Genomic DNA, 56,004 nt, shown 5'->3' with positions numbered 1-56,004 from the left:
CACTTGCATTTGCCGTTTGCGTCATGGCCGATGTGTGGGGCTGGATACCCTTCCTGACGCTCGTGCTCATTGGCGGGCTTGCCTCGATCCCGCAGGACACGATCGAGGCCGCACAGGTCGACGGTGCTTCCGGGTGGCGGGTCTTCAGGGACATAACGCTGCCGCAACTCGGACCCGTCCTCGCCGTGGTGATCATCCTGAAATCGATCTTCTCGCTCAAGACGTTCGACCAGATCTTCATGCTGACAAATGGCGGCCCCGGCACAGCCACCCAAACGCTCAGCCACTACATCTATTTCAACGGAATGAAATACGGACAGATCGGGTATGCCGCCTCCGTCGCCTGGCTGATGGTCATTCCCATGATCTTCCTGACGTATCTCTACGCCAAATACGTGTTCCGGAAAGACTGAGATGACAGGTAAACAACGCAGGCAGTTCTGGAACGCGGTTCAACTGGCCCTCATCCTGACGGCGACCTTCGTCATGCTGGTTCCGATCGTCTGGATCTTTCTGGCGGCCTTCAAGACGCATGTGGATGTCTACCAGTTGAAGCTCTTCTTCACACCGACGCTGGAGAATTTCAGCACGGTGTTCGACGATCCATACCGGCTTGGAGAAAAGCTCATCAACTCCACGATTGTCGCACTGGTCACAGTGATCTTCGCGATCCCGATCGCGACCTGCGCGGCCTATTCCTTCAGCCGGTTCCGCCTGCGCGGTGAAACCGCAATGCTGGTCATGATCCTGGCCACGCAGTTCGTGCCGGCAGTCGTGATTATCCTGCCGTTTTTCGTAATGTTCCGCGATGTCGGGCTGCTGGACACGAGGCTGGGACTGATCCTCGTAAACCTTGCGATCGTCATGCCCTTTGCGATCTGGATGATCAAGGGCTTCATCGACGGCATCCCGATGGACACGGAAGAAGCGGCCATGGTGGACGGGTCCTCGCGGCTTCAGGTGATCTGGAACATTGTCCTGCCAATGGCGGCGCCAGGACTTCTGACCGCGGCGATCTTCTGTTTCATCATCGCCTGGAACGAATTCCTCTTCGCACTGATCCTGACGAACAAGAACGCCGTGACGCTGCCCATCGGGCTGGCTTTGTTCAAGGGCGAGGAAGGGGATCTCTGGAACCTGCTTTCCGCCGCCGGGATCATCATCATGGCGCCGATGTTCGTGCTGGCGCTGATCATCCGAAAATACTTCGTGCAGGGCATGACCATGGGAGCCGTACGCTAGATGGCAGAAGTCATTCTCAAGAACCTGACCAAGCGCTGGGGCGACTTTGTCGGTGTCGACAACCAGTCCCTGGACATTCACGACAAGGAATTTCTGGTGCTGCTCGGGCCGTCGGGCTGCGGCAAGACAACAACCATGCGGATGATCGCAGGTCTGGAAGAACCGACATCGGGTGAAATCTGGATCGGGGAGCGGCAGGTCAACGACGATCTGCCGAAGGACCGCGATGTCGCCATGGTGTTTCAGAACTATGGCCTTTACCCGCACATGACGATCTTCGACAACATCGCCTATCCGCTGAAGGTGCGCGGAACGCCAAAGGCGGAGATCCGTCCGCGTGTCGAACGGGCGGCCGCCCAGGTCGAGCTGACCCAGTTTCTGGATCGCAAGCCCAAGGCGCTGTCGGGCGGTCAGCGTCAGCGTGTGGCCCTTGCGAGAGCCATCGTCCGCACGCCCAAGGTCTTTCTGATGGACGAGCCGCTTTCGAACCTCGATGCCAAGCTGCGGGTGACGATGCGCGCGGAGCTCAAACACCTCAGCCGGGAGCTCAAGGTCACGACCGTCTATGTCACCCATGACCAGATCGAGGCCATGACGCTTGCAGACCGGGTCGCGGTGATGAAGCACGGGATCATTCAGCAACTCGGAACACCGGATGAAATCTACAACGACCCCGCCAACCTCTTTGTGGCGGGTTTCATCGGCTCTCCGGCAATGAACCTCGTGCGCGGCAGGATCGAAGGCGGGCAGTTTCTGACCGAAGATGGCGTCAAGCTCTCCCCGATCGCGTCCGAAGACCGTTCCGAGGTCGTCCTGGGTGTGCGCGCCGACGACATCAATGTCCATGAGGCTGGCGAGGGAGACATCGATGCGCCGATCTATGCCTTTGAAAACACCGGTGAAGCGTCCTTTCTAACCGTCGAATGGGGCGACCAGCGGGTGATCGCACGCGGCGACCGTCACCTTCGCAAAGACCAGGACGACGTTGTCGGCCTGAGCCTCAATCCGGAGCACCTCTACCTGTTCGACCCGAATACGGAAAAGCGTATTCGGCTTTGACAGGTGTTTTTCGTCGAAAGGCCGGTATTCACAACGTTATGCCGTCATGCCGGGGATCCGGCGAAATCCGGTTTCAAGCGCCTCGATGAAGGCAGCGAGGCGATGCGGTTGCCGGCGGGCCGGCAGGTAGGCAAGGTTTACATCGAGCGTCGCGGCTCGCCAGTGCGGCAGCAGGTCAACCAGAGCGCCATTCTCAAGTTCCTCCGCGATAAACCAGAGTGGCAGGACGGCGGCCCCGACACCGGACTGGACCGCGCGTTTGAGCGACATGATATTGTTTGTCGCGAGACTTGAGGTGACCGAGAGTTCGAAGCGTTCACCTTCAGAATACGTAAGCCCGATCTTCGCTCCTTCGAACGGGGTCAGCGTGACGAAGGGAAGCCTGGACGCTGCCTCTGGTGTGCTTGCTTCCAACCGGTCCGCGATCGACGGCGTTCCGACAATCAGTCTTTCGACATGTCCGAGCCGCCGGACGATCAGGCTTTCATCGGGAACCGGACCCACCTTGATCCAGCAATCGCACCCGACCTCGGCAAACCGGATCACTTCGTCTTCCAGACGCCAGTTCAACACGACATTCGGATGCGAAACCTGAAATGCAATGGCGATATCGGCCAGGTGAAGTTGACCCAAGGCAACAGGTGCCACGACCCTCAGCGGACCTTTCAGTATGTCGGCATCGCCCGCATGCCTTTCCTCCATCGTGTCCCAGCGGGAGATCAGCGAACGTGCATCTGACAGGACGTCCAGACCGGCTTCAGTGAGCGCGAGGGAGTGCGTGGTCCGGCGGATCAATTGAATACCAAGTCGGTCCTCCAGCTCCTTGAGCTGACGGCTTGCCGAGCCTTGCGACATTCCAAGATCGCGCGCTGCACCGCTTATGGTTCCCCGCTCAGCGATGCGGACGAAGGTTTCCAGAAGACCAAGACGATCGAGAGGCTTACTCATGCACAATACAAATAACAAATAGCTTTATAAACTGTCTACCGGATATCATCCGCTACGGCCATCTTGATCCCGACAGCAACAGTCGAACCAGGAGATTGAGAATGACCAACACCACCTACCCCATCGGCGAAGATCTGATTGTGAACCGCCTCGGTTACGGCGCGATGCGTCTGACCGGGCAACCGGGAAATTTCGGTCCGTTTCCGCACTGGGATGAAGGCGTAGCACTTTTGAGGCGTGCCGCTGATCTCGGCGTCACCTTCTTCGACAGCGCCTGGGCCTATGGACCGGAATTCGCCGACAAGATCGTTGGCGAGGCGCTCGAAGGCCGCCAGGTCGTACTGGCCACAAAGGGCGGCGTGGACAAACCTGAGCCTGGCCGCATCGTGGTGGACGGCAGCCGTGGTGCGCTCATGCGGCAGATTGATCGTGCGCTCATCAACCTGCGCCGCGACCGGATTGATCTCTTTCAGCTGCACCGGGTGGATCCGCAAACGCCGATTGAAGTGTCGGTTGCCGCACTTGCCGAAGCGCAAGCTGATGGCCGCATCGGTCATATCGGCCTCTCCAATGTATCGCGCGCGCAATTGGAAAATGCTCTCGCGGTCGCACCAATTGCGAGCGTTCAAAACCGGTTCAACATGCAGGAAACCGAAGCCGAGGATCTGGTCGACTTTACCGCAGAAAAGGGGATTGCTTTCATCCCTTACGGTCCGCTTGGCGCCAATCCGATGCAGCAAGGGGCCAAACTCGCTCCGCGCGAGGCAATTGCCTGGCTGCTAGCCCGCTCACCCAACATCGTCGTCATCCCCGGCACCACCTCCATCAAGCATCTAGAGGAGAACTGGAGCGCCTGGGACCTCGTTTGAAGCATTTGATGAAAGGACAAAAACCATGAGCACGATCCTTGGATCCGCGACAGTCGAACATGTCATGATCGGCACCGGAAACTACGATGCTACACTTGCCTGGTGGACCGAAAAGCTTGGCTTCGAAGTCGAGATTGAATGGTCGGTTCCGGAATTCCCGGGCCTCCAGCTCGCCTATCTGACAAAAAACGGATTTCGCCTTGAAATCGTCGGCAATCCGGCACGCTTCCAGGAGAGACCGGCGCCAACAGCAATCGACCAACATCTTGCGGACAGTGGTTTCAGCCACCTCGCCTTCAGGGTTGAAGACGTGGATGCCGTTATGGCCGAGCTCTCCGATAAGGGCGTTCAGACCTTTCTGCCGCCAACAAGTTTTGCCGACGTTGGCCGCCGGGTTGCCTTCGTGCAAGACAATCAGGGAAACGTCATCGAGTTTGCCGCCGACCTTCCTGGTGAGGCAGCCTGACATGCCCGCTCCCAACAAAAACAAGATGGCGGTCCTCACCTGGCTTGTCGTCTACCCGCTGATCACGACCCTCCTTGCGGTCCTGGAACCGCTCCTTTCCGGAATGCCCATGCCACTCAGGTCATTTGTTCTGACGATCATCATGGTTCCGGCAATGGTCTACCTGATAATGCCGACGGTGACGTCGAAGCTGAGTGCGTGGCTCAATTCGAAGTAATCCAGCAACAAAACGATATGTAAGTGATTTCTCAAAAATCCCGGCCAGGACCACGGTTCCGAGCCGGGATTTTGATTAAGGACGCCTTCTCGAAGTTTCAATTCACTCCGCTATACTTGTCCCCCATGGGGCAGATTACGGCATTGTTTGTACAAAAAGTCATCGACGTGGCCACGTCAGCGGACCTGCCGGGCGGCGATCGTCGTCGTGACCTCTTCCGTTCGGTTGGCATCGACAGCGATGCGCCTGTCGACCCAAAACAAATGGTGTCGGACAAGGACTACTACGCGCTCTGCGAACGTGTGACCCGGGAAGATCCGCACGGCGCGTCGGTGCCGATCCGCGTCGGCTCCTCCATGCGCTGCGACGACTACGGCGCTTTCGGTCTTGCCTGGAAATCGGCCATTGACCTGCGTGGCTCTTATCAGCGTTCCGAACGCTATGCCCGGGTGCTGACGAGCGTTTCGACCTACGCGTTTCTCGAAGAAAACGGCGCTTTTTACATGGCCCTCAACCGGGCAGGCGAGCGCCATCTCGGGATGCGCCTGTCCAACGAACAGTCTATCGTCGCCGTCACACAGATCAGCCGCGAAGTGTCACAACAGCCGTTTTCGCCGGACGCGGTCTATTTCAAACATTCCGGCCCGGACGATCTTTCCGCGCATGAAAGCTATTTCGGCTGTCCGGTGCATTTCAACGCCGACCGTGACGCCATCCGGGTGTCAAAGGACCATCTCGTTGCGCCCAACAAACTGGGCGACCCGAGCATTTCAACCTTCTTCGATTCCCATATGGAAAAGGAAATCGCGGAACTGCCGGAGGTTCAGGAACTTGACGGGCGCGTACGTAATCTTGTGTCACGTGCCTTGAGCGAGGGCGTTCCAAATGTCGCAGACGTCGCTGCCCGCCTGGGTTTGAGTGCACGCACGTTACAGCGGCGGCTCGCGGCCCAGGGCCACGCTTTCCAGGACCTTGTCGACGAAGCGCGTCAGGACCTGGCCATCCGGCTCCTCAGACGCACAGACTATGCGCTTGCCGAGGTCGCGTTCCTGACCGGCTTTGCCGAGCAGAGCGCGTTCACGCGCGCCTTCAAGCGCTGGCGCGGTGAAACGCCGGCCTCCTACCGCCGCACCGTTCAGCACGCCTGACGCCGGTCAAAGCCGGATTGGCACGGCGGGTCAAAACAGTGGCACGCGCGGTCAATACCGGAGACGGCATCTTCCCTATTCCTTGGTCATCGTTTCAACCAAGGAAGAGATCCCATGCAGACCAGACCCACTCTCATCATAGGTGCCACCGGCAAGACCGGTTCCCGCGTTGCCAATATCCTCGACCAAAAAGGCGTGCCCGTCCGGCGCGGTTCACGTGGCGCTGCCATCCCATTTGACTGGGACAAACCGGAGACCTGGAACCCGGCGCTCGAAGGCGTCATCCGCGCCTATGTCACCTATTTTCCCGATATCGCCATTCCAGGTGCCGTTGAGAAAGTCGAAGCGCTTGCAGCTTCGGCAAAATCGGCTGGTGTCGAGCGGCTGGTTATGCTGACCGGGCGCGGCGAGCATCACGCCCGGCTCGGCGAGGAGGTCATCCGCAGCTCCGGCATCGACTACACGATCGTCCGCGCTGCCTGGTTCGCGCAGAATTTTTCCGAAGGCTATCTGCGCGATCCTGTCCTGGAAGGCGTTTTGCCCATGCCAGGCGGCGACGTGTTGGAGCCGATCATCGACATCGATGACATCGCGGATGTTGCCGTGGCGGCGTTAACGGAAGAAGGCCATTCGGGCGAGCTCTATGAAGTGACGGGGCCACGCCTGATGACCTTTGCGCAGATGGCAGAGGAACTTGGAAGCGCCGTCGGGCGGCCGATCCAGCACATCCCGATCAGTTTCGAAGACTTCAGGGCCGGCGTCGCCGAAGCAGCCGGACCGGACATCGCCGACGTTTTTGAAGCCATTGCGCGCGAAACGCTGGACGGCCGCAATGCGCACCTGACCGACGGCGTCGAGCGTGCACTCGGCCGCAAGCCCCGCGACTTTGCCGAATTTGCAGCGAAGGCGGCCCAGGCCGGTGCGTGGTCCCATGCGGCCTGACCCTCAGATCACCAGGAAATCGACATGAAGACACTCATCTCAACACTGACGCTCGGCATTGCCGGCGCACTGGCGATTGGCATCGGCGGGGCAATTACGCTCACACCGGACACGTTCTTTGCGTCCTACGGGGTCGTGCTGCCGGACAGTATCGACCTTTACAGCGAGATACGGGCGCCGGGTGCCAACCTGGCCGTCCTTGGAGCTCTGATTTTTGTCGGAGCTTTCAAGGCGGAGTGGAGACATTTCTCAGCTTCACTTGGAGCTGCGCTCTTCCTTGCCTATGCGGCCGGGCGGCTGGTGAGCATTGTGCTGGATGGAACGCCTTCCAGTGCAATTCTCCTTGCCCTTGTGATCGAACTGTTGGTCGGTGGTTCCTGTGCCCTCGCGCTCAGGCGTGCAAGAAGCCGGTCAATCCGAAAAGATCACCCCCAATTGGCATAACCCCTGAACGAACCAGGCTCGAAGCGGATCGCGCACCCGCGCGCCGCTTCGGCTCATCAACGACATTGTCCCATCCGATGGCGCGGCTTTAGGAGGCATCCGGCAGCGTGTCCAGCCAGTCCAGGCCGTGACCAACCCATTCACCTGGAATCGAATGGCCGCCCTCATGCAGACAGAGTTCGAGAACACGTCCGCTCCGGCTCTTGTCCCAGCGCTCGCAGGCTAGGCGCGCGTCGTTGCTCTCAACCGGGCGGCTTTCCGCGGACACGCCATTGAGGTGTGAGAGAATGTCGAACCCTTCCGTGATCGGCATGGAATTGTAGATGCCGATCTCGTCATAGGCGACGACACCATCTTTGAGCCCATGGATATGCCTCAAGTTCACAGGACCGGTCGGACACGCTTCCGGATTGGAACGCCAGAAGCCTCCGGCAATGGGTGCATATCCCCTGAACTCATTGCCGAGGTAACAAGCAACGTTCCAGACTGTCGAGGCTCCGCGCGAGAAACCGGACGCCAGTGTCCTTTCCTCATCAACCAGCCAGCGGCGGCGAACGTCTTCCAGAACAGCATTGATGAAAGCCGCTTCATCGCGGCCGGGTTCGGCGCGCCCCTCGCCGATCTGGCGCCAGTATCCTCTCTCGGCAAACGGAGCGACAAAGAGCGCATTTCGGCTGGTCACTCCGTTGATCATCGCCTTGTTCCGGAAGGTCGCCTCCGGCGAACTGTTCCAGCCGTGGAAATAAACGACAAGCCCCAGAGGAGTCTTGCCGTCCCAGCCTTCGGGAACGGCCGCGAGATAATAACCTTCCGGCACCCCGCATGACGTTTCAGGGCCGCAGGCCAGCACCTGGGTTGGCAGAACAAGGAGAAACAGCGACAGGAAAAACGCGCGCATTCAGAAAACCTCGCTTCGGAACGCGGCGATCATTGGCCTGCAGACTGACAGCTGCAAGCCACATAACCGTGAGCTCTGCGAACCGTTACTGTCAGCGCCACCGTCGGAGCAACCCAGGCCGCTTGCACCTTCAGGACGGACGAAAAGCACTCCTGTAACCTGGATCACAGACTTTTCCAGTCACCTTACCTAAGGTCATCTCATCAGATATCGACGGAGATTGAGATGACCGAAATTACGATGAATTACACCAAGATCGAATGGACCTACGATCGCCAAAGTGACAGCAACAACGACACGTTCAATTTCAAGAACCTCTTCACGGGCAACCAGGAAGACGACACCGAGCAGTCGATGCTTGATTTTGCTTCCGATGAAAACGTCGGCAAGAAAGGCACCGACATCGGCATGGAGGAAGTGATCATTGCCCATGAACACATTGAGCGCGATCACAGCGTCGAGTTGCCAACGTTTGACGATCTGATCGGGTAAGGTGCTCCTTCTTATATTTCAGACCAGCATCTTGCAGCGGTTGGCATTGCCGAAGACTAGATTTAAGCAATTTGAGAAATACCCGGGGCCTGACGCGGTTCCGCACACATTCAATCAAAACAGTCGACAGCCAGGTCTGGATCGTCCGGCTCAGTTAGATGGCATGGGGACGCAGCCGTTCGACTTCATCCCGGTATGGCGTCGCACCTTTCGGCAGCTCGGGAATGATGATGGCGTCAGCGTAGCGAAGCTGTTTGACGAGAACGGGCACCAGCTTTTTGAAGGCGGCAAAAATCGACGGATCCGGAGCTGGAACATCGTGCTTGATCAGTTCATGCAGTTTCGGCAGATGGTAATAGGGCACCATCGTGAACATGTGATGTTCCAGATGGTAGTTCATGTTGAGATAGATGAAGCGGCTGACCGGGTTCATCAGCACCGTCCTGGTGTTCAGGCGATGATCTGAAACATTTTCCGCAAGACCCAGATGCTGCAACAGGCCGGTCATCACGTGATGCCAGGCCCCGTAGAGCCTTGGAAGGCCAATCACCATGAGCGGCAGAATCGATCCGAACCAGATGCTTAGACCGATGGTGACAACATAGATCGCAAGCCAGATGCGCGCGACCAGGAACACCTTCGAAACATAACTTTCGCTGACGAAGGTCTTTTCTTCAGGATGCAGTTTCCCCGAGGCATGGAGAAACATGCGTTTAACAAGCTGGAGCGTATCGACAATTCCGAACAGGTTGAGCACGATTTTCAGAAGATCCGGCGGGCGCATTGCGACGATTTCGGGATCCCTGCCAACGATGATCGTGTCGGTATGGTGCCGGACATGGCTCGCGCGCCAGACGACCGGATTGCGGATCAGCATGAAACTGGCGATCTGATAGACAACCGCATTCATCCACGCCGTCTTGAACGCCGTCTTGTGCCCGCACTCGTGCCAGCGCGAGTCCGAGGCGGACCCGTATAGAACACCATAGACAAGCCAGAACGGCGCCGACCACCAGGAGGGCCAGAGCCAAATGGCAATCGCACAGGAAAGTGCCATCAACCCAAGCCAGACCGCAGTGTCTCTCAACGGAATTGCATCGGACTTTTCCCGCAAACGCCTAATGTCCTCGGGAGCGACTTTCGGACGGAACCATGTCGGATTGGCGACACCATCGCGAACCGCGGCGTCTGCAGTTTCGGACGTGAGCGAATAGTCTTTCGTCATCTTGAAACGCTAGGGTATGGATCCAAAAATGAAGTTGATTTGGTTTGGATCGTTTTGGCTAGCTGTGAGGAGCGAAAGCGCGGGAAATGTGGTTCATTTTCAAGCCTTTCGCGACGCAGCAGATTGCCAAAACGGTCAAATCCAAGGGACGGCAAAATGGCTTCACCTCGCAGCGTCAGCGTGCTTGACCGGGCACAAAGCCCGCTCTTCGCGCGTTTCCTCGCGAGAATTCGCCATTTCTGCCGCCAAATCAGCTTCATTTGTGGGTCCGTACCCTAGATCAACTCGGCGAAAACGTCTACTTCAACCACGTGCATGATATCTTGTCGCGGCACGGTTCCAGGCACGTTCAAAACTGCCCAGGGCAAGTCCAAATTCTGAAACAGGGGAACCGAGATGAACCGCAGGGCCCTTATCCCGGACGGAACGCAAGCAGCTGTAAATGATCTGAACATCTCACCGGGCATCCTCTCCCATGGCCACGTCTTCGTGACGGGCATGACCGGGAGCCGCTCTGACGGATCCATGCCGGAAAATATTCAGGAACAGTTCCACCTGGCTTTTGAAAAGATAGGTTTGGTCCTGGCCGAAGGAGGACTGGATTTCAGTGCTGTTGTGGAGATGACCAGCTACCACGTCGGCCTGCGCGCGCATTTCGAAACTTTCCGTGACGTCCGTTCAGACTATGTCAGAGAACCCTACCCTGCCTGGACCGCCATCGAAGTTGCCGGCCTTCGGCGCGAAGGCGCTGTCGTTGAAATCAGGGTCGTTGCTGCGACCGCCAAAGACTGAGCCGCGGCGCGGAGGACTGTGTTCAGCAGCAAACTTGTCAGACACCCTGGTGCTCCTATCTGATATAGCCAAGAGGCGGATTAAAGGAAATCCTTTTCCGCTCATTCCGCAGCCATGTCACCTGCCGGGTTCAAGAGCAAAACACGGTCCAGATCCTTGAGAATTTTCGATCAGCCCGAAGCACAGGATCTTGGCCCCTATCTACACGTAGCTGATCGACGGCTGAACATTCTTTCTGTCTTTGACGACCTTCGATACGACCGTTCGGATGCCGATCTTCTCTCACCAGCGATGAGACAGCATGTGGCGAAGGTTCTTTCAAAACTCGAGTTCAAACAGACATCGGGCACCGTGCTGAAACACAAGGCTGCCGACCTGCGCTGTATCATGCCGAAGTTTCATGCGTTGGGAGCATCACCGTTCGACATTACGAGATACGCGGACAAGCGACCGCAGGACTTTTACGTTTTGACGCCAACGCAGACTGCTTGCCAGTTCATAGACAATTATGCGCTCGAAGAGGCTGTTGAGCTCATCAAGTCTCTGATCGTACGGCAGCCGATCAATCTCTTTCGCCTCATGGATTTTCTGGAACGAAAGCCCTCCCACGAAGCCTTTCGCGCCGCAATCGGGCACCTGAAATATGTTCAACGGATGGCTTTGCAACAAGAACCGCTGCGCAGCATGCGGTCGCTTGGTTAGGCTCCCGTCCGGCCTTTTGCCGCGTTGCACATCCGGTAGGCGGCACGCGCTCAGGTCCTGCGTTCCCATGTTGCAATCCGCCTGTGCCGCATCAGCACACCCCGGCCGAAATCGTTTCAACTCACACTCACTTGGGTGATATCGTCCGGCGAATGCCGCAATGAAACGGAGTGACCATGCCGGTTCGAAGACTACGCCCGCCGTTCAGGTTTTTGGAACGATTGAGGCAGATGCAGGAGGACGAACGGCAGCAAGCCATTTCAAATCCGTTTCTGGCACAAGCCCTTGAAAAAGAGAAAATGGAAGGACACCGGCTCGCCATCATCGCGCGGACGATCGCCCTCGGGTTGGTAGGCCTCCTCTTGCCGTTCCTCAATTTCAGTCTGAACGTGCTTTACTATGAAGCTATGCTTCTCCTGTTCATTGGCCTCGGCTGGCTTCAATTACGCATGGCAAGCGTCGGTTATTCAAAATCTGAACTCGCACTGATCTTTATCGATGTCAGTCTGCTGACAGTCCTTTTCATTACGCCGAACCCGTTCTTCGATCAGGACATTCCGACGGCGTTCATGTACCGGTTCGACAATTTCATCTATTTCTTCATTTTCCTTGCCGTTGGCACGCTTGCTTATTCCTGGCGAACCGTCTGGGCGATGGGCACCTGGGTGGCCGTTCTCTGGCTGATCGGCTTTGCGGTTGTTTCCCTGTTCGGGCACACGATCCCAGAACTCACTCAAGCGGCATCGAATGCCTTTCAGGGTCATCCGCTGGTAGATGAAGAACTCGACCCCAACAGCACGCGGCCCGGCGTGCGTGTCCAGGAAATTGTCGTTTTTCTGATCGTTGCCGGTATCCTGGCGGTGAAGGGCTGGCGTTCGAACCAGCTTTTGATGCGTCAGGCGAATATTGCTGCGGAGCGCGCCAACCTGTCACGTTACTTCCCTTCCAGCCTCGTGGATGTTCTGGCGTCGACCGACCGGGACATAGGTGCCGTCCGAACGCAGGATGTGGCCGTCCTGTTCACCGACATCGTCGGCTTTACCAAATATGCGGAGCAGCATTCGCCGGAAGACGTGATGGATCTGCTTCGGCACTATCACGCCTTTGTCGAGCGTTCGATCTTTCAAAATGGGGGAACGCTCGATAAATATCTCGGCGACGGCGTGATGGCGACCTTCGGCACACCGGAAACGGGACCGGGCGACGCCGCCAATGCCCTGAAGGCTGCCACACAGCTTATTGAAGAAACAGACCGCTTCAACCAGGCCCGCGAGGCGGAGGGTCTTGCGCCGATCAACGTTTCAATCGGTGTGCATTTCGGGCCGGTCATCCTGGGTGACATTGGCCCCTCAAGGCGCCTGGAGTTTGCCGTTGTCGGCGACACGGTCAATGTCGCCAGTCGTCTGGAAGCTTCCACCAGGGAGCTCGGCTGCAAATGCGTTGTCAGCGAGGCCTTGATGCAGCGGGCCAAACAGTCAGAAGCCGAAGACAACCCGCCTGGCAAATTCATGCCGAGAGACCCGATCAAACTGCGTGGCCGGCAAAACGAGATTGATGTCTGGACGGTGTGAGCAGCGCCTTGCTTGAAAGCCGCTGGAAAGCCGAAGCTCACCGCAGATCCGGGTAGGCCGCGCCAATCATGTGGCCGCTTATTTTCGAATAAACGCGCGCCCACGCACCTGATTGTTCCGGCGTTGCTCCGGCCTGGCTCAGCGTTGCCAGAAGCGCTGCCCCAACGGCGTCATAGTGCTTTGCCTCCACACCGTAGCCAAGGTGGCGCCGCGCGAGATTTTCCAAAATGGGAGACAGACGTTCCCAATCATTCGCCAAGTCAATGGCGACGGCGATCGTCGCACCGAGTTTGCGGCCCTGATCAGCAAGGTCGCTCGGGAACATCGACTTCAATTCCGGGTTTTCAGCAAACAGCAGGTCGTAAAAAAGCGCTCCGGTGCGATCCCTGTGTTCTGCGAAGGCAGAACGCGTCGCCCTGACATGTTCGAGATCCTCAGGTGCAATACTCATAGGCAATACCTTTTTCTCAAATGCATAAGACAACCGCCAGCGCACGCAAGGTGTGCCGGGTGGTTGCAATCAAAACGGATCATCGAACGTGATGTAGACCCAACCATCCAGATCGGCAGGTTGCGCCGGGTCCACCTCGGGTGTTTCCAGCAATTTCAGTGATGCCGCGAGATCCGTGCCACCTTCAGCATAGTTGCCATATTTGATCGGTGTGTAGTTCAAAGTCATTTCTTCGCTTCGCGCTTCTGCGGGAAAAGAGAAAACAAACGTGTCGTTAGGGTCCGCGCTGCTTCCAGGAAGCCCGCCCGCGTCATTGGTCGGATGTGGCCGGTGTGGCCCCGGCTCGCTATCATCCGTTTCAGGTTCGAACAGAAGATCATCACCAGCGGCGTGTTCCCGGCCTATGTCGCCAGCCGACGCGCCGACGATATCAACGAGGATGATTTCGCCATCGCCGCCGAGCGCGTTTTCAGAACTGGGCTCGCGCCCGTCTACAACGCTGATCGTGTGCGGAGTGGCAGTTTCAACCTTGCCAGCACCAGTCGGCACTGCGAGATCCTGACCAGCTTCAGATGCGCTGGAACCGACTATGTCGACGAGAATGATATCACCACCGCCGAGGGTGCCGCTGCTGTGGGACGCATCATCGTTGCCTCCTGCCGGCTCAGGATCCAATGGGCCTGGCTCTCCAACATCCACTTCAGGCTCGGACACTTTTTCGTCCGTTGCGGCTGTATCTGACACGTTGAAATTGGCAGAGCTGATATAGCCCCACACGGTCACAGTCTTCTTGTTTGCCCAAACGCCCGGCTCGTTCGCCTCTGGCGCGGGATCACTCTCAATTAGCATCGCATTTCTCCTGTTTTTTCCATCCGCCCGGATCGGCGGACAGGAGAATTATCGAAGATGCGCGTGTCTGCTTGATTTCCGCTGCCGAGCTCTTTTGTCTCCAACAGGTAATTGCCCGGTTTGCCCAGTCTGCGAAAAATCACTCAGATCCGGCCTGCCTGATACAGAACTGATACAAAGACCGGGTTTTGCTGACACAATAGGCACCAACGTGCACGCTATGACTGTTCACAGGAGGCGGGTTGATGTCGGTAGCCGATAGAACAGCGGATTCAGAAGCGCGCGATCGCACAGTCTGGATCGAAGACGCGTTCGATGCGCTCGATGTCGCGGCCATTGTCTTTGACGCGGAGGGCCGCTGCGTCGCTTCCAACCAGCGATATGATCGATTGTTTTTGCCTGCTGGTGCACCGCCGCGCGTTGGCGAAACGATCGGCGCCTTGACCAGACGGATTGGTGAAACCCGTCAAATCGTTCTCTTTCCCGGACTCCCTATCGAAGAAGCCGCCGTTGCGAGCGAGGAAGCGGTTCGCAGTTTCGTCCGTGACATGGAAGTCCCGCTTGCGGATGGCCGCATTCTGATCGGAGCATCCCACCCGACGCGCAGTGGCGGCTACCTGGTCACGTTTCGAGACGGAACACCCGACAAAATCGGCGAACATCATGCCATGGAGCTCCTGGATGGAGCCTTCGAGAGCGCCGAGATGGGAATGATCCTCTGGGACGCTTCTCTGCGGGTTCAACGGGTCAACTCCGCATGGTGCCGCTTGATTGCAAATGCAACGCCCGGCGACTCCGTGCGGGATCATTGGCTTGCAAGCACTCCGGTGGAGTATCTCCTGTCCTCACAACACTCCATTCAGGTCGACAAGTTCATCGCCGAAGCGCATCGGTCCACAACGCAGCGCGAACTGACGTTCGGGCAAGGGAGACGGATACAGATTGCGACCTTTCCCACGCGATCGAATGGTGTGCTCGCAACGGCAATTGACGTTACCGAAGCCCGTTCTGCAGAAGCCCGGGCGCGGGAGCTTCTGGAAGATGCGATCGAGGCGCTCGGCGAGGGTGTCGCGCTCTTCGACAAAGACATGCGGCTCAACTTAAAGAACCGCTCATTTGACAGTCTCGTGTATGGCGATCTCGATCCCGGCGCGACAGGTTCTTCGTTTTTTACCGAAATAGAGCGTCTTCTGGCCGCCAACAGGATCATTCCGCACGCAAGTGAAACTTCTGAGGATGCCGCACGCCGGATCACAAGAGCGGTACATGATCGCAAAGCCGACCTGAAGATAGGGCTTCCGGCCGGGCAGCAACTTGAAGTGTCGACTTTTTCCACGGCCCTTGGCGGTATTCTCGTTTCGGTCCGCGATGTGACGGAGAAGATGCGGGCCGAACAGGCTCAACGTGAAGCCGATGAAATGGTCAGAACCATTGTCGACGCCAATCCGACCGCGTTTTTGATGTGCAGAATGGAAGACGGAGAAATCATCTACATTTCTCCCCTGACGCGGGAACGCTTCGGCGACGCTAGGACAACGAGAAATTTCTTTTACGATCCGGCGGATCGCATCCCCTACCTCGAAGCGCTGTCGGTCGCCGGCAGTCTGGACGACTACCCGGTCAGACTGCGTGCTGTTGACGGCTCTCTCGTGCAAGGCCTGATGTCTGTACGAGTCGTGGACTATCGCGGCGACAAGGTTCTCGTTTCGTCGGTGCGAGACATAACGGACCAACTTGCAATGCAGGCAGAGTTGGAACGTCAGCGCGAGGTCGCGCATCAAAATGAAAAACTGTCTGCGCTCGGAGAACTGCTCGCCGGCGTTGCGCATGAGCTGAACAACCCGCTTTCCGTCGTTCTTGGTTATTCGATGATGCTAAAGGATCAAGTCCTCGATGCTGCCAATACTCGGCGCGTTGAGGAAATAGCGACAGCGGCGGAGCGATGCGCCCGGATCGTCAAGACCTTCCTTGCAATGGCACGCCAGCGGCCGACCGAAATTGCTCTGGTCTCGGTCAATGAAATGGTCGAACTGGCTTCGGAGGTTTCCGGATACGGTTTGCGCTCTTCAGGCGGCCAAATCGACATAACGCTTGACCCGGCGGACCCGCATGTGGCTGCAGATGCGGATCAGATTGTTCAGGTCTTCTGCAACTTGATGGTGAATGCCGAACAAGCGCTGAAAGACAATCCGAATGATGCAAGGCTCAGCATCACTGTGGGATCGGCACCCGAAAGCAATGATGTTTCGATCGCTTTCGAGGACAACGGCCCGGGGATCAAGAGCGCGTTGCGGTCTCGAATTTTCGAACCCTACTTCACGACCAAGGACATTGGCGAGGGAACGGGCATCGGGCTCGCCTTTTGTCATCGCATTATAACCTCACACGGTGGACGGATTTCCGTGGATGCCGCGCCCTATGGCGGCGCTCGCTTCTTGATCACGCTACCGAAAACAGCAACCGCAAACAATCTGAAGCCCTTGGCGCCGAGGGTCTCCAGATTCGGACCAGTTCTCGTACTCGATGACGATCCGGGGATCCGCCAAATGCTGACCAGTCTTCTTGAAGAAACGGGTTACGACGTCACGATGACAGAGAGGGCAGATGAAGCCCTGGAGATCTGCGCTCAAAAGTCGTTCGTGGCGATACTCAGCGATATGACCATGCCCGAGATGAGCGGCGACGCATTTCTTGCAGCACTTCGGGATATCTCGCCTCAAAATGCCGAGCGCGTTGCCTTTTTGACTGGCGACACGCTTTCTGAAAAGGCTGTTGCAAGGCTTGGCCGCGCGAACCGCCCTTACCTCGAAAAGCCGGCCTCACAAGAAGATGTGCTTGCGATCATCGACCAATTGGCCTCAGCCACGCCGGAGGAATGAACGTGAACGGTGCTCAAATCTTGATCTGTGACGATGAACCCGCACTTCGACGCATGGTCGCAGACTACCTGACACATCGCGGGTTTTCCTGTGAGGAGGCCGAAAGCGCAGCCGTTTTGCGGGACAAGATCAGCGATCGGACACCCGACCTGGTTCTTCTCGACATAAGAATGCCGGGCGAAGACGGACTGACCGCGCTGAGAAGCCTGCGCTCTGAGTCTGACGATCCGGCAATCATCATGCTGACCGCAGTGTCCGATACCGTCGACCGGGTTGTCGGGCTGGAACTTGGAGCCGATGACTATCTTGCAAAGCCTGTCGATCTTCGGGAGCTAGAGGCGCGGATCAAGGCCGTCATTCGCCGGCGCCAGCCGGCACCTGCAGAACAGGAAACGGCACCGGCATGCAAGCGTGTTGCGTTCGGCGAATGCCTTTTGGACCTCGAAGCCGCACATCTGACCGGTCCGGACGGCTCGCCGATCGAAATTACCGCAATGGAGTTTGCTCTTCTCAAGGTGTTTGCGACCCACAAGGGCCGGGTCTTGTCTCGCGATCAATTGCTGGAGCTCGCCCACGATCGTGGATGGGAACCCTTCGATCGTTCGATTGATCTTCGGATTTCGCGTCTGCGCCGGAAAATAGAACCGGATCCAGGCGACCCCACCGTCATCAAGACGGTGCGCGGCATTGGTTATGTGTTAGCGAACGACTGACTGACACACATCATCCAAACAGTGTTGCTTACTTGCGATCTTCGCCGCCCGTCTCGCTCGGCAATGGAACTCTTTTGAGCCCGTCTGCTTCGACGGATTGCAGCAGCTTGCCTTCATCGGCCCGAAGGCACATTTTCGTCTCCCAGTCGCAGGAAAGCCAGCGTTCTTGCCGATCCATCAGGAACAGTTTGCGCCGGCCTTCAAAGAGCTCCCAGCTCTCCACCAGACCAGCCTCATCGCCAGTCAGCAAAACCGACCCGTCGGCTCTCCAGTCCAAACCGTTGAAGATGCGCAGGTCACGGTTGAATTCACGCACCCACCATCCGTGCCTCGTCCCGTGGATCCGCGTCGGAGCATATTGTGAACCGGCGGCGATGAAGTCGCCGTCGGGTGACCAGACAATGAATTGCGGATAGTAGGCAAAACTCGTTTCCGTTGAGAGGATTTCGCCGGATTGTTTGTCCCAAACCGAAACGCGCGAACTTACGGACGTCGCGAGCCGAGAGCCGTCCGGTGACCAGGCAAGCTGCGATGTCAGATCGACACTGCAACAAAATACCTTGTCGACCTGTAAGCTCTTTGCGTCCCAGACCCTTACCGTCCGGTCGTCCGCAGCGCTTGCCAACAGTGTTCCGTCCGGCGACCAGGAGACATTTTCAACATCGTCTTCATGATCCTCGTACGAATGGAGAATTTTGCCTGTATCGGCATTGAAAATGCGCACAACACTTTCGTCACCGCCGGTGGCAATCATGGAGCCGTCAGGTGACCACGAAACCGCACGCACAGTGTCGGTATGGCTCTGAAGAAGTGTTTCCTGAGCCCCGGATCGAGCGTTCCAGACCCTTGCAGTACCATCCCACGAACCGCTCACGAGCCGCGTGCTGTCCGGTGACCAGGAGACTGCCAGGATATCGTTGGTGTGACCCCGGAGGGACGAAAGCAGGTCTCCCGTTCCCGCATCCCAGACATAGTTCACACCTTTGTCGTCCGCTGACACCAGCAACGCGCCGTCAGGCGACCAGGACATAACGCCGATTTCCTCGGTGTGACCATCGAGTACGTGCCGAACATTTCCGGTCTGTTCGTCCCAGATCACGATGCGTCCCTGGGTGTCTGCTGTTGCAGCCAGACGCGCAGCCGGCGACCATGCCACGTGATCAACAGGGTGCACGTCTCCCCCAGCACTCAGCAGGGTTTGCTGCGTTTCAAGGTCCCATATCCTGAGAGAATCGTCCGAAGAGCCGAAGGCAAGACGTGTTCCGTCGGGTGACCAGGCGAGCGCTTCGATCCAATAATCTTCAGTCACACCAGCATGGATTGACGCGAAGCTGAGCGTATCCCAAAGGCGAAGGCTGCTATTGTCGTCGCCAGTGGCAAGCACGTCGCCGTCCGGCGACCAGACAACGTTGACACACACATTTCCCGGTTCTCCGCACGTAAGGTCCGCAACGCGCTCACCCGTTTGTGCATCCAGCACACGCGCCATGTTTCCCTCAAGCAGGACCGCCACTTGCCGTGTGTCCGGTGACCAGGCGATCCCCTTGACGGCGTCATCTTCGTAGTCCGCGATCCCAAACACAGCTTCATCTTTGCCGGGGTCCCAGATCCGTGCGGTACCGTCCCTGGATCCAGTAGCCAATCTGTTCCCCGAAGACGCCCACGCCATGAAAATGACTTCGTCTTTCAATCCGGTGAGCGATCTGGCAACCGTGCCGGCTTCCACATCAACGAGCAAAATGGCGTAGCCGGTGTCGTCGGCGGAATAGTCCGTCGCCGCGATGGCCAGGTACGTTCCGTCCGGTGACCACGCGAGCGCCTGTGCAGTCGAATAGGCGGCCTCAATCAGCGTTGCTTTGTTTTCAGTCACCGACCAAACGACGAGCCCCCCTGGTATCGTCGCCGCGATACGGCTGCCTTCCGGTGACCAGGCGACGAAAGACGTTTCGGGCAGACCTCCGTCGAACACCAGCAACATCTCGCCGGTTCGCGAATCCCAAAGCCTTGCCGGTTCTCCCTCAGCTGCCGTCGCCAGATAGGTACCGTCGGGCGACCAGGCCAGATCAATGATTTCGCGCGTGTGGCCATAAAGCACCGCGCTTGCCTCTCCGGTCTCTGCGTCCCGGATCGTTACGAACGAACCCCAAGGAGCCGTCGCCACTTTCGTCCCATCTGGAGACCATGAAATGTATTCGACGGGTGCGGCCCAGTGGCCGGATAGTCCGGCAACGAAACCGTCGGACAACTCAACCTGCTGCGGAACCGGGTCTTTTGCGGGCACCTTTTCCTGTGCCGCAAGTTTTGCAGAGAACGCGATGAGGCAGAAGACGGGCAAAATGCACCAGCGCCATGAACCTTTCAGAACTGAAAGTGCACATGTGGACGTCATTGGCCTGCCCTCCATTTCTCACTCAAGAGCGCCCACAGTGACATCAGCTCCGGTTTCTTCCAAGAGTGGAGAGACTGTCTTCCCTGTCCACAAATACACCTTTCAGCTTCGATTTGCTGGCTGATAGGCCCGCGCCGCATCAGTTTCCTTGTTTGGGCTTCTGAAAGAGTGACGCTGATGACACGCGCATGGCGGGTCAAGACGCCACTGCCGCATGAACAGGTTGTAAATATACGAACAATATTCGGCAAAAACACCTGAACAATCCAGCGAAGTGTAAAAACACCTGCTAGATTTACGGATAGTTGAAAATCATTCTTCGTTTTTGTAGCTGTATTGGAACCTATTTATTTTTATCTAACCCTGTTGTTTTACACTCAAATACTGGGTTGTGAGGCAATATGGATGTATCGGCGCTAAAGAATAACTTTATGGACCTGACGGGGGATGCCGTTGCGATCGGCCATCTCGCGCCCGGTGCAAGCACCCCCATCATTGTCCATGTGAACAGATCGTTTTCAGAGTGCTTCGGTTTCGGACCCGAAGACATCCTGGGCCAGCCGATAAACAGCCTTCATTTCGATAACGCCTCTCAGCTGCTCGGCCTTGCCGGCGGTTTGAAACCGGAAGAGAGCACCCGCGCCTTTGCCGTTGATCAGGTGAAATGCCGGAGGTTGGACGGATCAGCGATGCTTGCCAGCCTTTCCGTCATTATTGTTGAAAGCGCGGAACAAGAAGGTCACTTCGTTTGTGCCACATACCGGGAGATCAGCCCACACACGCAAGCAGACAGTCCGGTTGCCGGAAAAGCTGCGTCGGCAGGCGCACCGGCGGCAGAAACGGCCTCGGCCCCTCCCGCAGACGCACCGGACTTGCGTCTGAGACAGGCATTGAGTGCTTATTCCGAACCGATCGCAATCTACGATGACGAAAGACGCCTCTATTTCTGGAACGATGCATTTGCCGCCTCGATGAGCGACGATCCCTCGGAAGTCAAAGCCGGGCTGAGCATTGAGGATGTTCTGAGAATTGCTCTTGAGAACGGTCGGTTCCCAGAAGCGCGCGGGCGCGAAGAAACCTGGCTCAAAGAGCAGGTGTTGCATGCAACAGAGACGGCGCCTGCCACTGACGTTGAAATTGCCGACGATATCCATCACCGGGTTCTGCGAAGTGCGGTCCCGAATGGTGACATGCTTGTCATCCGCTTCGACACGACCGAAATCGTTCGGGAACGCAAGGCCGCCAACCGCACGCACGCCCGCCTTGTTGCCGCACTCAACGCTTACCCAGACCCGATTGTGATCTACGACAAGGACCTGAACCTTGTGTGCTGGAACACGGGCTATGCGTCTTCCATGACCGACGATGCCGAAGAGCTATTTGAGGGAATGCATCTTCGGGAAGTCCTTCGAACCGCCGTTCGACACGGGCGTTATCCTGATGCCATGGGTCAGGAAGACGCCTGGGTTGAAAACATTATGGCGCCGGACACGCTCGACAGCGACTGGCAGGATGTCGAACTGGATGGCGATATTCACCATCGACTGTTGCGGTCCCGGTCGTCCAACGGCGACTATGTGGTGATCCGGCTCAACTCAACGGAATTCGTCCGCCAGAAACGCAACGCGGAAGCGGCGGAGGCAAGGCTGCTTGCCGCCTTGAACGCCTATCCGGCCCCGTTTGTCATTTACGATGCCGAAGACCGGCTGGTGGTCTGCAACGATGCCTACCGGCAATCAATGTCAAACAACTCCGAAGATCTGCAGGCCGGCATGCACCGGACGCATGTCGCGCGTATTGCGATCCAGGCCGGCAAGATTGCAAATGCCATCGGCCGGGAAGAAGAATGGATGTCTGACGAACACCAGGAAGTCGACGTCAGCAAACCGGTTCAGGATCTCGAACTGCCGGGAGACGTGCACCACAGGCTTCACAGAACCCGCGTCGAAAACGGCGATCTGGTGATGCTCAGGATCGATACCACAGAACTCGTGCGACAACGCCGGGCGCTGGAGGAAACGCAGGACCGGCTCTTTTCCGCCATCAAGGCCTACCCGGATCCGTTCGCAATTTATGACGAGGGACACAATCTCGTCATCTGGAACCCGGCCTACGCAGAGTCCATGTCAGACCGCCCATCCGGAATAAGTGCGGGTACGAGCCTGAAGGAACTGCTCCGGCACGCCGCGAAGTGCGGAAAAATCCCGGCCGCCATCGGGCGCGAGGATGAATGGGTCGAAGAGTATTATTCGCCAGACCTCCTGACACCGGGCATCGAGGATTTCGAGTTTTCCGGCGACCAGCACCATCGTATGGTTCGCTCCCGCACAGAAAAAGGCGAATATGTTGTCCTGCGTCTCAACATCACGGAGGTTGTACGCCAACGCCGCGCGCTTGAGCAGTATTCGAAGAGGCTCGAAACCGCGAACCAGGAAATCACCTACAAGGCGCTTCATGACGACCTGACCGGCCTCGGCAACCGGCGATATCTGACCCAGAGATTCGACGAACTCGTTGAGCGTCGCGAAGAGATCGGTGGGGAACTTGCGGTCCTTCATATCGACCTTGACCGGTTCAAGCAGATCAATGACACCATGGGACACGATGCGGGCGACAAGGTACTTCTGGGCATCTCCGAGCGCATTCGCGAAAACGCAGAGCCACAGGACGTGATCGCACGGATCGGCGGAGATGAATTCGTCGTCCTCCTCCATGTCGACGGCGACGACGACCGCCCCGAGAGACTGGCCAAAAGCCTCATAGGAGAACTGTCACGCCCCATGCGCTATGAGGGGAAAATCTGTCGGTTCGGCGCTTCAATTGGCCTCGCCCGCACGCCGCTTGCCCGTGTCGATCAGCTGCTGACAAACTCCGACGTTGCCCTCTACAAGGCCAAGAGACGCGGGCGTGGCCAGTTGGGCATATTCGACCGGTCCGATCTGGAAGAGGTGCATCGCACGAAGGAAGTCGCGGATGATCTGCTGCGCGCGATCGAGAGCGACGAATTCGAGCCCTTCTACCAGCCGCAGGTGGATGCCGCGTCGGGTGCTGTGGTGGGTATCGAGGTTCTGGCGCGCTGGCGGCACCCTGAAAAAGGCATCGTTGCCCCGGCCGCTTTCCTCTCCGTCGCAACGGATCTGAATGTCGCCGCAGACATAGATCGCATGATATTTGAGCGGGCCATTTCAGAGTGCCAAACTGCCTTCGGAACGATGTCGAATCCACCTTCGCTGTCGTTCAATGTCAGCGAAAACCGTGTCAACGACAGTGAAATCGACGCAATCCGTGCGCACGTTCAAGCCTATTCAGGCCCGGTTAGTTTTGAACTGCTGGAAACAATCTTCCTGGAAGAGCAGGACGACGATTTCCTGTTCCGGCTTAACGAGCTTCGCGATCTTGGCATCGGTATTGAGGTCGACGACTTCGGAAGTGGACGTGCTTCCGTTGTTGCCCTGCAAAGGATCAATCCGGACCGCCTGAAGATCGACAGGCGCCTCGTTTCTCTGGTGTCAGAGGGCAGCGGCGGGCTGCGCCTGCTTCGATCGATCATCGAAATCGGTCAGGCGCTCGAGCTGGGCGTGACCGCCGAAGGTGTCGAAACGCGTGAGCAGGCAGAGATCCTGACGAAACTTGGCTGTGACCGGCTGCAGGGCTATTACTTTGCCAGACCAAAAGCTTTCCCGGACCTGCTTTCCTTTCTCGAAAGCCCGGATGGTTTTGTCACGGAAGCAAAATAGAACGCAGGAGCATTCCGGGCACACGGCGTATTGACCTCCAGCTTTTCAGCAAACCCGGAAAATACGACTGGGTTGTCACCGTGATTGGGATTGACGACTGAAACTCGTTCTGGAGCTGAACTGCCAATTGCCATCACGAAAATCGTAAATGGTCGTCGTCTTGCACCAGGTCCCACCGCACGGTGTCAGCATTTCGTGAAGTCCGAACAAATCGACCCGGAAAGCCCCGTTGTAATGCGGTTCCGTTACGATCCCCGAGTAGATTTGCGGAAACGCGGTCACCATGAAAAAGGCGGCATTTTTCCGACTATCCTCAGTGGCCGAACTCTGACGGTCTATCGTTGGCGACCCCAGCATCACGCCGCAAGACCGCAGGCTGCCGTCTTCACGAAATTCAACTTCCCAGCCTGGGTGCCCTGCGGCTGCGTCTTTCTCGCTGTCGCCGGTTATGGTGATCGCGTAGGCGTCTTCATTCCAGACCTTACCGGCGAAACCGAGAACATAAATGTCGCTGCGCTCGATCTTGAACCCTTTGGGCGCGACTTGAAGCAGGTTGCCTTCGCCGCGGTAAAGAGCGCCACACAGGCGGAGCGTCACACCCATGACCGACCAGACACCTGCCAGGTCTTCGCTCGGCTGTAGGACGGAAAAGCGGCCAAGAAACGCGGCGTAGTCACCCGTACCTTCCGCGCCGAGTTCAGGCCGGTCGCGCAGCGGTTCAGGAGCAGGATTGCCGAACCCGGGCACCGTGACCGGTGCATCGCCGTTATCATCGCCAGTACTGAATCCGTCCTGCGCCGTGGCTCCGTCCGGTGCTGCCAGAATTGCAGCGAAGACAATCAATGCGGCGGCGGCGGATCGGAATTGCGGACGCCGCTGCCAAACGGTTTGCAGGTTGTCCGAAATCTGGTTACCGAGCCCCATGTTCAGCCTCTTTCCTTTGCGAAAGCATACTGCACTCCAAAGCGTGACCGCAATTCCAGGGTATGGTGCACGCGCCAAGCGCGCCTTCATGATCACCGATGCGCTGAGAAATCGTTCTGCGCCGCACGCAGCCGGTCTTAACTCAGCCATAATCCGGTTGTGTATCGAAAAACATCAACCTTGAGACAAACCCGTTGCAAGGGTGATCATCACCGCGATGCACACGCCTGCTCACTTTACAAAGCCGATTGAAGTCATGCCACTTGCCGTCCATCGTCGTCTGTTGCCCGATTGGGGGACCACTTATGGTCCTGCAGACGCGGGCCCGCATCCTGCCGTCCTTGTGTTGCACGGGTCTGAAGGCGGCCTTTCCGGATGGTCGCACAGGACCGCGGCCATTCTTGCAGCCTCCGGTTTTCTTGCCTATCCGCATGCCTATTCGAAAGGCGGCAATGCGTGGAACGCCGGTTCGATCGAAACGATCGAACTGTTCCGCACCGTCGAGGCACTTAAGAGCCTGCGTTCCTTTGCGGCCTGCAATGGCCGGGTGGCGCTTTACGGTGTTTCCCGCGGCGCTGAGCATGCCCTTCTAGTCGCGTCGCTGATGGCGCAGGAACAGCTCGAAGGCGCTGCGGATGCCGTTGCCTGTCTGGCAGCTCCCGATGTTGTCTGCGGCGCGTTCGATGCGCGCAGTTTTCGGGATGCGGGTGATCCGGGTTGGCAAGCCTGGGACCCTGCCCAGCGCGCCTGGGCATGGCGAGGCCGAAGCGACAATTTAATGCCAACGACACCCATCGCGGTTGAAGACTTTGAAGGTCCGCTGTTTCTAGCCGCAGGCATGAAGGATCAGACCTGGTCTCCTCAGATGACCAAACGGCTCGAGGCGCGGCGGCGCGATCATGGGCTTGGTGTTGAGGCGCATTACTACATGGACGAGGGGCACGTTCCGGGCAGCGAGGGAGAGAACGAGCACCATCGCCTGCTCATCGATTTTCTGGAACGGACCTTGCGGGATTGAAAGCGATCCGGGTATCGGCGCCATAGGTGATCCGCAACAACCTGCTCACTGTTTCGGCGCTCGTTGCAGGGCCAAGCGTTCCCGGTTCAGCGTGTAAATACCCGTTGCGACGATGATCATGGCGCCGAACCAGGTCCAGGCATCGGGAAACTGACCGAAAACGACAAAACCGTAAAACGTTCCCCAGATCAGCAATGTGTATTGCAAAGGGGCGACGACGACCGCCTGCGCAGCGTCCAGTGCCATTATGACCAGTGTCTCGCCGCATGCGGCAAGGACAGCCATAGCAACAAGAAGGATGATTTCGGTGGTGCTGGAGGGGGGCTCCCAGACAAACAGCATCGGGACCGTCAGCAAGGCGCAGGAGACAATCGCGGTGTAGGCGACAGTTGTCCCGGCGCTGTCACCGCCGGCCAGAACGCGTGACAGGATCTGCCGAAGTGCGAATGCGGAAGCCGCGATCACCAGCAGGCCTGCCGCGGGATGCAGGACACCGAGGCCCGGCCGGATCACGATCAGTGTGCCGATGAAGCCGATCAGAACAGCACTCCATCTCCGGATGCCGACCGGCTCACGCAGGATCAGCGCACCCATGACTGTCACCATGAAAGGAGCGACGAATGTAATGGCGACCGCATCCGCAAGCGGCACGAATTTTACGCCGATAATGAAAAGTGTCGCCGAGACTGCAGCCAGAGCTCCGCGCGCGATCTGAAGCTTCGGATTGGCAGAAACGAGTACGGACTTTCCCTTCAGGCTGATCAAGAGGAAGACACCGAGCAACAGACCCAGCTGGCGGCACCACACAATCTGGAACGGATGGATCGTATCGGTGAGGAACTTTGCCATGGTATCCACGGCGGAGAACATGAACATGCCGGTCGCCATGAGCATGATGCCGCGCATCGTGTCCGAGTGCCGTCCTCCCGATGGGGATAAATGTCCGTTTGACGTTGCGATCTTGCGCCTCCATTGACCGGTCCGATCCATGGAGCCGTCGTGAAGTGATATCCGGCAATGACGGATCCGTCCATCGTGACCTGACGACCGGGCGTCGTGGCACGATGTCAGCCGGTATCCGGATGCCCCTTGAACTGCCGGGCATCATCGCAGATTGCGGACCAGGCCGGTTTTTCCGCAACGAACTCATGGAATGAATTGCGGACAATCGGGTCGTCATCGAAACAATGGGCATTGATCGGAAAACTGGCTTCCGGCGACAATGGTTCGCCCAAAGAGGTCCCACATTTGCGGCAGAAAGAGCGAACGAACGTGTAGGGCGCTTCCGGTTGATAGCACTCGATTTCAGCTTCACCGCTAACGAGTTCGAATTGATCCCTCTTGACGAAGACGAAGGGTGACGCGCCAAGTTTTCGGCAGCGCGAGCAATGGCATGTCCCCATCATCCCCGGCGTTCCTGAAACGACAAAGCGGACCGCACCACAACAGCAACTTCCTGACAGTTTCACGACGCTCTCCTTGTCCGGGTGGTGATGTTCCTCATTTAAAGGCACCATGCTGACAGCGTATTGTCAGCATGGTGTCAGTATCTGAAACGGGGGGAACATGAGGCGCGCCGACAGACTGTTCGAACTGATCGAGATCCTGCGCCGTGCGAAGAACCCGATCGCAGCTTCCACAATTGCGTCAGAGCTGGAAGTGTGCAAGCGCACCGTTTATCGCGACATCGCCACGCTTGTTTCACGCCGGGTTCCGATCCGTGGGGAAGCTGGTGTGGGATATATTCTCGAAGCCGGATTTCACATGCCGCCGCTCATGCTGACAACCAACGAAATTGAAGCGGCAATCCTGGGTGCACAATGGGTGCAGACACGGGCTGAACCCGAACTGCAAGACGCGGCCACAAGCCTGCTTACGAAAATCGAAACGATCCTGCCACGGGAGTTCGAGAGCCTCTTCCTTGCACCGGCAACCAGTGTAGCGCCTGCCGACCTTCCGCCTGAAGTTCTGAGTTCGGCCGAGATCCGCGCTGCGGTTCGGCAGAGAAAGAAGCTGCGCATAAGGTACGAGGACAATAACGGAACCCTCAGTGAGCGGACCATCTGGCCCATTCTCCTCGGATACAGAGATCACGGAAGGATCATTGCAGCGTGGTGCGAGTTGAGAGAAGATTTCCGATACTTCCGGACCGAAAGGATCATCGAGGCTGAGCCGCTAGAGGAGACCATCCCCAGGCGACAGGATCAGCTGCGTGCCGACTGGAAGCACGCGATGGATGCCGAGCGTGAACGGTATGAGGATCCGGCGGACGAAACCGATTGAGACAGTCCTCCTTCGCGACGTGCAAATGAGGACGTTGCCGCACACGAACAGCCTTCGCGTGCGACAAGTCCTTTCTGGCGCCCCTAACCCCGCAGCCGGTGATGCAGGATGATGGGGACAGCGAGTTCCTCCTCGTCGGAGAGGTGGCGGTCGAGAAACCCTTCGATCGTTCCCGCCAAACCATGAAGCTGACCGGCTTCTTCAAGGGCCTGATGTTCATCCAGCTGGATCAGCTGGATCGCACGATTGGCCGTTTCAGTGAACCGGTCCAGCACGCGATCCAGTTCCTTGTGATCTTTTTCCAGGATTTCCAGGCCTGCATCAAATCGCGGGTCGGCAGCGGAGAGTTCTGGAAAGTAATTCCTGTCTTCCCAGGTGTGGTGTCCGTGCAGGTTCGCGACAAGTGCATTACCGTAGTAGGAAAGCCGGGCGGCGAAATCGTCCGGCTCCCTCGACCTGTCCAGATAATGCTCTGTTTCCAAGCGCACCAGCTCGCCCAATTGGCGGAACATCTGGTGCGCGCCAAGCCAGTGCCGGGTTTTTTCCTTGAAACCCGGATGCGCTTCCCAACTGTCGCGGGGATAATCGCTCAGAAGGACGCGCATGGTTTCGGGCATATCGTGGGTACGGATGTCGAATTCCTGTGTCATCGCCATCTCCTTTCCGAGCATATGTCGGATGGGAGGGCATCCGTTACCAGTCGCCTATGCGCATTGCCGTTATGCATCAGGAGGTTAGCGGCAGTTTGACCGCCGCGACAATGCACCAATCAGTTCATCCCTCACGCCGTGGTTTCCCGGTCACCAGAAAGATCGCGACCAGGATAACCGCGAGGGCCGCCAGTTGATGCGTCATGATCGTCTCCGAAAGCACCGTCACGCCGATCAGCGCCCCGCCGACCGGGACAGCAAAGTTGACTTGCGACATGCGCGTTGCCCCGAGGCGCGGCACAAGCTGGAAGTAGATGAGGGTCGCGAGCGCTGTTGAAAACAGCCCGAGATAGACAACGGTGCCGACCGAGGTGGCGTTCAATTCGACCGCAGCCGGATCTATTCCGGAAAAGACTGCCATTGCGGTAATCGCACCGGCCGCAACAATTGTCGAACCCGCTGCCATTTCGAGTGGCGCTCTTTTGACAAAGCGTCTGACATAAATCGTGGTTACGCCGTAGCAAAGAGCTGCGGCCAAAATCGACAGCTGCGCTGGAAGGTCACCCCCAAGCTGCGCAAGCGCACCTGGTCCGACAAGCAGGACGATGCCGGCGATGCCGCAGACCAAGCCCAGGACGATCCGGCGCGTCAGCTGCTCATCGGCAAAAACGAATGACGCCATAAACACAGTCGTAACGGGTGCAATGCCCATCAGAATGGACGCCAGCGCGCTGTCGACCGTCTGTTCGCCATAGGAAATCAGCAAAAACGGAATGGCGCTGCCCAGAAGGCCGCTGACCCCGTAGTGCATCCAGTCTTCCAGCCTGCCGGACAGACGCATACGGCTCATCTTCAGCACAGCGTAGAGAAAGAAGGCACCAATCAGCAGACGCCCGGCGACAAGAAGAACCGGATCGAGGGACTGAACACCGATCTTGATCGCCGTATAGGAAGAACTCCAAAGCGCTGCAAGGACCAGCCAAAGGGCGATATCGGAAGGGCTCGCATTTTCTTTCACTGTCGGCTCCTTTCTTTGCTACTATAACAGTAGCATACATTGCTACGTTTTTAGTAGCAAGCACAAAGGAGCAGGTATGGCGGACAAGACACCGAAGCCGGATCTCCCGCAACCGGGCCAGCCGGTGCGCGGCTCGAAGACGGGACAGCCGATCATGGTCCTGTTTGATCTGATAGGACGCCGCTGGTCGATGGGTATCTTGTGGAACCTCAGCGACGGCAACCGCACCTTTCGCGATCTGCAGGAAAGATGCGGGTCCGCCTCTCCGAGTGTTTTAAACACACGCCTGAAGGAGTTGCGCGCCGCAGGCCTGGTCTATAACGCGGAGAACGGCTATGCCCTGACAGATGACGGCCGTCAGCTTTTCGACCGGCTGGAACCCCTTGGAGACTGGGCGATGGACTGGGTGGAAAAACTGCGCTGAGCGGCGGCAAGCGTTTAACCAGCGTCGCCGACACTCAAGCGTGGCTCACAAGAACTCAACTATTCCGGTGGCAATGTCATAAACGCCTGCGACAGTCATGAGTTTGCCCTTGTCGTGCAGACCTGCCAGCACCGGTTCTGAGGCAGACGCTTTTTCTGCGTTCAGCTTCGCATTCTGCGCGATCGCTGCTGAGAGAAGATCCGCCGGATCTTGCTGCATGACATCATAGACGGCCGGACGGATGGCCTCGACCAGGCTGGGCAGGTGGCCGGGTGGAAGCTTTCTGTCCTCGACAGAGGTGATGGTCGCATCAACGGCTCCACAAGCTGTATGCCCGAGGACGACGATCACCTGGACGCCGAGCACGGCGGCGCCGAATTCAAGGCTTGCAAGACCATCTTCATTGATAAAATTCCCGGCAACGCGAACGACGAAAACATCGCCCAATCCCTGATCGAAGATGATCTCGGGAGCCACTCGGGAATCCGAGCAAGCGACAACTGCGGCAAACGGCCTTTGACCTGCTGACCGCTTTGCCCTTTCCAGCGAATGGTCCGTATTGACCGGCGCGTTGGCGACGTAGCGGGCGTTCCCCTCCTTCAAGAGCTGCAAGGCTTCTTCGGGCGAGGTCGGCGCTGCCGCGCTTCCAGGATCTGATACGGTCTGCGCCAAAGCTGCAGGCGACAACAGCGCACCTGCACCTGCCATTCCGATAGCAATCGCGCTTCTGCGAGAGATTTTCGCTCTTGTCTCATCGCCGCACATGAGATCTCCTCCTTCGTTTGCCAGCCAGATCGACACGTTTGAGCACGGACCGGATTGAAGCCTGCATTGGCTGTCGATCAGCTTAAACCGACCGCGTTTTCAGTCTTCAAGGATGACGTGCGGCACGAAGCGCGATAGGTCCTGCGTCACCGGATGACGATCTTCCCGGATACAGATGCCGGAGGCAATGCCGCCAACAATCCAAGACCCGATCATTGCATAGTCCTCGCCGAATTTCGGCGGCTCCTGGTAGGCTTGAAGAATGTGCCCTTCCTCGCCGTAGTGCCCCGGCGTCGACAGTTCGTTGTCTTCGACGCCGCGCACCGTGATGTTGGCTCCTTCCCGGCTGAAGAACGGTTTGCGCACATGCGGCTCTTTCAGGATCTCCGGGGTCGCGTCCTCTTCAAAACAGGCAGGAAGGAGGTTTGGATGTCCCGGAAACATTTCCCAAAGCAAAGGTAGGATGGCCTTGTTTGACAGGATCGCCTTCCAAGGGGGTTCGAGCAACCGCAAGGGCGAACCGGGCAGAAAGGGTCCGTATTCCTCGCGGAACATATCCTCGTAAGGGTAAAGCTTGAAAAGAGCGTCGATGACGAACTCGTCGCTGTCCGCGAAACGCCCCTTATCGTCGACACCAATGTCTTCAACGGCAACGAAATGCGGGGTGAGACCGGCCTGTCTTGCGCAATCCTCCAGATACCTGACCGTTGCCCGGTCTTCGTCCTGATCCTTGGATGACGCGAAATGGATATGATAGCCGGGTGCAAACATGGCGGCAAAGCGTTCGATCAGCCGATCCTGAACGGAATTGAACTGATCCGCTTCTTGCGGCAGGACACCGGATGCAATCTGCTCTTCCAGCCACATCCACTGAAAGAACCCGGTTTCGTAAAGCGCCGTCGGCGTGTCGGCGTTGAACTCCAATAGCTTCGCGGGGCCGGTCCCGTCATAGAAAAAATCAAATCGGCCATAGAGCGAAGGTTCAGAGTTCTCCCAGGAACTTCGGATCCAATCATGGTACTGCAACGGAATGGCTATCCTGCCGAGCAAATCGGCATCTCGGACCACACGGTCTACCAGATCCAGGCACATGCGGTAGAGATCCTGGGACGGATCCTCCAGATCCCGTTCGATTTCCTCCAGAGAAAACACATACGCCCGGCTCTCGTCCCAATAGGGCGCCCCGTACATAGTGTGAAAGCCGAAACCGAGTTTTTCGGCCTGCTCTTTCCATCCCGGCCTTTCCGGAACCGTTATCCGTCTCATGCGCGGACAGTCTGGTCTTCAGAGTTTTGCCAGAAGCGCAGCGACGTCATTTCTTTCCGGGCTTTCCAACGCCCTTATCTTGGCTTCCAGATCCGCTCCGCTCTCCAGCCGCGCCTCTTCATCAGCAGCTTCAAGCATCGCTTGCTGCTCCGCCTGCCTCTGCTCGAGCCGGGCCAGGCTGTCGACAGCGCTGGCAAGCTTTCCGTCTGACGCCGTGGTGTTGGTGGAAGCTGCCTTTTGAGCCTTGATCAGCGCTTCATTGGCCTTGGCGCTCTCCATCTTGCGCTGGAGCGTTTCAATCTTGTTTTCAGACTGACGGATGGTGCTGTCCATCCGTTCCTCGGTCGCCTTGTACTGGTCGAACAGTTGTTGGTCGGCCTCGACCTTGTCGCGAAGCTTGAGGACACTCTTGATGATTTCGATAGCAAGCGGTTCATCGCCCTGTTCCTTGGCTGTTCTGGCGGCCTCGGTCCGGCGTTCGACTTCACCCATCACCTCGGCGATGGACTTTTCCTTCAGCTTGCGATTGGCGGACATACGCGCCTTCTCGTCCTTGGCGGCGGCGATTGCCTTTCTGGCCTCGCGCACTTCCTGCTCAAGTATCGTCATGAGATTGGCGTCCTGAACGGCTTCCCCGGCCCTGTTGGCGTGGCCCTTGAACGCGGTGATCAACTTGCCCCAAACACTCATATCTCTGTTTCCCGTTTCAATCCGAAAGGCAGTTTTCAGGCCGCGTTCGTGCGCGGGCCGACATCTGCGGCCAATTCAAGCGCACAGTTGGCAATCGTGCGCACTTCAGTCTCGACCGATGCCAGGGTGGAACGAACCGACATTGCGCCGAAAAGCTCGTAATACTCTTCGCCGTCGATGTCATCGATCGACAGGGCACAGAGCGGCAACAGCTTTTTGTGGTTTCGAAGCATCATCGCTTCAAATGCGACCGGATCATCCTGCAGGGCGCGCGGCCACAAAACGACCGAAGTGAGAATCTGTGTCTCGCCAAGGGTCATATAGAGCGTAATTTCACCGGCCGACTGGAGCTGGACTTCAAGAACATCCGGCTGCACTTCATTCACCGTGCAGCGGATCTCGTTTTCACCGAATGAAGCGGACTTTTCCAGTGCTTCCTTCAGCTCGTGCAATGACCAGGGGGTCTGATGCGCGCTCATTCATTGGCCTCCAGTTGACGGCCGGGCCCACAACCCAGCCTCGAACAAGTAGAAGTGAACAGGTGCCGTTTCAAGCGATTTTTCCGCGCGATAACGCGATTTGACAAGGCCGCCTGCTCTGGCCACAGTACTGGAGCGATTCAACCGGGGCAGAATCCATCCGTGCCAATTATTCAATTACTCATTTCGCGGATCTACCAGCACGTCATTGAGCTTAAGCTCTGGCTGCTTGCGACGCTGATCTGCGCTTATCTGCTCATCTCATGGGCCTTGTTCGCGCTCGCAGGCGAGAGCGGACTGACATCAAACCCGCTCACATTCATCTATTTTGCCGCCACAACGGCCTCAACCGTCGGATATGGCGATCTGTCACCGGAAACAGATGCGGGCCGTATGGTCGCGGCCTTCTGGTTTTTTCCCGGCGCACTGTTGATTTTCTCAGCCGTTCTTGGCCGCCTGACCGGCGTACTGGTGGAAGGAGTTAGGCGTATGGCCGACGGAAACGGAAACTACGAGCGCGTGCAAAACGCGACTGTCATAGTCGGGTACCACCGGGACAAAACCCCGCTCATGGTGGAAAACCTGATCGCGGGACAGGATGGCGACGACAAGATAATCCTGCTTGCGACATCCAAGAACGTCGACATTCCCGAAGGCATCCGCCTGATTCGTGCGGACCGGCTTGACGCGCTGCAATCTCTCAAGCGTGCCGCGATTGCCGGAGCGCAAAAGGTTCTTGTTTATGCAGGGACCGATGCAGAAACGTTCAACACCTGTCTTGCCATTCGGGAACTGAACACCGACGTCCACATCGCCGCCTATTTCGAGGACCGGGATACCGCAAGGCGCGCCGGCAAGCTGGCGAACATAGAACCCGTTGTTTCAAATGCGTGCGAATCCCTCGTGCGTGCAGCACAGGATCCAGGTGCCGGCCAGATCCTCATGGCCTTGTCGACTGCCGGTTTCGGGGCAACAATCTACTCGGCAATCGTCGAAGCCGACGGGACCACCGGAACGGCATCCATCGACACGTCGTTGAGCAGCTCCAACGGCACTCTGATCGCTGTCAGGCAGCCGGGCAACAAGGACTTCCTGTTCCGTCCGTTCCCAAAGGAACTGGCTTCAGGTGGGTCCATCTATTATCTTAGCAACGAGCGACTGAGCGCGAGTGACATCTCCAATGGCCTGGAGGGGGCAAATGTTCGGATCACTATTTAAGCGTTCAAAGGAATGGCTGCCGCCCGAAATCCTCGGACTGACGATCGGACGCGGCATTACCTTTGATTCGATCGCGCTGCGCCTGCTTCCCGCTGACAGTCTCATTGAAAGACCGGACACAACGCTGATGATCACCGCACAAGGGCATTGTGACCTTGGCGAACAATCCCACATGCACCGGTTTTATCCCGATGATGACCGATTTCTGGTGCAGATCCAGGGAGGTGACGGCGAAGCAGACACGCGTGTCGATGAGGTGATGCTCTGGTATTTCTTCGATGTTCAGTATCCGACAAACGACGCTGACTGGAGCCGGTACAAGGATGCAATTCGCCAGACGACCTATACCCTGCCGTATGATGGCAAGGATTATCGGTTCGAACGCGCGTGGTTCGACACTTCGTCCGCCCCGGAAGACCCAATGACCTATTGGGAAGAGATCTGCGACGACCGCTCCGGTGGCGGTCGACGGCGCATCTTTCAAACCGCAATGCTGTTTGCAAGGCCGCTCCAGGACGGACGGGACGAAATGCTTCTCGTCAACCTGGAAGAACCCGACAATGCAGAACGCAGCATTGCCTACATGATCGGTTTCCCGCTCGAAGAGCACAATTTTTCTGTCTAAGTCCATTACCGGAGATCACCAATGGCTGACCTACAGGCATCCCTAGCCGGCATTATTCCCTTCATTGCCTATTTCATTGCGGCAATTGCCATGTTGCTGATTTTCATGAAAATTTACACGGTCATGACACCCCATGACGAAATGGCCCTGATCAAGGAAAACAACGTCGCTGCGTCGCTCGTGTTCAGTGCAGCGTTTTTCGGGTTTTCGCTGCCGCTGGCGAGTGCTGCCGCGAATTCGGTCAACATCATCGATTTCATCATCTGGGGTATCATTGCCTGCGTCGCACAGTTGATCGCCTACCAGATCTTCCGGCGCTTTTACCCCAAGATCACGTCACGCATCGAACAGGGAGAGATTGCGATCAGCACGAAGCTTGCTGCGATTTCCGTGACAGTTGGACTGCTCAACGCCGCCTGCATCACCTACTGACCGAACCCGAATTGGCTAACCAATGGTCGAACCCATCGGTTCCTGAACTTTCCAATTTCATCAGACCGCACTTCCGGTCGGGAGAATTTTCATGAAGCGTTCCAAGTCAATCAAACTGGTGGTCATGGCAACGACATCCGTCACGCTTGCCGGGTGTTCTCAAGAGCCTGACGTTGAAGGACGCGTATACAAAAGCGAAGCGGAGTGTGTTGCCGACAGCTATGTCGCCGATGAAGTCTGTGCGACCGCGCTCGCAACCGGTGCCGACATCCACAAGGCCTCCGGGCCGCGATACGCCTCGCCGACGCTCTGCAGCGAACAGCACGGCAACAATGTCTGCGTCAGTGAAACGACAAACCAGGGGACCTACTATACACCGCGTCCGTCCGGATATTTCCTGGCAGGGGCCCTTACAGGTGCTTTGACGAACGAGCTTCTGCGGTCGAACGTAAGACCGGTTTATCCGGAGCGCGGAAGCAGCCGCTACTACACCTCACGTGGCTACTATGTCGGCAGCTATGGCGGCGGCAGCTGGCGCACCTACAATGACGCCGTCAAGAATCCGCCCAGCCCGGCGCGTGTTCAAACACGCACCTCCATTGCGTCACGCGGTGGTTTTGGCAGCCGCTCGAGCTTCGGTTCCAGAGGCGGATAACAGCTACGGGGTCCTTCGCGCGTCTCCGAGGCCCCGTTAAACAATCGAAACGAAACGCTTCAGAGCTAAAGCGCCTTCATCAGATCTGCAATTTCCGTTCGGAACCAGATATGGGCAGGATCGTTGTGCCGGCGGGGATGCCAGAGCATATCGACCTTGAAACCCGGAACGTCGAACGGCAATGGCCGGGAAACCGTCGTCTCGCGATAAAGCGATGCAAGACGGCCCGGGACAACACATAGCGCGTCGGACTGCGCGACAAGGGCCGGTGCCAGCAGGAAACTGGGCAGGGATACGCTCACGTGCCGGCTTGCGCCCAGCCGGGAGAGCGCTTTATCGACCGCTCCGACAAATCCCCCTCCTTCCGGTGAAATCAGGACATGCCGCGCAGCGCAAAAAGTGTCGAGTGTCAGGTTTAGGTCGCTGAGAGGATGGCCAGAGCGCATGATGATGCAGAACGTTTCCGACAGCACAGTTCGAGACCTCGCATCCGGCAGGTTCATTCCGGTCACGAGCGCAAGATCCGCAGTATCCCCTTCCAATGCTGCCCACATGGATCTCGGTTCGAACGGCAGGAAGGCCAGCCGCGCCAGCGGTGCGGATGACCTTACCCGCTTTTCCAATCGGTTCGCGACAATCGCGTGGACATAGTCCGTTGCGATCAGACGAAACGTCTTTTGTGTCGTTGCCGCGTCGAACGCATTGTTTTCACGAACAAGCGCGTCGAGATCCTGAAGGTGTCTTCGCAGGTCGCCCTGCAGCGCACGGGCCCGGCTTGTGGCGACCAGATGACGCCCAGAAGGTGTCAGAAGCGGGTCATTGAACAGGTGTCGCAGCCTCTTGAGCTGAGCTGACATGGCCGGCTGACTGATGCCGAGGCGATCGGCTGCGATCGAAACACTCTCGTGCTCCAGCAGGGCATCCAATGCCATGAGAAGCCCCAGGTCTCCCTGCTTCATATCCATTTTAGTTATGCCTAGCATACAAAATTGAAATTTCAATTATGAATGCTTCACCGCCAAATTCAAGCCAGCACCAAACATAGGAGAGAGCCATGAAAATAGGCATCATCGGTTCCGGCGGCATGGCAAAAGCGCTGGCCGGCAAATGGAGTTCCAAACATCAGGTCATGCTGTCAGGCCGCGACCTTGAGAAGGCATCCGGCGTCGCAGCGGAGATAGGCGCAAGCGCAGGCAGCGCACAAGAAGCGGCCGGCTTCGGAGAGGTGGTCGTTCTTGCGACACGTTGGGAGGACGTCTTCAGCGGTATCGACAGCGCCGGAGGCCCCGATGCTTTTCAAGGCAAGGTCGTCATCGACATCAACAATCCGGTCAGCATCGAAACCTTCTTGACGACGCGTGAAGATGACCGGTCGCTGACACAAGCCATTGCCGACCACCTTCCGGGCGCACATGTCGGCAAGGCTTTCAACATGGCACAGGTAGCCGTTTGGGAAGACGAGGACATGACGTACGACGACCGCCAGATGGTCACATTGTACACAGCTGACGAAAGCGCCGACAGCGTGATTGCGGAACTGATCCGGGATGTCGGCGCAGACGCGCTGCGTCTCGGCGGGAACGAGCATGCCTACCAGTTGGAGGCTGCGGCCGCGATCGTCATCAAATTTCTGTTCGCCGGTCGCGATCCGCAGACCATCTTCAATTTCATCCAGCCTGAGGTCAAAGCCGTCCGCTGAGGCTGTTCGGCGGTCCGGTCGCGGACCTTCGCTCGGGCAAGACGGCCGCATCCGTTCGCCCAACCCTGGAGCGCAGGTAGCTGCTCCACGTGTCCGCATCTTCAAATTCCCAAGGTGGAAGGATATCCGGTCCCAGTTTTTGCCGTTCCAGGAGTTCTTCCTCGCTGATGCTGCTATCGATCAGTCCGAGCTCCTGGAACAGGCCGACTGAAGCGCCAGGCACCCAGCGACGCAGATCATACCAGGGTACGGTTTCCCGAAGACGTGGGCTGAGCTTTAAAAGCGTCGTGAAACAGCTCTCTGAAATCGTCGAATAGAATTGAGGGGTTTCGTGAAGGCCTGCAACAAACTCAAGGAGGTTTTTCAGATAGGCCCGCCCCTCTTCACCTGTTCCCTGCAAATCGAAGAAAAACAGATCGTTGGGTGGAACCCGTGCGAGCCGCTTCCACAAAAGGTCCCTTTCGGTGCCCAGTACGGGGTAAAGCTGATCGTGTTTGAAAAATCCGGCAACAGCATCAAAGGTGTCCCAGCTGGTCCTCCGGGCCTCAAACGAAACGGCCAGATGATCGCCGTTTGAGAAGGCAAAACTCATCATGACGTGGACCGTTGCCGCGGAATTGCCAAATGGTTGGTAGATCAGTTCAATCCCGCTCAACGCGCCAAGGTCGAAGGTTCGCGTCGTCCAGCGAGGTCGAGCCGGTTTGCCAATCTGATGGACCGCATCGCGGAAATTGATAATTTCAACGCGATCTCCATCAAACTTCACATCCACAATACGCTCGTGCAGCGGCACGAAGCTTTGCGGGTAAAGCTCCTTTTGAGAATAGGCCACAAAGAACAGCACGAGGGCGCCGATCACCGCAACCCGGCGCCAGAGCCTCACTGTTCCGGGCACAAACCATAATCCGGCAAGAACCGGCACCGCGCAGACTGAAAGACCTGTGCGCAGCCAATCAGGCCAACCGAGCCAATAGTGACTCGCGGCGGCCATGAAAGCTGAAGCCAGGATGACAGAGAGCCCGGCCAAGAAACCCGATAGACGCGTAAAGGTTATTTTCATGGCCTCTCATCCCATGACCTTACATCGCGCGATCGCCCGGCAACGGATGAGGCTGTCATCCGAGCGCCAGGAACCATTGAATGATGAAAGCGTTTGCCAGATCGACAAAAAACGCAGAGATCAGCGGCAGGACAATAAAGGCCAGCGGAGACGGCCCGTATCGTTGCGTGACCGCCTTCATGTTGGCAATTGCGGTTGGGGTCGCCCCGAGCGCAAAGCCCGCGAATCCGGCAGACAGCACGGCAGCAAAATAATTCCGTCCCATGACCCGGAAAACGATCAGGACGATGAATAGGGTTGCCGCAACCGCCTGCAGGACCATCGTAACCGCAAGGACACCCGCGCTTCCGGCCAGGGTCCAAAGTTCCATGCTCATCAGGGACATCGACAGGAACACAGACAGGCTGAACTCGTTGATCAGATCCATCGACTGAGTTCCAGCCGGGGATTTCGCTTTTCTGAAAATTGCCGGGACGAGATTTGACAAAACAATACCGGCAATCAGGCAGGGCACGAACAGCGGCAGTTTCAGGCCTGCGGTGAGCAGGCTCTCATGGGCAGAATAGCCAATCACAATGGCGACGTGGATCCAGAGGATGCACCGCATGATTTCGACATGATTGATCGGCGCGCGTGTCTCGTCAGTCGCTGCAGCTTCATGTGTCTCGCCGCCCTCTTCGCCTGTTGGTGCGGCGCTCTTGTTTTTGGCGATCAGGAACTTGGCAATCGGTCCACCGAGCACACTGGCCAGTATCAGCCCCACTGTTGCGGACGCGATGCCCAGCTCAGCCGCGCCGGTCACATCATATTGCGAGGCAATGGTCGGGCCCCAGGCAATGGCGGTCCCGTGGCCCCCGATCAGCGATGCCGTGCCCAAAAGAACACCCGCCTGCGAAGGCAAACCGAACAGCAGCGCACCGGCCGAACCGACGATATTCTGCACGATCATGAAAACCAGGGTCAGTCCCAGCATCACCGCCAGTATGGGACCACCGCGGGTCAGATCGGCGACACGTGCGTTGAGGCCGACTGTTGTAAAAAAATAGACCAGGAGAAAGTCACGAACCGAGAGATCATATTCGATCGTCCGGCCCGTGGCTGCAACGACCAGAAGTGCGCAAATGGCCGCTGCAAGGCCTCCGCTGACCGGTTCTGGAATGCTGTAGGACGACAGGATCGTGAACTTCTTTGTGAGCCGTGCGCCCAGGAAATAAACGATGATGCCCAAGGTGAAAGCTGCAAAGCTGTCAATGACAATCGGATCTGCAGCAGCCAGGGGATCCATGGGCTTCTCCGTTTGATGACCGTTCCCGCCGCTGGTTCACGCGTTCCTTTTGAACCCGTTTGCCCCCAAGCCAGCTTGCCGGTCGTGAACTCCATTCGTCTTTAAAAGACATCGTAGTCCATCTGCAAAAGCAAGACCAAGACCTTCCAGGTGTCTCATCGGACATTGCTTTCCGTTGGCGATGCTGGACACAAAACGCCACTTCGCAACTACAATCGCTCCTTAGAACCGTTCCGCTGCCTCCAATGCGCCCTCCAGAAATCCACCGTTCTCCGGTGCCGTTTCCGTTCCCGAAAAGACGACACGTCCCTGCCAGGGATCCGCATCCAGAGTAATATTTCGATATCGAGGATGGCCGGCCAGATCGGGCATATCTGATGACGTCGCGGTCGCGGGTTCCTTCGCCCAGTTCACCAGATGGACAAGAAGCGGGTGTGCAGCCTCCGGCCCGAAGAGCTCTACCAGTTGCGCGATCGCATCGCGGCGGAGCTGCTCATCATCACTTTTAGCACCGCCGCGGCCAGGTGCGACAAAGCCGAAAAGCGCTCCTTCGACGGCAGCGTCGATATCCGATGAGGCGTCGTGGATTTCAAAGAGCGGACCGCGATGACTGATCGCATCTCCCGATAGACCATTGCCACGCCAGAACGCGCGCTCATAGATCGCAACGATTTTGGCATGACCGGCCATCCAGGTCGGCACTTCATTCAGCCTCTTTGAGAAAACGTCAGTCAGGGCTGGGCGAAACGCAATCCGAGCCGCAACCAGGCGCGGAGGCATGGCCAAAACAACCCGGTCGGCAAGAAATCCGAAAGCGCCATCAGGCCCCGATCCTGTCACCAGAATTCCGTCCTTCGATGCCTCGAGACCACTGACGGCGTGTTTGAGACAGACAGCATGCGGCGGCAAGTCGGCAGCCAGCTTGTCGGTCAGCCGTGCAAGGCCGCCCGGCAGCCTCAAGGCTTCGCCCATGGTCGCGAAATCGACATCCCGCCGGATGAGACCGTTCTGATCCTGGAATACGAGTTTTCCAGATGCATGCTGGCGCATGAGCGGAAGGTCGAGATCCGCAACGAGCCTCAACATCCGCGTGTTGTGAGGCCAAACCCATGCAGGTCCGAGATCGTAGCGCACATCGTCCGAGACTGAGCCCGGCAGCGAAAGAATGCGGCCACCGGCACGGTCTCGCGCTTCAAAGAGCTTGACGCTCCCGCCCTTGGAGGTCAGCGACCGCGCAATGGCGAGGCCGCTTAACCCCGCGCCGACAATGACAGTCTCCAGCCTTACCAGCGTCACCGAGATGTCCTTTCCCACCGTCAGGCGCCGGGCGCTGAGACGTGATTGAGATGCCCGGTCTTGATCCAAAGTCGCGCGCCTTCCGTGCTGGCGGTCAAATCAATATGTTCACCGACAGGCCTGCGGACCCATGACCAGGGACCCAGCCTCTCACCGCCAGAAGTCACGTTGCCCTCCAAAACCAGAATTTCCACGCCACCTGCGGCATCGATCGTTGCGCTTGTGCCAGGTTCCCAGGTTTCAATACTGACTTTTTCGCGGGCATCTTCAAAAAGAGGCGAAACCCTGATCCCCTTTCGCCGTTCGTCTGCGACTGACCCCAGCTTGTTGGTGTCGATGCGCACATGGCTGCGATCTTTTGGATCGAATTGCCAAAGCTTTACGAAGATTACCGCGCCTTGCGGCGCGCTCGGCGTATGGCTCGACCCCGGCGGATTGCGAATGTAGGAGCCAACAGGAAAGGCACCATGTTCATCTTCGAAGACGCCTTCGAGAACGATAAACTCCTCGCCGCCGTCGTGAGTATGGGCCGAAAAGGCGCTTCCCGGTGCATAGCGCACGATTGTCGTTGCGCGGGCAACTTCATCACCGAGCCGGTCAAGCATCATGCGTTCAACGCCCGGCATTGGCGACTTTACCCACTTGTGGTCTTGCGGCACGACCTGAACACTCCGGTCAAAATCGGCATTCAGTTCCATGTCCTCTTTCCTTTCAGCAAAGCGACTGCACCCGTGACTTGCAACACGAGCTTTGCAACAAATCACATTGTCTCACCTTCGGCGGTGAAATGCTATAACTATCTACTGATAGATAGATTGTGCTGGCATATTGCTTTCTCAATTCACGAACCCGTGAACTGCAAGCATCATGAGCAGCAGCCCTTTCATTGGCTAAGCGCGCGTCTCATCCCAAGAGATTGAAAATCTTCCGATTTGAAGCCGCCTTCGCTCAGACGGCCCCCAGGGACCCGACCAAAAGCGATCCCATCACGGCAATGCTCAAAGGGATTCGCAGTCTCGGATACCAGGCTGGCGCTTCACCTCGTATCGATGCCTGAAGATCCAAATAAAGAACGAGTGCAAAGGCGGCTGCAAGCACCAGCAATCCGGGGAACACCGGCATTAGCAACGCGATCCAGCCTATGAGCGAGGGAACAACACTCATACACAATCGGGTTGCGGACAGATTTGGCAGCCCGTCGCGCCCCATCGTGAGACCCCATTGGATCCCGCCCAGAAACGATAGAATAACGGCACCATAAACCGCGAGAGCATAAGCTGCCCATGCGGACCAGGATTGTGGACCGAATACAGTGAGCAGCGCTGCCGCAATGAACGGGAGCGCGCCCGTCCCACCAAGCCACTTCGCCGACAGCGGTACGGGTGAGCCTCCGTGGATTGGACCCGTCTGTGTATCCTGTGAAGTCATCTGGTCCCTTCGCTTCAAACTCTGCTCACTGTTGCGTAGCCAGCTCCTCGAAGGGCTGGCTTGCGGACCCCGTCAACGGCCTGCGCGCTTCATTTCGTGCTGCCGCATGGGCATCGTGTCGATCAGGGAAAAAATGTCAGTTGCGGCGAGAGGTGCGGGAGAACGCAGCTTGATGCCGGTATCCTTCCCCAACAAAAGCACTTCGAACCGGGCGTCATTTTTTCGCACGAAGGCTTTCAACTCACTGCCTGACAAACCGAGATCGGCTCCAGACACAGATCGTGCCTTGTCGCCGATGATTTCGATGACAGACATATGCCGGTCATCAAGTTCAGGCCTCATGCCCATAAGCTGCTGTCGCTGAGACAGCAGCGACGGGTCCTCATCATGCGTCGCGAAAACGAGGAGTACCCTGTATTTCCAGGCCCAGCTATCGGACGGCCCTGCGATCGCCGTACCGACAGAACTTGCGTACATCGAAACCACCATTGCAAAGAACATTGCTGCTTTTGTTGCCACTTCGTTTGAGCCTCTCCTTGGACCGTAACCTTCCGAGTACGATCAACGCCAGCCGACGGATCTGAAGTGGCACGTATTCCTGCGGCGAAAAAAGCGCATGGTCGCATGCGATTTCCGGCCTTCCGCAAAAAGGCTTTATTGTGCTCATAAAAGTGTGATTGGCATTCGCGACAATCACCGCATGAAATTGCCTTCCATTCCAATTCCATTGTCTGGAGAATTCAATGTTCAGCATTACTTTCAAAACGCTTCTGTCGGTTCTGGTGTTCGGCTCATGGCTGACGGTGGCCCATGCTGCGGGAACGGACCGGGTCCACGTTCCGAGTGCGCATTCCGTGAAGCAGACCGCGGACAATCTGGTTGCCGCCGTCGAAAAGGCGGGAGCGAAAGTCTTCGCCCGTGTCGATCATGCGGCAGGCGGCAAAAGTGTCGATATGGAAATTCCGGCAAACGAGCTCGTCATCTTCGGCAACCCGCAGCTCGGAACGCCTGTTATCCGCGATGCTCCCGAAGCCGGGCTTGATCTGCCGCTCCGCGTGGTGATCATCGAAACCAGTGACGGCACCATCCTGGTTTACCACTCACCGGAGTCCCTCGCCGCCACCCATGGTCTGCCCGCCGACCACCCGAGCATCGTCAAGATGACAGGTGCCCTGAAAAACCTGACGGCTGCTGCTGCAAAGTGAGCTTACGCGTCGCTGCTTCGCTCCCGGGACGAAGCAGCGATGCTGCCTGGCGCAGGTCTGGTCTTATTCGCTCAGAACAGGCACAAACCCCTCAAAATGCGGATGTCCGGCGTACATGTGCCTGTTGTTGCCCGCATTCTTGTGTGCAGCTCGGAAATGCTCCGATCTCGTCCAGTCGATGAAATCCTGACGGTCAGACCAAACCGTATGCGTTGCGTAAAGGGTCGTGCCGCTTTCCTCGTCAAACTCCCCTTTCAATAGATGAAATGTCTGGAAACCCGGCACTTCGGAAAGCCGGGAGTCACGCTCTTTCCAGACTTGTTCAAATGCTTCCTCCTGGCCCTTCAGGATCGAAAAGCGGTTCATTGCCAAATACATGTTCTGCTCCAGATTGGGGTGAGGCGCTATTGGGAGACCCACCCGGGTAACCTGAGTGAGCTGCTCATGTTTTTCAAGCCCTTACCCCGGCGCTTTGGACACCGACGCGTCCGCTCATGCCTCCGGATAAGTGCAGATCTGGCTCACCCGTTCACGCGACTGTGAACGCTAAATCGTGCGCTCGAGCAAACTGTTGAGCTGATCGACCGTAGACAGCGGCGATGGGGCGCAAGTAGGGAGCGCAAAAATGCCCACAAACACGATCCTCGATATCGCGAGCGGAAGTAACGATTTTCAGATTCTCACAGCAGCCCTCGGAGCATTTCCGGATCTTGTCACCGCTGCCGGTGATCCAAACTCAACGCTGACCGTTTTCGCGCCGACAGACCAGGCATTCCTCAATCTCGCAAATGCGCTCGACCCGACTGTTGGAACCGATGAGACCAAGGTTGTTCCGGCCCTTATCGCCGCATCGGAGCTCTTGTCGCCTTCCGACAATCCGACAGCCTTTCTCAAAAATGTCCTGACCTATCATATCGCGGGCGATGCCCTTGACGGGGCGGCGGTTGCCGGAAGCAGCAGCATCACGACCCTTTCGGGCGAGACGATCGAGCCGGACACATCATCCGGTCTTTCGCTCGGTGACAAGGACGACGGTTTTGCCGACCCCAACGTTGCCAACCCGGCCGGGTCCGAAAACGGCATTGTTGCCGACAATGGCATCGTTCATGTCATCGACAACGTTTTGCTGCCTTACGACATCACATTTGCGAAAGGTGGTTTCCTGTTTACCGGCAATGGTCCGGACGCCGTGATCGGCTCCAATCATTTTGACTTCATTTCACTCGGGAAAGGTGACGACATTGCAAATGGTCTTGGCGGTCATGACATCATTTTCGGCGGCAGGGGCAATGATCTCATCAAGGGCGGTGACGGCAACGACTATCTCTTCGGTGGAAGAAACAACGATACGATCGAAGGCGGCGCCCACAACGACTACCTGAACGGCGGACGCGGACACGACTTCCTCGATGGCGGCGACGGCAATGACAATCTTATCGGTGGCCGCGGGAAAGACGTGCTCGAAGGTGGCGCCGACAACGACTATCTCAACGGAGGACGTGGAAGAGACAGCCTTGAAGGGGAAGAAGGCAACGACTTCCTGGTTGGTGGCCGGTCAGCCGACAGCTTCATCTTCAACCCTTTCCGTGACGGAGAAGGCGACGACGTGATCGCCGATTTCAATGCCAACCGGGATAAACTGGTCCTTGACCTGCGCGATGGCGCCCCCGAAGTTCTGGACGCGATTGCGGCGACCGGCGCCGAGGGCCTTCAATTCACAGACCTTCTTGAATTCGATACTGATCCGGACACCGACGGCACCCAGGCAGCAGTTTCCTTGGGCGCATCGCACGATGGAGATCTCCTGATCACCCATCTGACCGGCACCATCGAGCTCAACGGCATTCCGTCCGACGTGGACCCAGCTGCGCTCATACCGGCGATCGAGTTCCTGGTAAACGACGAACCGCTCAGCTAACGCCAGAGCAGGCTGCGCGCGAGCGCGCCCGAGACGGCATCGGCCATCGGCCGGTGCCGTTTTCTATCGGGGGCCGTCGCCGACGCGGGCACGCGGGCGTGCACCGCTTGCGATACCGACACACAATACGATTTCGTTCGCGCGGGGCGCGTCGGCGATGCCTACTGTCAGTGTATCAATGAAGTTGAACGCCCAGGCTTCGTCCTTGTGGCCGAGCGGCAGGTCAATGGTCTCACCAAGCGCGGCGACTTTCACATTGGAGGGCATCAATGCCTTGCCGCCACCGATCGCCGCACGGACGGGCTTGCCGAGCATGGGATGCAGGAGGGCAGCGCCATGTTCGGCGGCGCCCTCAGAACCCACGATTGCGGCCTTGCCATAGCCGGTCGGCGCTCCATCCAAATGGCTCATGATCTTGGTCGCAAGCCGGTCTCCGAGCGCTGCGCCTGTTTCGAAGAGTTCGGACAGGTCGTCAGCGTCAATTCCGGCGAACGGATTCTCAAGAACTGCGAGCGCTGCCATGCGGACCAACGGATCGCAGGCCACTCCGAATTCGTCGGTCTCGACGGTTTCTTCAATCAAAATCGTTTTTCGAATTTTCATCCAATGTCCTCTCTGGGCGCATCTGCCCGGCCGCTCAGCCGTACCAGGCGAAACATCAATACGGCCGGAACGACAAGTGCAAACATACCCATTCCGAAGGCCAATGAAGCACCCGCAGTCGATGCCCGTTCGTAGATCCAGCCGGACAGGGGCGGTCCTGCGGCCATGATGGCGTAGTAGACGGTGAAAAAGATTCCCATTGCGAAGGCGCGCCGCGCGGGTGCCACCGCCTCGCCTGAGAGGGCCATGATGACGCCGGCCGGAGCCATGCCGACAAGCCCAAACAGAAGACTTGCCGCCAGGCCCGCTCCCGAAATTCCAACCAGCCAGAGCGACGCAACAGCACCGGTCATGCAGACGATCAGTACAAGATCGCGATGATTGAACCGATCGACAATCTGACCGCATACTGCACCTGAAAAAATCATGATCCAGCTGGCGATGCTGACGAGTGCCGCGGCTTGAAGCGGTGCGTGACCGAGTTCTTCCAGCATCTGCGGCGCGAAGGAGAGATAGGCGACATATCCGGCGTTGAACACGCCCCAGGCAGTACCGGCAAGCAGGATCAATTGCCACTCCCGGCCGCTCAAACGATTGGAGCTTTCATCCGGCTCAGCCGGCTTTCCATCCGGTGCGCGATAGAGCAGCAGAACGCCGGCAGCAGCCACCGCGCAGTAGAGTGACGCAACGACGAACGGCAGCCGCCAGTCTTGCAGATCGGCCAGATAGGCATGCCCGACCTGACCCATCGCGATCCCAAAGGGCCAGCTCATGACAAGAATGCTCATTGCAGTCGAGATTTCCCGGCCTTCGAACCAGTCGGCGACCATTTTGGTGAAATAAAGCGTTGAGAAAAGAAACCCCGCGCCCGCAATGAGCCGTCCAAAACCGATCATCACCGGACCGGGACCAAACCCGCTCAAGAGGCCACCCAGGGCAAGTGCACCCAATCCGGCAAATGCAAGAACGCGATCGGACGCATACCGGCCAGACATGCCCGCAGGTAATGCGAGAAAAAGACCCGGTACCATGAACAGGCCAATCAGAATGCCAACTTCCGAAAAATCGATCCCAAAGACAGTAACCAGATCATCGCCAACGGAAACGGCAGTCTGAAACTGAAACCCGAGTCCTATCCGAGCAAAGAAGAGCAGGGCAAGCATTCGCCAGCGCATCAGGCACACCGGATCTTCGGTTCGAAACCGATGCGCTTGCCGGTCAAAGCCCGCCGATTTAGCCGACAGAGATTTGTTGAGCGTCCAATTTCAGTCATCTGATCTTCCATGTGACCAAGCATAGGAGCGCTGCCATGGGGCCGATATCATGCAGATGCGGTATTTTCTGCGCACCGGTGCAGTATTCAGCGTGAGTTCCTGTGGGATTGCACGTTGCAAAGAGACGTCGCAGGATGCGCTGGAACAGCGGGGGGCGCGAACAGGTGCAGCCAGACACGATACTCAGTCCGCGCGAATTGGAAATCGCCCGCGACTATGCGCAGGGTCAGACCTATCACGCGATTGCGGAACGCCTGCACATCGCGCCCTCGACCGTGCGTACGCATCTCTCCACGATTTACCGCAAGCTCGAAGTCTCTTCCAAACTGGAACTGCATGCCCGTCTGGAAGGCGCCAGCGCGCCAAATGAAAATGAGACCGACCACGCAGCCGTCATTTCCGAGCTGGCGCTCAGTCTGGAAGAGGCCATCGGACGGGAAAGGGCCCTGAGCGAAGTCCTGAGCATTATCAGCCGTTCACGCGGCGATACGGAGCAGGTCATGGCCGCGATCCTCGGCCACGCCCTGGAGCTGTGCGATGCCGAATGCGGGATCCTGTTCGAATATCACGGAGACCAGAGTTTCTCGGCCGGCTTCACGCGCGGTATTCCGCAAAACTTTCAGGACTGGCTCGTGAAGCAGGACGTCTTTTCCGTCGGCAAAGGCACCGGTCTTGGACGGATGGAAACGGTGCATGACATCATCAACATCGTTGATGTCCGCTCCGAAGGTCTCTACCGCACGGACAACCCGCTGCGCAACGCAACGGCTGACCTGGGTGGAGCCCGATCCTTTGTCGCTATCCCGATGCTCTCGGGCGACCGACTTGTCGGTGCATTCACCATCTACCGCCAACAGGTCAGACCGTTCAATGCGCAGGCAACGGCTCTTGCGCAAACATTCGCAGACCAGAGTGTCATTGCACTCGACAACGCCCGGATGATCAGTGAATTGCGCGCCCACAGCGACAATAACTGATCACCTGCGGGTCACCCGGCAGCTTCGTGCCTTGCGGAATAAGACAGACCCGCAATGACACCGCGCAACTCGGCGAGGCCCTTCAACCGGCCTATCGCCGGATAGCCGGGTTGGGCGCGACGGGACAGATCGTCCAGAATGTCCTGTCCATGATCAGGGCGGAACGGGATTGAGCTGTCGTCTCTGCCTCTTTCGCGGCGCTTTTCCTCTTCTTCAAGAACCGCTGCAATCAGCGCCGCCATGTCGACGTCGCCGTCAAGATGCTCCGATTCATGAAACGAACCAAACACCGCGTCATGCTCGCGCGCAACATTGCGTAAATGCAGGAAGTGAACATGCCCGCCGAGGCGCTGCATCATGCCGGGAAGATCGTTGTCGGCCCGGGCACCGAGCGACCCGGAGCAAAGAGTTATGCCGTTTGCCGGCAAATCCACCGTCTTAACCAGGCGCGCATAATCTGCTTCAGTCGACATGATCCTGGGCAGTCCGAGGAGGCTGTAGGGCGGGTCGTCCGGGTGGCAGCAAAGCCGCAGCCCGAGCGACTGCGCGTGAGGCGCGACAAGCTCCAGAAACGCAGACTGATGAGAGGACAATGCTGCCCGATCGACGGGTTCGTAGGCCGCCAGATGCGCCCGGATGTCATCTAGCGCGAGCTGGTCGTTGCCACCGGGAAGGCCGCATATGATGTTGTTCACGAGCGCTGCCTTGAAGGTGTCGTCGGTCTGTGAAAAACGCTGCTGTGCGGCTTCGACCACATCTTCGGGAAAGTCGGATGCCGCACCCTCGCGCTTCAGTAGGAACACGTCAAACATCACGAAGTCAGCGAGATCGAAACGCATGCATGTAGCCCGGTTCGGCACAACATGGGCCAGATCGGTTCGCGTCCAATCGAGAACCGGCATGAAGTTGTAACAGATGACTTTTATCCCGGCTGCCGCCAGATGAGACAAGCTGGTCTTGTAAGCCTCAATATGGTCGCGCCAATTGCCCGTTTGCCGCTTGATGTCCTCGGAAACCGGAAGGCTCTCGACGACTTCCCATTCCAACGGCTCAGGCAGATGCGCGGATTTGCGCCGGATCGTTGCCTGACGGCTGGCAATCTCTTCCGGCGACCAGACTTCTCCCGGTGAGATGTGATGCAGCGCCGTGACGATCCCGCGGGCACCGGCCTGTGCAACATCATCCAGCGAAACCTGATCTGCTGGTCCGAACCATCTCCATGTTTCGCGCAAGCCGGTTCCCTCCTATACCGTCGGAACAACATGTAACGTATTTTTTGAAGGCTTGGCAGCCGCTTGTCAAATTATTGTTGACTAGTATGGCAGTATGGCAGATAACTGATCCGGGAGGACTTCTCGTGTTGAACGAAGTCAGAATTGATACGTGGCTTGACGATACGCTTGCGATCGCGCCGCAGGTGCGGCGCATTTTGCGTGAACGGATCGTCAAGAATGACCTCCCGCCGGGCAGCAAGCTGTCCGAGGCAGAGATCGCCAAAAGCTATGGCATCAGCCGGCAACCTGTTCGCGAAGCGTTCATCAAGCTGGCCGAAGAGGGGTTGCTCCTGATCCGGCCGCAACGCAGCACGCTTGTCACCAAGATCGATTACCCGACCGTTTTGCAATCACGGTTCGTTCGGGAAGCGGTCGAGGCCGATATTGTGCGATTGCTCGCACAGGATCCACAGCCGGCCCTGATAAAGGAATTGCGCTCGCAATTGCGGCATCAGGCCAAGATCGGAAAAGCGTCCTCAGCAAACTTCATCAATGAAGATGAAAAATTCCACCGCACGCTTGCGGAGGCGGCTGGAAAGGACGTTGCGTGGCAGTTTGTGGAAGGACTGAAAAGCCAGATGGACCGGGTCCGGTTCCTCAGTTTCGAACTCTTTCCATTTGCCAAGCTGATCGATCAGCATACCGCCATTGTTGATCAGATAGACGCGGGAAACCCGGATGCAGCCTCCCGGGTCATGCGCAACCATCTGAACGAGATCCTCAAGACTCTGCCCCAGATCATAAAGAGAAATCAGGTCTATTTCGATCGCTGCGAGGATCTGGCGACTGATGGATCATCATCCAAACGGGAGTGAGAGTCATGACATTCAGATTCGGCAATTTCCTCGCCGCCTGCCTCTTGTCACAGGTCGTAGCCGGTGCTGCGATCGCACAGGACACCACATTGAAACTTGGCCATCTGGCGAATGAACAGAATGCCTGGCACAAGGCGGCGATCAAATTCGGCGAGGAGCTCTCCACTCTGACCGATGGCCGTATTGCGGTCGAAGTTTATCCGAACGAGTCGCTCGGCAAGGAAATCGACCTGATCAACGGCATGCAGCTCGGCACGGTCGACATGACGATCACCGGAGAAAGCCTCCAGAACTGGGCGCCGATGGCCGCTCTTCTGGCAGTGCCCTATGCCTATGCCTCAACAGAACACATGGATGAAGTTGCCTCCGGAGAAATCGGCGACCAGATCGAGGCGCAAATCATCGAGAAGGCGCAAATCCGGCCGATCGCTTATTTTGCACGCGGTCCGCGAAATCTCACATCGAACCGGGCCATTGCAGCTCCCGATCAGCTTGAAGGCCTGAAGATGCGTGTGCCCAACGTTCCGCTTTTCGTGGACGTATGGAAGTCTCTTGGTGCCGCACCGACCCCGATGGCCTTCTCCGAAGTGTTCACAAGCCTTCAGAACGGCACCATCGGCGCGCAGGAAAACCCGCTGGCCCTGATCCGGTCCGCCAATTTCAACGAGGTCCAGTCCCATGTGAACCTGACCCAGCACGTCCGGTCCTGGATCTACCTGACTATCGCTGAATCCACCTGGCAAAATCTGAGCCCGGAAGACCAGGCGCATGTTCTTGAAGCTGCGAAACGTGCCCAGGAATTCGAGCGCGGCCTTCTTGAAACCAGCCTTGCCGAGGACCGTGCCTACCTGGAAGAAAACGGCATGACCTTTGTCGAGGTTGATGGTGCTGCCTATGCAGCAGCAGCGAAAGACGCCGTCCTGGCCAATGTGAACGATGAAATCAAACCGATCGTGGAAAACCTCTTCAACAGCCAGAAATAGTTTCCTCCCAAACTTGCCCGCCGCCACGTGATGAAGGCGGCGGGCCTTTCTTCAGGTCGTTTCATGAAGGTCATCTTGCAAGTCTATCGCGTGCTCGAGCTTTTGTGCCGCGCAGGTGTTCTCATCGCCTTCATGGTGCTGATCATCGCTGTCCTCACCCAGGTCCTGGGCCGTGCAATCGGAGACTCTCCGGTTTGGACGGAAGAACTCACCCGATTTGCCCTGATCTACATGACTGCACTCGGTGTCGGGCTTGGACTGATGAGCGGTGACCTTGTCAATGTCGATATTGTCTGTGACGCCCTGCCCGATCCGTGGCCACGCATCCTGAACATTGTTGCATCGTTGGCGACCGCATTTCTTGCCGCCATTCTCCTCCCGGGTGCCTGGAAATACGTTCAAATCGGATTTCTCCAGAAGTCTCCCGCGATGGGTCTGCAAATGTCCTTTGTCCATTTCAGCGTTTTTCTGCTGTTTCTCCTTCTTTTTGTTTTTGCCGTGATGCGCGCCGTTCTCACGCTCCTGCACGTCGAATTTTCAAAAGCCGAGCAGGAGGTCTGACCTTGGAGGTGTTCGTACTTTTCGCCGTCTTTATCGGCTCGCTCATTATCGGCATCCCTGTTGCCATAGCCCTCGGGCTGTCCTCCCTCAGCTATCTGCTCGTCTCGGGCATCCCACTCGTGGTTGTTCCGCAAAAAGTCTATGCCGGGATCGACGTCTTTGTTCTCCTGAGCATTCCGGGTTTCATTCTGGCCGGAAACCTGATGAACAACGGCGGCATTACAGAACGGATCATCCGGTTTGCCAATGCGCTGGTCGGCTGGGTCCGTGGCGGACTGGGGCTGACAAACATCGGTGCTTCCATGCTCTTCGGCGGCATCACCGGTACGGCCGTCGCGGACGCGGCGTCCATTGGCGGCGTCATGATCCCCGGCATGAAGAAGGCCGGCTACCCGGCAGACTTCTCGGCAGCCGTAACGGCTGCGTCTTCCACGGTCGGACCGATCATTCCTCCGAGCGTCCCCATGATCATCGTCGGTGCGCTCAGCGGCATTTCCGTCGGCCAGATGTTCATGGCAGGTGCCGTTCCGGGGCTGCTGATGGGCATCGCGATGATGGTCACCTGTTATGTCATTGCGCGGCGAAACAACTTTCCGCGAGAGCCCTGGCGCGGCACAGGTGAACTTATCCGCGCCTTCGCAAGTGCCTTCTGGGCGATCGCGATGACGGCCATCATCATTTATGGCCTTCTTAGCGGCATCGCCACACCCACGGAGACCGCGGTTGTCGCAAGCGTCTACGCCTTTGTTGTCGGGGCATTCGTCTACCGCGAACTTCCGCTTAAGAAAGTCCCGAAGATCATCGCGGACAGTGCCGTTTCGGCAGCCTCGATCCTGGCGCTGGTCGGTCTTGCCAACGTCTTCGGCTGGATTCTCGTCTCGGAGCGGATACCGCAGGCAATTGCCGGAACCGTGCTTTCGATTACCGACAATCCAATTCTCGTCGTGCTGATCATCAACCTGCTGCTGCTCTTTGTCGGCATGTTCATGGAGACAATTGCTGCGCTGATCATTCTGTTCGTTCCGCTCTTGTCTCTCGCGCAGGCCGTTGGCATCGAACCGCTGCACTTCGCAACTTTTGCCGTGCTGAACCTGATGATCGGACTGACAACGCCACCGGTCGGGGTCTGCCTGTTCGTCTGCGCAGGCATTGCAAGATTGCCGCTGTCGCCGGTGGTCAGGGCCATCCTGCCCTTTCTCTTGAGCAACATCATCGTCCTTCTGCTGGTGTCTTTCATCCCGGCGCTGGCTACCTGGCTGCCAAATCTCATATTCGGATAGGACCCGTCATGACCTCCCGTGCCTGCGTGCTGCATGGTATCCATGATCTGAGGCTCGAAACCCAGTCCGAGCCGGTGACCGGACCCGGCGACGTGAAAATAGCTGTTTTGGCTGGCGGTATCTGCGGCTCAGACCTTCATTATTTTGATCATGGGGGGTTTGGTCCGGTGCGCGTCAGGGAACCAATCGCGATGGGACACGAAGCTGCCGGCCGCGTCGTTGAAACCGGCGAGAGTATCGACACGATCCAAACCGGCAGCCTTGTCGCCATCAATCCGAGCCAACCCTGCGGGCACTGCGTTTATTGCAGGGAGGGAAAACAGGTTCACTGCCTGGAGATGCGCTTCATGGGCTCAGCCTACCGGTTGCCGCATGAACAGGGCCTCTTCCGCGAACAGGTTGTGGTTCCCGTAAGTCAGGTCCACCGTTTCAACCGGGATGTTCCTGTCCGCGCTGCCGCGTGTGCCGAACCGCTTGCCGTCTGCCTGCATGCACGCGCGCAGGCTCCCGATCTCGCCGGGAAACGCGTTCTTGTAACCGGGGCGGGGCCGATCGGCTCCCTCTGCGTTGCCGTGGCCAGAGATGCCGGCGCAGCCGAAATCGTCGCAACGGATCTCCAGGCGATGCCGATTAGCGTCGCAGAACGGATGGGCGCGGATAAGACGGTCAACCTGGCAGCCGAACCCGGCGGTCTCGATCCGTACAAAACGGACAAGGGACAGTTCGATGTGGCGTTTGAATGTTCTGCATCAGCTGCGGCGATCAGGGATGCATTGACCTGTCTCAGGCCGCGCGGGACCCTGGTTGCCGTTGGTGTCGCCGGGGACACCCCGATGCCGCTCAATCTGATTGTCAGCAAGGAAATCACGGTCAGGGGAACACACCGCTTTCACGGGGAGTTTGCCGCCGCCGTTGAAGCAATCAACAGTCGCACCATAGATGTGGCTCCAATCATCAGCCCTTCGTTCCCGATTGAAAAGGCGCACGATGCGTTCAAGGAAGCCGGCGACCGCGCTCGCGCCATGAAGGTGCATATTCTCTTCAACGGCTACACCGGTGATTGATTTGTCACCCCTTGCGCAATTCACCAGGCGTATAACCGAGCTCCACCTTCATGCGGTTCGTCATGTGAGCCTGGCTGGAAAAACCCGTCCGAAAGGCAACTTCCGCCAAGGGCAATGACGATTCCTGAATGAGATCCCGCGCGCGCTCCACCCGACGCTTTGCAAGATATTTGGAAGGCGAAAGGCCGATTTCGGTCTTGAACACCCGTGTGAAATGGAACGGGCTCATGTCGATCGTCTGCGCTAGATCGGTCAGGCGCAACGGATCGCTTATACGATCTTCGATAAGATCGAGCACGGGACGCATCATGCAGCCTGGCTTGACCTGGCTGAGACTGGCAACGTGCCCGGACCGGGAACGGACGGCACGCAGCAGGCCGAGACCCAGCAAGTAGGCGCGGCTGTCCATCTCGATGGAGGTCGGCGGATCCTCCCGATTGGCAGCACGCTGAACATAGGCGGCAGAATCGCTTGCTGCCGCGGCGTCGAACAGGGCAAAGAAGTCGTCCGGTTCGGCAATTTCCGCGCCGTCCAGCTCGTCCGCTATCTCACAAAGAAGCCCCTGGTTGAAATAGAAGTGGGCATAGTCAACAACGCCGTTCGAAGCAAAGACCCCCGCACTGTTCGGCCTTTGCAGCGAAAGCGCACCCTGGCTTGCAATCGACAAGCCGTCGTTCAAGTCAAGGCGGCGCGCATTCGCGCCACCAATATGATAGGTCAGGATGTAGTGACCGACCCCGTCGAAGCGTATGCCCTGACCAAGACTTGCCCTGTGCCGTACCACCGGCATGTTCCAGCGCTC

General features: G+C 57.6%; 59 protein-coding genes (2 of these 59 running past the window's edge). 32 read left to right on the top strand and 27 right to left on the bottom strand.

Features of this window, described 5'->3' with window-relative positions:
- The 3 genes in view from ABVF61_RS13820 to ABVF61_RS13810 are tightly spaced (at most 1 nt apart) and all read left to right on the top strand, a layout consistent with a single transcriptional unit that may run on beyond the window.
- A protein-coding gene (locus ABVF61_RS13820; RefSeq protein ID WP_353994134.1) for a carbohydrate ABC transporter permease crosses the window boundary here: on the top strand, positions 1-413 show its final stretch. It extends 460 nt beyond the left edge of the window; the window shows 413 of its 873 coding nt (coding positions 461-873); its start codon lies beyond the left edge, outside the window; the stop codon is at positions 411-413.
- A gap of 1 nt (position 414) precedes the next feature.
- Positions 415-1,242 carry a carbohydrate ABC transporter permease gene (locus tag ABVF61_RS13815; protein WP_353994133.1) on the top strand — a complete coding sequence of 276 codons (828 nt, stop codon included), beginning with the start codon at positions 415-417 and terminating at the stop codon, positions 1,240-1,242.
- Positions 1,243-2,301 (top strand): ABC transporter ATP-binding protein, encoded by a 1,059-nt coding sequence (locus tag ABVF61_RS13810; RefSeq protein WP_353994132.1) that lies wholly within the window; start codon positions 1,243-1,245, stop codon positions 2,299-2,301.
- A 36-nt stretch (positions 2,302-2,337) separates the two neighbouring features.
- On the opposite strand, the gene ABVF61_RS13805 is transcribed toward ABVF61_RS13810, so the two are convergent.
- Positions 2,338-3,249 (bottom strand): LysR family transcriptional regulator, encoded by a 912-nt coding sequence (locus tag ABVF61_RS13805; protein WP_353994131.1) that lies wholly within the window; start codon positions 3,247-3,249, stop codon positions 2,338-2,340.
- Positions 3,250-3,350: 101 nt separating this feature from the next.
- Between ABVF61_RS13805 and ABVF61_RS13800 the strand changes: the two genes are divergently transcribed.
- The 6 genes from ABVF61_RS13800 (at position 3,351) to ABVF61_RS13775 (ending at position 7,335) form a co-directional block, all read left to right on the top strand.
- On the top strand, positions 3,351-4,118 hold the full coding sequence (locus ABVF61_RS13800; protein WP_353994130.1) for an aldo/keto reductase: 768 nt from the start codon (positions 3,351-3,353) through the stop codon (positions 4,116-4,118).
- Positions 4,119-4,143: 25 nt separating this feature from the next.
- Positions 4,144-4,584, top strand: coding sequence for a VOC family protein (locus ABVF61_RS13795; RefSeq protein ID WP_353994129.1), 441 nt, complete (start codon positions 4,144-4,146; stop codon positions 4,582-4,584).
- Between the two features lies 1 nt (position 4,585).
- Positions 4,586-4,801, top strand: coding sequence for a putative antibiotic biosynthesis monooxygenase (locus ABVF61_RS13790; protein WP_353994128.1), 216 nt, complete (start codon positions 4,586-4,588; stop codon positions 4,799-4,801).
- A gap of 143 nt (positions 4,802-4,944) precedes the next feature.
- A complete protein-coding gene (locus ABVF61_RS13785) occupies positions 4,945-5,949 on the top strand; it encodes an AraC family transcriptional regulator (protein ID WP_353994127.1) in 1,005 nt (334 codons plus the stop codon).
- Between the two features lie 114 nt (positions 5,950-6,063).
- A complete protein-coding gene (locus ABVF61_RS13780; protein WP_353994126.1) occupies positions 6,064-6,891 on the top strand; it encodes an NAD(P)H-binding protein in 828 nt (275 codons plus the stop codon).
- Between the two features lie 24 nt (positions 6,892-6,915).
- Complete coding sequence (locus ABVF61_RS13775; RefSeq protein ID WP_353994125.1) at positions 6,916-7,335, top strand: DUF4345 domain-containing protein; 420 nt, start codon at positions 6,916-6,918, stop codon at positions 7,333-7,335.
- A gap of 88 nt (positions 7,336-7,423) precedes the next feature.
- Here ABVF61_RS13775 and ABVF61_RS13770 read toward each other — a convergent pair whose 3' ends face one another.
- Positions 7,424-8,233, bottom strand: coding sequence for a CE1 family esterase (locus ABVF61_RS13770; RefSeq protein ID WP_353994124.1), 810 nt, complete (start codon positions 8,231-8,233; stop codon positions 7,424-7,426).
- Positions 8,234-8,458: 225 nt separating this feature from the next.
- Between ABVF61_RS13770 and ABVF61_RS13765 the strand changes: the two genes are divergently transcribed.
- The gene (locus ABVF61_RS13765; protein WP_353994123.1) at positions 8,459-8,725 is read left to right on the top strand and encodes a hypothetical protein; all 267 of its coding nucleotides are present in this window, start codon (positions 8,459-8,461) and stop codon (positions 8,723-8,725) included.
- A gap of 154 nt (positions 8,726-8,879) precedes the next feature.
- On the opposite strand, the gene ABVF61_RS13760 is transcribed toward ABVF61_RS13765, so the two are convergent.
- Positions 8,880-9,950 (bottom strand): fatty acid desaturase family protein, encoded by a 1,071-nt coding sequence (locus ABVF61_RS13760; RefSeq protein WP_353994122.1) that lies wholly within the window; start codon positions 9,948-9,950, stop codon positions 8,880-8,882.
- A gap of 396 nt (positions 9,951-10,346) precedes the next feature.
- Here ABVF61_RS13760 and ABVF61_RS13755 point away from each other — a divergent pair, with 396 nt between their 5' ends.
- From ABVF61_RS13755 to ABVF61_RS13745, 3 genes are all read left to right on the top strand, one after another.
- Positions 10,347-10,742: a RidA family protein gene (locus ABVF61_RS13755; RefSeq protein WP_353994121.1), complete on the top strand. Its 396-nt coding sequence runs from the start codon at positions 10,347-10,349 to the stop codon at positions 10,740-10,742.
- A gap of 156 nt (positions 10,743-10,898) precedes the next feature.
- Positions 10,899-11,444, top strand: a complete 546-nt coding sequence (locus ABVF61_RS13750) for a hypothetical protein (protein ID WP_353994120.1) — start codon at positions 10,899-10,901, stop codon at positions 11,442-11,444.
- 176 nt (positions 11,445-11,620) lie between these two features.
- The gene (locus ABVF61_RS13745) at positions 11,621-13,015 is read left to right on the top strand and encodes an adenylate/guanylate cyclase domain-containing protein (RefSeq protein WP_353994119.1); all 1,395 of its coding nucleotides are present in this window, start codon (positions 11,621-11,623) and stop codon (positions 13,013-13,015) included.
- A 37-nt stretch (positions 13,016-13,052) separates the two neighbouring features.
- Here the strand turns inward: ABVF61_RS13745 and ABVF61_RS13740 are convergent, their stop codons facing one another.
- Together ABVF61_RS13740 and ABVF61_RS13735 are read right to left on the bottom strand one after the other, a co-directional pair.
- Positions 13,053-13,466: a globin domain-containing protein gene (locus ABVF61_RS13740; RefSeq protein ID WP_353994118.1), complete on the bottom strand. Its 414-nt coding sequence runs from the start codon at positions 13,464-13,466 to the stop codon at positions 13,053-13,055.
- Positions 13,467-13,535: 69 nt separating this feature from the next.
- Positions 13,536-14,315 carry a hypothetical protein gene (locus ABVF61_RS13735; RefSeq protein ID WP_353994117.1) on the bottom strand — a complete coding sequence of 260 codons (780 nt, stop codon included), beginning with the start codon at positions 14,313-14,315 and terminating at the stop codon, positions 13,536-13,538.
- A gap of 245 nt (positions 14,316-14,560) precedes the next feature.
- Between ABVF61_RS13735 and ABVF61_RS13730 the strand changes: the two genes are divergently transcribed.
- A complete protein-coding gene (locus ABVF61_RS13730) occupies positions 14,561-17,194 on the top strand; it encodes a PAS-domain containing protein (protein WP_353994116.1) in 2,634 nt (877 codons plus the stop codon).
- Positions 17,191-17,907, top strand: a complete 717-nt coding sequence (locus ABVF61_RS13725; RefSeq protein ID WP_353994115.1) for a response regulator — start codon at positions 17,191-17,193, stop codon at positions 17,905-17,907. The genes ABVF61_RS13730 and ABVF61_RS13725 overlap by 4 nt, the downstream gene beginning before the upstream one ends.
- Before the next feature lie 28 nt (positions 17,908-17,935).
- Here the strand turns inward: ABVF61_RS13725 and ABVF61_RS13720 are convergent, their stop codons facing one another.
- Positions 17,936-20,296: a WD40 domain-containing protein gene (locus ABVF61_RS13720; protein WP_353994114.1), complete on the bottom strand. Its 2,361-nt coding sequence runs from the start codon at positions 20,294-20,296 to the stop codon at positions 17,936-17,938.
- Between the two features lie 431 nt (positions 20,297-20,727).
- On the opposite strand from ABVF61_RS13720, the gene ABVF61_RS13715 reads away from it, so the two are divergent.
- Positions 20,728-24,033, top strand: coding sequence for an EAL domain-containing protein (locus ABVF61_RS13715; protein WP_353994113.1), 3,306 nt, complete (start codon positions 20,728-20,730; stop codon positions 24,031-24,033).
- Positions 24,034-24,108: 75 nt separating this feature from the next.
- On the opposite strand, the gene ABVF61_RS13710 is transcribed toward ABVF61_RS13715, so the two are convergent.
- The gene (locus tag ABVF61_RS13710) at positions 24,109-24,957 is read right to left on the bottom strand and encodes a hypothetical protein (RefSeq protein WP_353994112.1); all 849 of its coding nucleotides are present in this window, start codon (positions 24,955-24,957) and stop codon (positions 24,109-24,111) included.
- A gap of 217 nt (positions 24,958-25,174) precedes the next feature.
- Here ABVF61_RS13710 and ABVF61_RS13705 point away from each other — a divergent pair, with 217 nt between their 5' ends.
- A complete protein-coding gene (locus tag ABVF61_RS13705) occupies positions 25,175-25,975 on the top strand; it encodes an alpha/beta hydrolase family protein (protein WP_353994111.1) in 801 nt (266 codons plus the stop codon).
- A 45-nt stretch (positions 25,976-26,020) separates the two neighbouring features.
- Here the strand turns inward: ABVF61_RS13705 and ABVF61_RS13700 are convergent, their stop codons facing one another.
- Positions 26,021-26,965, bottom strand: coding sequence for a DMT family transporter (locus tag ABVF61_RS13700; RefSeq protein ID WP_353994110.1), 945 nt, complete (start codon positions 26,963-26,965; stop codon positions 26,021-26,023).
- A gap of 77 nt (positions 26,966-27,042) precedes the next feature.
- The gene (locus ABVF61_RS13695) at positions 27,043-27,444 is read right to left on the bottom strand and encodes a GFA family protein (protein ID WP_353994109.1); all 402 of its coding nucleotides are present in this window, start codon (positions 27,442-27,444) and stop codon (positions 27,043-27,045) included.
- 97 nt (positions 27,445-27,541) lie between these two features.
- On the opposite strand from ABVF61_RS13695, the gene ABVF61_RS13690 reads away from it, so the two are divergent.
- Complete coding sequence (locus tag ABVF61_RS13690) at positions 27,542-28,258, top strand: helix-turn-helix transcriptional regulator (RefSeq protein ID WP_353994108.1); 717 nt, start codon at positions 27,542-27,544, stop codon at positions 28,256-28,258.
- Positions 28,259-28,341: 83 nt separating this feature from the next.
- Here ABVF61_RS13690 and ABVF61_RS13685 read toward each other — a convergent pair whose 3' ends face one another.
- Both ABVF61_RS13685 and ABVF61_RS13680 read right to left on the bottom strand, forming a co-directional pair.
- Complete coding sequence (locus ABVF61_RS13685; RefSeq protein WP_353994107.1) at positions 28,342-28,908, bottom strand: hemerythrin domain-containing protein; 567 nt, start codon at positions 28,906-28,908, stop codon at positions 28,342-28,344.
- A gap of 124 nt (positions 28,909-29,032) precedes the next feature.
- A complete protein-coding gene (locus tag ABVF61_RS13680) occupies positions 29,033-29,926 on the bottom strand; it encodes a DMT family transporter (RefSeq protein WP_353994106.1) in 894 nt (297 codons plus the stop codon).
- 76 nt (positions 29,927-30,002) lie between these two features.
- Between ABVF61_RS13680 and ABVF61_RS13675 the strand changes: the two genes are divergently transcribed.
- Positions 30,003-30,350, top strand: a complete 348-nt coding sequence (locus tag ABVF61_RS13675) for a winged helix-turn-helix transcriptional regulator (protein WP_353994105.1) — start codon at positions 30,003-30,005, stop codon at positions 30,348-30,350.
- 45 nt (positions 30,351-30,395) lie between these two features.
- Here the strand turns inward: ABVF61_RS13675 and ABVF61_RS13670 are convergent, their stop codons facing one another.
- The 4 genes from ABVF61_RS13670 to ABVF61_RS13655 all read right to left on the bottom strand — a co-directional run bounded on the left by ABVF61_RS13670 (position 30,396) and on the right by ABVF61_RS13655 (position 33,550).
- Complete coding sequence (locus ABVF61_RS13670; RefSeq protein WP_353994104.1) at positions 30,396-31,115, bottom strand: carbonic anhydrase; 720 nt, start codon at positions 31,113-31,115, stop codon at positions 30,396-30,398.
- 99 nt (positions 31,116-31,214) lie between these two features.
- Entirely contained in the window at positions 31,215-32,381 is a 1,167-nt protein-coding gene (locus tag ABVF61_RS13665) for a glutathionylspermidine synthase family protein (RefSeq protein WP_353994103.1), read from the bottom strand.
- Positions 32,382-32,399: 18 nt separating this feature from the next.
- The gene (locus ABVF61_RS13660) at positions 32,400-33,071 is read right to left on the bottom strand and encodes a PspA/IM30 family protein (protein ID WP_353994102.1); all 672 of its coding nucleotides are present in this window, start codon (positions 33,069-33,071) and stop codon (positions 32,400-32,402) included.
- 35 nt (positions 33,072-33,106) lie between these two features.
- Positions 33,107-33,550, bottom strand: a complete 444-nt coding sequence (locus ABVF61_RS13655) for a YjfI family protein (RefSeq protein ID WP_353994101.1) — start codon at positions 33,548-33,550, stop codon at positions 33,107-33,109.
- 162 nt (positions 33,551-33,712) lie between these two features.
- Between ABVF61_RS13655 and ABVF61_RS13650 the strand changes: the two genes are divergently transcribed.
- The 4 genes from ABVF61_RS13650 to ABVF61_RS13635 all read left to right on the top strand — a co-directional run bounded on the left by ABVF61_RS13650 (position 33,713) and on the right by ABVF61_RS13635 (position 36,480).
- The gene (locus ABVF61_RS13650; protein ID WP_353994100.1) at positions 33,713-34,768 is read left to right on the top strand and encodes a potassium channel family protein; all 1,056 of its coding nucleotides are present in this window, start codon (positions 33,713-33,715) and stop codon (positions 34,766-34,768) included.
- On the top strand, positions 34,749-35,393 hold the full coding sequence (locus ABVF61_RS13645) for a DUF2491 family protein (protein WP_353994099.1): 645 nt from the start codon (positions 34,749-34,751) through the stop codon (positions 35,391-35,393). Before ABVF61_RS13650 ends, ABVF61_RS13645 begins: the two co-directional genes overlap by 20 nt.
- A gap of 21 nt (positions 35,394-35,414) precedes the next feature.
- Entirely contained in the window at positions 35,415-35,825 is a 411-nt protein-coding gene (locus ABVF61_RS13640; RefSeq protein ID WP_353994098.1) for a DUF350 domain-containing protein, read from the top strand.
- A gap of 91 nt (positions 35,826-35,916) precedes the next feature.
- A complete protein-coding gene (locus tag ABVF61_RS13635; protein WP_353994097.1) occupies positions 35,917-36,480 on the top strand; it encodes a DUF1190 domain-containing protein in 564 nt (187 codons plus the stop codon).
- A gap of 65 nt (positions 36,481-36,545) precedes the next feature.
- Here the strand turns inward: ABVF61_RS13635 and ABVF61_RS13630 are convergent, their stop codons facing one another.
- On the bottom strand, positions 36,546-37,445 hold the full coding sequence (locus tag ABVF61_RS13630; protein WP_353994096.1) for a LysR family transcriptional regulator: 900 nt from the start codon (positions 37,443-37,445) through the stop codon (positions 36,546-36,548).
- Positions 37,446-37,534: 89 nt separating this feature from the next.
- On the opposite strand from ABVF61_RS13630, the gene ABVF61_RS13625 reads away from it, so the two are divergent.
- On the top strand, positions 37,535-38,179 hold the full coding sequence (locus tag ABVF61_RS13625; protein WP_353994095.1) for an NADPH-dependent F420 reductase: 645 nt from the start codon (positions 37,535-37,537) through the stop codon (positions 38,177-38,179).
- Here ABVF61_RS13625 and ABVF61_RS13620 read toward each other — a convergent pair.
- From ABVF61_RS13620 to ABVF61_RS13595, 6 genes are all read right to left on the bottom strand, one after another.
- Positions 38,163-39,239 (bottom strand): lipoprotein N-acyltransferase Lnb domain-containing protein, encoded by a 1,077-nt coding sequence (locus tag ABVF61_RS13620; protein ID WP_353994094.1) that lies wholly within the window; start codon positions 39,237-39,239, stop codon positions 38,163-38,165. The genes ABVF61_RS13625 and ABVF61_RS13620 overlap by 17 nt on opposite strands.
- Before the next feature lie 55 nt (positions 39,240-39,294).
- Positions 39,295-40,524: a sodium/glutamate symporter gene (gene gltS / locus ABVF61_RS13615; RefSeq protein WP_353994093.1), complete on the bottom strand. Its 1,230-nt coding sequence runs from the start codon at positions 40,522-40,524 to the stop codon at positions 39,295-39,297.
- Between the two features lie 222 nt (positions 40,525-40,746).
- Positions 40,747-41,820: a flavin monoamine oxidase family protein gene (locus ABVF61_RS13610; protein WP_353994092.1), complete on the bottom strand. Its 1,074-nt coding sequence runs from the start codon at positions 41,818-41,820 to the stop codon at positions 40,747-40,749.
- Positions 41,821-41,840: 20 nt separating this feature from the next.
- Positions 41,841-42,518, bottom strand: a complete 678-nt coding sequence (locus ABVF61_RS13605; RefSeq protein WP_353994091.1) for a cupin domain-containing protein — start codon at positions 42,516-42,518, stop codon at positions 41,841-41,843.
- A gap of 250 nt (positions 42,519-42,768) precedes the next feature.
- On the bottom strand, positions 42,769-43,248 hold the full coding sequence (locus ABVF61_RS13600; protein WP_353994090.1) for a DUF3429 domain-containing protein: 480 nt from the start codon (positions 43,246-43,248) through the stop codon (positions 42,769-42,771).
- Positions 43,249-43,320: 72 nt separating this feature from the next.
- Positions 43,321-43,767, bottom strand: a complete 447-nt coding sequence (locus ABVF61_RS13595; protein ID WP_353994089.1) for a DUF4174 domain-containing protein — start codon at positions 43,765-43,767, stop codon at positions 43,321-43,323.
- A gap of 224 nt (positions 43,768-43,991) precedes the next feature.
- Here ABVF61_RS13595 and ABVF61_RS13590 point away from each other — a divergent pair, with 224 nt between their 5' ends.
- The gene (locus ABVF61_RS13590; protein ID WP_353994088.1) at positions 43,992-44,453 is read left to right on the top strand and encodes a DUF302 domain-containing protein; all 462 of its coding nucleotides are present in this window, start codon (positions 43,992-43,994) and stop codon (positions 44,451-44,453) included.
- Between the two features lie 63 nt (positions 44,454-44,516).
- Here the strand turns inward: ABVF61_RS13590 and hmuQ are convergent, their stop codons facing one another.
- Positions 44,517-44,831, bottom strand: coding sequence for a heme-degrading protein HmuQ (hmuQ, locus tag ABVF61_RS13585; RefSeq protein ID WP_353994087.1), 315 nt, complete (start codon positions 44,829-44,831; stop codon positions 44,517-44,519).
- A gap of 247 nt (positions 44,832-45,078) precedes the next feature.
- Between hmuQ and ABVF61_RS13580 the strand changes: the two genes are divergently transcribed.
- Entirely contained in the window at positions 45,079-46,371 is a 1,293-nt protein-coding gene (locus tag ABVF61_RS13580; RefSeq protein ID WP_353994086.1) for a fasciclin domain-containing protein, read from the top strand.
- A gap of 63 nt (positions 46,372-46,434) precedes the next feature.
- Here the strand turns inward: ABVF61_RS13580 and ABVF61_RS13575 are convergent, their stop codons facing one another.
- The gene (locus tag ABVF61_RS13575) at positions 46,435-46,974 is read right to left on the bottom strand and encodes an amino acid synthesis family protein (RefSeq protein ID WP_353994085.1); all 540 of its coding nucleotides are present in this window, start codon (positions 46,972-46,974) and stop codon (positions 46,435-46,437) included.
- A complete protein-coding gene (locus ABVF61_RS13570; protein WP_353994084.1) occupies positions 46,971-48,149 on the bottom strand; it encodes an MFS transporter in 1,179 nt (392 codons plus the stop codon). Before ABVF61_RS13570 ends, ABVF61_RS13575 begins: the two co-directional genes overlap by 4 nt.
- Before the next feature lie 233 nt (positions 48,150-48,382).
- Between ABVF61_RS13570 and ABVF61_RS13565 the strand changes: the two genes are divergently transcribed.
- Positions 48,383-49,225, top strand: a complete 843-nt coding sequence (locus ABVF61_RS13565) for a LuxR C-terminal-related transcriptional regulator (protein ID WP_353994083.1) — start codon at positions 48,383-48,385, stop codon at positions 49,223-49,225.
- Between the two features lie 11 nt (positions 49,226-49,236).
- Here ABVF61_RS13565 and uxuA read toward each other — a convergent pair whose 3' ends face one another.
- Complete coding sequence (gene uxuA, locus ABVF61_RS13560) at positions 49,237-50,457, bottom strand: mannonate dehydratase (RefSeq protein ID WP_353994082.1); 1,221 nt, start codon at positions 50,455-50,457, stop codon at positions 49,237-49,239.
- 125 nt (positions 50,458-50,582) lie between these two features.
- Here uxuA and ABVF61_RS13555 point away from each other — a divergent pair, with 125 nt between their 5' ends.
- The 5 genes from ABVF61_RS13555 to ABVF61_RS13535 all read left to right on the top strand — a co-directional run bounded on the left by ABVF61_RS13555 (position 50,583) and on the right by ABVF61_RS13535 (position 55,202).
- On the top strand, positions 50,583-51,314 hold the full coding sequence (locus tag ABVF61_RS13555; protein ID WP_353994081.1) for a GntR family transcriptional regulator: 732 nt from the start codon (positions 50,583-50,585) through the stop codon (positions 51,312-51,314).
- A gap of 5 nt (positions 51,315-51,319) precedes the next feature.
- Positions 51,320-52,297 (top strand): TRAP transporter substrate-binding protein, encoded by a 978-nt coding sequence (locus ABVF61_RS13550; protein WP_353994080.1) that lies wholly within the window; start codon positions 51,320-51,322, stop codon positions 52,295-52,297.
- Between the two features lie 63 nt (positions 52,298-52,360).
- Positions 52,361-52,858: a TRAP transporter small permease gene (locus ABVF61_RS13545; protein WP_353994079.1), complete on the top strand. Its 498-nt coding sequence runs from the start codon at positions 52,361-52,363 to the stop codon at positions 52,856-52,858.
- 8 nt (positions 52,859-52,866) lie between these two features.
- Entirely contained in the window at positions 52,867-54,138 is a 1,272-nt protein-coding gene (locus ABVF61_RS13540) for a TRAP transporter large permease (protein ID WP_353996424.1), read from the top strand.
- Positions 54,139-54,146: 8 nt separating this feature from the next.
- The gene (locus ABVF61_RS13535; protein WP_353994078.1) at positions 54,147-55,202 is read left to right on the top strand and encodes an L-idonate 5-dehydrogenase; all 1,056 of its coding nucleotides are present in this window, start codon (positions 54,147-54,149) and stop codon (positions 55,200-55,202) included.
- A gap of 4 nt (positions 55,203-55,206) precedes the next feature.
- Here ABVF61_RS13535 and ABVF61_RS13530 read toward each other — a convergent pair whose 3' ends face one another.
- Positions 55,207-56,004: the 3' portion of a helix-turn-helix domain-containing protein gene (locus ABVF61_RS13530; protein ID WP_353994077.1), read on the bottom strand. It continues 96 nt past the right edge of the window; only the last 798 of its 894 coding nucleotides appear in the window; its start codon lies off the right edge, out of view; it ends in the stop codon at positions 55,207-55,209.

Origin of the sequence: Roseibium sp. HPY-6 (genome assembly GCF_040530035.1) — a bacterium.
Classification (GTDB): Bacteria; Pseudomonadota; Alphaproteobacteria; order Rhizobiales; family Stappiaceae; genus Roseibium.
Note: the sequence above shows the minus strand (reverse complement) of the source record. Positions and strands in the feature narration are given on the sequence as shown.

Bases quoted from the DNA above. Each gene is read 5' to 3' on its own strand.
- ABVF61_RS13815 (WP_353994133.1), top strand. From the start codon at position 415: ATGACAGGTAAACAACGCAGGCAGTTCTGGAACGCGGTTCAACTGGCC.
- ABVF61_RS13810 (WP_353994132.1), top strand. From the start codon at position 1,243: ATGGCAGAAGTCATTCTCAAGAACCTGACCAAGCGCTGGGGCGACTTT.
- ABVF61_RS13805 (WP_353994131.1), bottom strand. From the start codon at position 3,249: ATGAGTAAGCCTCTCGATCGTCTTGGTCTTCTGGAAACCTTCGTCCGC.
- ABVF61_RS13800 (WP_353994130.1), top strand. From the start codon at position 3,351: ATGACCAACACCACCTACCCCATCGGCGAAGATCTGATTGTGAACCGC.
- ABVF61_RS13795 (WP_353994129.1), top strand. From the start codon at position 4,144: ATGAGCACGATCCTTGGATCCGCGACAGTCGAACATGTCATGATCGGC.
- ABVF61_RS13790 (WP_353994128.1), top strand. From the start codon at position 4,586: ATGCCCGCTCCCAACAAAAACAAGATGGCGGTCCTCACCTGGCTTGTC.
- ABVF61_RS13780 (WP_353994126.1), top strand. From the start codon at position 6,064: ATGCAGACCAGACCCACTCTCATCATAGGTGCCACCGGCAAGACCGGT.
- ABVF61_RS13775 (WP_353994125.1), top strand. From the start codon at position 6,916: ATGAAGACACTCATCTCAACACTGACGCTCGGCATTGCCGGCGCACTG.
- ABVF61_RS13770 (WP_353994124.1), bottom strand. From the start codon at position 8,233: ATGCGCGCGTTTTTCCTGTCGCTGTTTCTCCTTGTTCTGCCAACCCAG.
- ABVF61_RS13765 (WP_353994123.1), top strand. From the start codon at position 8,459: ATGACCGAAATTACGATGAATTACACCAAGATCGAATGGACCTACGAT.
- ABVF61_RS13760 (WP_353994122.1), bottom strand. From the start codon at position 9,950: ATGACGAAAGACTATTCGCTCACGTCCGAAACTGCAGACGCCGCGGTT.
- ABVF61_RS13755 (WP_353994121.1), top strand. From the start codon at position 10,347: ATGAACCGCAGGGCCCTTATCCCGGACGGAACGCAAGCAGCTGTAAAT.
- ABVF61_RS13745 (WP_353994119.1), top strand. From the start codon at position 11,621: ATGCCGGTTCGAAGACTACGCCCGCCGTTCAGGTTTTTGGAACGATTG.
- ABVF61_RS13740 (WP_353994118.1), bottom strand. From the start codon at position 13,466: ATGAGTATTGCACCTGAGGATCTCGAACATGTCAGGGCGACGCGTTCT.
- ABVF61_RS13735 (WP_353994117.1), bottom strand. From the start codon at position 14,315: ATGCTAATTGAGAGTGATCCCGCGCCAGAGGCGAACGAGCCGGGCGTT.
- ABVF61_RS13730 (WP_353994116.1), top strand. From the start codon at position 14,561: ATGTCGGTAGCCGATAGAACAGCGGATTCAGAAGCGCGCGATCGCACA.
- ABVF61_RS13725 (WP_353994115.1), top strand. From the start codon at position 17,191: ATGAACGTGAACGGTGCTCAAATCTTGATCTGTGACGATGAACCCGCA.
- ABVF61_RS13720 (WP_353994114.1), bottom strand. From the start codon at position 20,296: ATGACGTCCACATGTGCACTTTCAGTTCTGAAAGGTTCATGGCGCTGG.
- ABVF61_RS13715 (WP_353994113.1), top strand. From the start codon at position 20,728: ATGGACCTGACGGGGGATGCCGTTGCGATCGGCCATCTCGCGCCCGGT.
- ABVF61_RS13710 (WP_353994112.1), bottom strand. From the start codon at position 24,957: ATGGGGCTCGGTAACCAGATTTCGGACAACCTGCAAACCGTTTGGCAG.
- ABVF61_RS13705 (WP_353994111.1), top strand. From the start codon at position 25,175: ATGCACACGCCTGCTCACTTTACAAAGCCGATTGAAGTCATGCCACTT.
- ABVF61_RS13700 (WP_353994110.1), bottom strand. From the start codon at position 26,965: ATGGATCGGACCGGTCAATGGAGGCGCAAGATCGCAACGTCAAACGGA.
- ABVF61_RS13690 (WP_353994108.1), top strand. From the start codon at position 27,542: ATGAGGCGCGCCGACAGACTGTTCGAACTGATCGAGATCCTGCGCCGT.
- ABVF61_RS13685 (WP_353994107.1), bottom strand. From the start codon at position 28,908: ATGACACAGGAATTCGACATCCGTACCCACGATATGCCCGAAACCATG.
- ABVF61_RS13675 (WP_353994105.1), top strand. From the start codon at position 30,003: ATGGCGGACAAGACACCGAAGCCGGATCTCCCGCAACCGGGCCAGCCG.
- ABVF61_RS13670 (WP_353994104.1), bottom strand. From the start codon at position 31,115: ATGTGCGGCGATGAGACAAGAGCGAAAATCTCTCGCAGAAGCGCGATT.
- ABVF61_RS13665 (WP_353994103.1), bottom strand. From the start codon at position 32,381: ATGAGACGGATAACGGTTCCGGAAAGGCCGGGATGGAAAGAGCAGGCC.
- ABVF61_RS13660 (WP_353994102.1), bottom strand. From the start codon at position 33,071: ATGAGTGTTTGGGGCAAGTTGATCACCGCGTTCAAGGGCCACGCCAAC.
- ABVF61_RS13655 (WP_353994101.1), bottom strand. From the start codon at position 33,550: ATGAGCGCGCATCAGACCCCCTGGTCATTGCACGAGCTGAAGGAAGCA.
- ABVF61_RS13645 (WP_353994099.1), top strand. From the start codon at position 34,749: ATGTTCGGATCACTATTTAAGCGTTCAAAGGAATGGCTGCCGCCCGAA.
- ABVF61_RS13640 (WP_353994098.1), top strand. From the start codon at position 35,415: ATGGCTGACCTACAGGCATCCCTAGCCGGCATTATTCCCTTCATTGCC.
- ABVF61_RS13635 (WP_353994097.1), top strand. From the start codon at position 35,917: ATGAAGCGTTCCAAGTCAATCAAACTGGTGGTCATGGCAACGACATCC.
- ABVF61_RS13630 (WP_353994096.1), bottom strand. From the start codon at position 37,445: ATGGATATGAAGCAGGGAGACCTGGGGCTTCTCATGGCATTGGATGCC.
- ABVF61_RS13625 (WP_353994095.1), top strand. From the start codon at position 37,535: ATGAAAATAGGCATCATCGGTTCCGGCGGCATGGCAAAAGCGCTGGCC.
- ABVF61_RS13620 (WP_353994094.1), bottom strand. From the start codon at position 39,239: ATGAAAATAACCTTTACGCGTCTATCGGGTTTCTTGGCCGGGCTCTCT.
- gltS (WP_353994093.1), bottom strand. From the start codon at position 40,524: ATGGATCCCCTGGCTGCTGCAGATCCGATTGTCATTGACAGCTTTGCA.
- ABVF61_RS13605 (WP_353994091.1), bottom strand. From the start codon at position 42,518: ATGGAACTGAATGCCGATTTTGACCGGAGTGTTCAGGTCGTGCCGCAA.
- ABVF61_RS13600 (WP_353994090.1), bottom strand. From the start codon at position 43,248: ATGACTTCACAGGATACACAGACGGGTCCAATCCACGGAGGCTCACCC.
- ABVF61_RS13590 (WP_353994088.1), top strand. From the start codon at position 43,992: ATGTTCAGCATTACTTTCAAAACGCTTCTGTCGGTTCTGGTGTTCGGC.
- hmuQ (WP_353994087.1), bottom strand. From the start codon at position 44,831: ATGTATTTGGCAATGAACCGCTTTTCGATCCTGAAGGGCCAGGAGGAA.
- ABVF61_RS13580 (WP_353994086.1), top strand. From the start codon at position 45,079: ATGCCCACAAACACGATCCTCGATATCGCGAGCGGAAGTAACGATTTT.
- ABVF61_RS13575 (WP_353994085.1), bottom strand. From the start codon at position 46,974: ATGAAAATTCGAAAAACGATTTTGATTGAAGAAACCGTCGAGACCGAC.
- ABVF61_RS13570 (WP_353994084.1), bottom strand. From the start codon at position 48,149: ATGCGCTGGCGAATGCTTGCCCTGCTCTTCTTTGCTCGGATAGGACTC.
- ABVF61_RS13565 (WP_353994083.1), top strand. From the start codon at position 48,383: ATGCGCTGGAACAGCGGGGGGCGCGAACAGGTGCAGCCAGACACGATA.
- ABVF61_RS13550 (WP_353994080.1), top strand. From the start codon at position 51,320: ATGACATTCAGATTCGGCAATTTCCTCGCCGCCTGCCTCTTGTCACAG.
- ABVF61_RS13545 (WP_353994079.1), top strand. From the start codon at position 52,361: ATGAAGGTCATCTTGCAAGTCTATCGCGTGCTCGAGCTTTTGTGCCGC.
- ABVF61_RS13535 (WP_353994078.1), top strand. From the start codon at position 54,147: ATGACCTCCCGTGCCTGCGTGCTGCATGGTATCCATGATCTGAGGCTC.